The 57,671-nt window shown below is 52.8% G+C and carries 55 protein-coding genes (1 of these 55 running past the window's edge); 30 read left to right on the top strand and 25 right to left on the bottom strand.

Annotation, left to right across the window (positions count from 1 at the left end; all coding sequences use genetic code 11):
- The 3 genes from G6Q15_RS05765 to ndk all read left to right on the top strand — a co-directional run.
- A protein-coding gene (locus G6Q15_RS05765; protein ID WP_164116962.1) for a DNA polymerase III subunit chi crosses the window boundary here: on the top strand, positions 1-329 show its 3' portion. 109 nt of this gene lie to the left of the window's left edge; the window shows 329 of its 438 coding nt (coding positions 110-438); its start codon lies off the left edge, out of view; it ends in the stop codon at positions 327-329.
- A 62-nt stretch (positions 330-391) separates the two neighbouring features.
- Positions 392-898, top strand: a complete 507-nt coding sequence (locus G6Q15_RS05760; RefSeq protein WP_164116630.1) for a hypothetical protein — start codon at positions 392-394, stop codon at positions 896-898.
- 151 nt (positions 899-1,049) lie between these two features.
- The gene (gene ndk, locus G6Q15_RS05755; RefSeq protein ID WP_164116628.1) at positions 1,050-1,481 is read left to right on the top strand and encodes a nucleoside-diphosphate kinase; all 432 of its coding nucleotides are present in this window, start codon (positions 1,050-1,052) and stop codon (positions 1,479-1,481) included.
- Positions 1,482-1,532: 51 nt separating this feature from the next.
- On the opposite strand, the gene G6Q15_RS05750 is transcribed toward ndk, so the two are convergent.
- From G6Q15_RS05750 to purM, 3 genes are read right to left on the bottom strand one after another with little or no spacing between them, the layout of a single operon-like run.
- Complete coding sequence (locus G6Q15_RS05750) at positions 1,533-1,976, bottom strand: SRPBCC family protein (protein WP_164116625.1); 444 nt, start codon at positions 1,974-1,976, stop codon at positions 1,533-1,535.
- A 51-nt stretch (positions 1,977-2,027) separates the two neighbouring features.
- Entirely contained in the window at positions 2,028-2,990 is a 963-nt protein-coding gene (purN, locus tag G6Q15_RS05745) for a phosphoribosylglycinamide formyltransferase (RefSeq protein WP_164116960.1), read from the bottom strand.
- Positions 2,983-4,125: a phosphoribosylformylglycinamidine cyclo-ligase gene (purM, locus tag G6Q15_RS05740; RefSeq protein WP_164116623.1), complete on the bottom strand. Its 1,143-nt coding sequence runs from the start codon at positions 4,123-4,125 to the stop codon at positions 2,983-2,985. The genes purN and purM overlap by 8 nt, the downstream gene beginning before the upstream one ends.
- 88 nt (positions 4,126-4,213) lie before the next feature.
- Here purM and G6Q15_RS05735 point away from each other — a divergent pair, with 88 nt between their 5' ends.
- The 6 genes from G6Q15_RS05735 (at position 4,214) to G6Q15_RS05710 (ending at position 11,012) form a co-directional block, all read left to right on the top strand.
- On the top strand, positions 4,214-5,461 hold the full coding sequence (locus G6Q15_RS05735) for a heavy-metal-associated domain-containing protein (protein ID WP_164116620.1): 1,248 nt from the start codon (positions 4,214-4,216) through the stop codon (positions 5,459-5,461).
- A gap of 79 nt (positions 5,462-5,540) precedes the next feature.
- A complete protein-coding gene (locus G6Q15_RS05730) occupies positions 5,541-6,155 on the top strand; it encodes a DnaA/Hda family protein (RefSeq protein WP_164116619.1) in 615 nt (204 codons plus the stop codon).
- Complete coding sequence (locus G6Q15_RS05725; RefSeq protein ID WP_164116617.1) at positions 6,152-8,293, top strand: RNA degradosome polyphosphate kinase; 2,142 nt, start codon at positions 6,152-6,154, stop codon at positions 8,291-8,293. Before G6Q15_RS05730 ends, G6Q15_RS05725 begins: the two co-directional genes overlap by 4 nt.
- A 6-nt stretch (positions 8,294-8,299) precedes the next feature.
- Positions 8,300-9,802 (top strand): Ppx/GppA family phosphatase, encoded by a 1,503-nt coding sequence (locus G6Q15_RS05720; protein WP_164116615.1) that lies wholly within the window; start codon positions 8,300-8,302, stop codon positions 9,800-9,802.
- A gap of 102 nt (positions 9,803-9,904) precedes the next feature.
- Positions 9,905-10,627 (top strand): serine O-acetyltransferase EpsC, encoded by a 723-nt coding sequence (epsC, locus tag G6Q15_RS05715; RefSeq protein WP_205518102.1) that lies wholly within the window; start codon positions 9,905-9,907, stop codon positions 10,625-10,627.
- Positions 10,628-10,658: 31 nt separating this feature from the next.
- On the top strand, positions 10,659-11,012 hold the full coding sequence (locus G6Q15_RS05710) for a DUF2794 domain-containing protein (protein WP_240330777.1): 354 nt from the start codon (positions 10,659-10,661) through the stop codon (positions 11,010-11,012).
- On the opposite strand, the gene G6Q15_RS05705 is transcribed toward G6Q15_RS05710, so the two are convergent.
- Together G6Q15_RS05705 and G6Q15_RS05700 are read right to left on the bottom strand one after the other, a co-directional pair.
- Complete coding sequence (locus tag G6Q15_RS05705) at positions 10,990-12,036, bottom strand: hypothetical protein (RefSeq protein WP_164116613.1); 1,047 nt, start codon at positions 12,034-12,036, stop codon at positions 10,990-10,992. The two genes, G6Q15_RS05710 and G6Q15_RS05705, sit on opposite strands and share 23 nt — an antisense overlap.
- 142 nt (positions 12,037-12,178) lie before the next feature.
- Positions 12,179-13,078 (bottom strand): SDR family NAD(P)-dependent oxidoreductase, encoded by a 900-nt coding sequence (locus tag G6Q15_RS05700; protein ID WP_164116611.1) that lies wholly within the window; start codon positions 13,076-13,078, stop codon positions 12,179-12,181.
- A gap of 209 nt (positions 13,079-13,287) precedes the next feature.
- On the opposite strand from G6Q15_RS05700, the gene G6Q15_RS05695 reads away from it, so the two are divergent.
- Positions 13,288-14,649: a porin gene (locus tag G6Q15_RS05695; RefSeq protein WP_164116609.1), complete on the top strand. Its 1,362-nt coding sequence runs from the start codon at positions 13,288-13,290 to the stop codon at positions 14,647-14,649.
- A 39-nt stretch (positions 14,650-14,688) separates the two neighbouring features.
- Here the strand turns inward: G6Q15_RS05695 and phoB are convergent, their stop codons facing one another.
- The 8 genes from phoB to G6Q15_RS05655 all read right to left on the bottom strand — a co-directional run bounded on the left by phoB (position 14,689) and on the right by G6Q15_RS05655 (position 22,946).
- On the bottom strand, positions 14,689-15,390 hold the full coding sequence (gene phoB, locus G6Q15_RS05690; RefSeq protein ID WP_164116607.1) for a phosphate regulon transcriptional regulator PhoB: 702 nt from the start codon (positions 15,388-15,390) through the stop codon (positions 14,689-14,691).
- Positions 15,391-15,418: 28 nt separating this feature from the next.
- Positions 15,419-16,141, bottom strand: a complete 723-nt coding sequence (gene phoU / locus G6Q15_RS05685) for a phosphate signaling complex protein PhoU (RefSeq protein WP_164116605.1) — start codon at positions 16,139-16,141, stop codon at positions 15,419-15,421.
- Between the two features lie 44 nt (positions 16,142-16,185).
- Positions 16,186-16,965, bottom strand: a complete 780-nt coding sequence (pstB, locus tag G6Q15_RS05680) for a phosphate ABC transporter ATP-binding protein PstB (protein WP_164116603.1) — start codon at positions 16,963-16,965, stop codon at positions 16,186-16,188.
- A gap of 5 nt (positions 16,966-16,970) precedes the next feature.
- Entirely contained in the window at positions 16,971-18,263 is a 1,293-nt protein-coding gene (pstA, locus tag G6Q15_RS05675) for a phosphate ABC transporter permease PstA (protein ID WP_240330776.1), read from the bottom strand.
- The gene (pstC, locus tag G6Q15_RS05670) at positions 18,256-19,632 is read right to left on the bottom strand and encodes a phosphate ABC transporter permease subunit PstC (RefSeq protein ID WP_164116601.1); all 1,377 of its coding nucleotides are present in this window, start codon (positions 19,630-19,632) and stop codon (positions 18,256-18,258) included. The genes pstA and pstC overlap by 8 nt, the downstream gene beginning before the upstream one ends.
- Positions 19,633-19,720: 88 nt before the next feature.
- On the bottom strand, positions 19,721-20,767 hold the full coding sequence (locus G6Q15_RS05665) for a substrate-binding domain-containing protein (RefSeq protein ID WP_164116600.1): 1,047 nt from the start codon (positions 20,765-20,767) through the stop codon (positions 19,721-19,723).
- 182 nt (positions 20,768-20,949) lie between these two features.
- The gene (locus G6Q15_RS05660; RefSeq protein ID WP_240330775.1) at positions 20,950-22,221 is read right to left on the bottom strand and encodes an ATP-binding protein; all 1,272 of its coding nucleotides are present in this window, start codon (positions 22,219-22,221) and stop codon (positions 20,950-20,952) included.
- Between the two features lie 8 nt (positions 22,222-22,229).
- The gene (locus G6Q15_RS05655) at positions 22,230-22,946 is read right to left on the bottom strand and encodes an HAD-IA family hydrolase (protein ID WP_164116598.1); all 717 of its coding nucleotides are present in this window, start codon (positions 22,944-22,946) and stop codon (positions 22,230-22,232) included.
- Positions 22,947-22,991: 45 nt separating this feature from the next.
- On the opposite strand from G6Q15_RS05655, the gene glmU reads away from it, so the two are divergent.
- The 3 genes from glmU (at position 22,992) to G6Q15_RS05640 (ending at position 28,693) form a co-directional block, all read left to right on the top strand.
- Complete coding sequence (gene glmU / locus G6Q15_RS05650; RefSeq protein WP_240330774.1) at positions 22,992-24,395, top strand: bifunctional UDP-N-acetylglucosamine diphosphorylase/glucosamine-1-phosphate N-acetyltransferase GlmU; 1,404 nt, start codon at positions 22,992-22,994, stop codon at positions 24,393-24,395.
- A gap of 3 nt (positions 24,396-24,398) precedes the next feature.
- On the top strand, positions 24,399-26,222 hold the full coding sequence (gene glmS / locus G6Q15_RS05645) for a glutamine--fructose-6-phosphate transaminase (isomerizing) (protein ID WP_164116596.1): 1,824 nt from the start codon (positions 24,399-24,401) through the stop codon (positions 26,220-26,222).
- Positions 26,223-26,305: 83 nt separating this feature from the next.
- Entirely contained in the window at positions 26,306-28,693 is a 2,388-nt protein-coding gene (locus tag G6Q15_RS05640) for an EAL domain-containing protein (RefSeq protein WP_345940289.1), read from the top strand.
- A gap of 4 nt (positions 28,694-28,697) precedes the next feature.
- Here the strand turns inward: G6Q15_RS05640 and purQ are convergent, their stop codons facing one another.
- The gene (gene purQ, locus G6Q15_RS05635) at positions 28,698-29,375 is read right to left on the bottom strand and encodes a phosphoribosylformylglycinamidine synthase subunit PurQ (protein WP_164116595.1); all 678 of its coding nucleotides are present in this window, start codon (positions 29,373-29,375) and stop codon (positions 28,698-28,700) included.
- Positions 29,372-29,620 carry a phosphoribosylformylglycinamidine synthase subunit PurS gene (purS, locus tag G6Q15_RS05630; protein ID WP_164116592.1) on the bottom strand — a complete coding sequence of 83 codons (249 nt, stop codon included), beginning with the start codon at positions 29,618-29,620 and terminating at the stop codon, positions 29,372-29,374. Before purS ends, purQ begins: the two co-directional genes overlap by 4 nt.
- Before the next feature lie 234 nt (positions 29,621-29,854).
- Here purS and G6Q15_RS12280 point away from each other — a divergent pair, with 234 nt between their 5' ends.
- The gene (locus G6Q15_RS12280) at positions 29,855-29,986 is read left to right on the top strand and encodes a hypothetical protein (RefSeq protein ID WP_275897590.1); all 132 of its coding nucleotides are present in this window, start codon (positions 29,855-29,857) and stop codon (positions 29,984-29,986) included.
- Between the two features lie 11 nt (positions 29,987-29,997).
- Here G6Q15_RS12280 and G6Q15_RS05625 read toward each other — a convergent pair whose 3' ends face one another.
- Together G6Q15_RS05625 and purC are read right to left on the bottom strand one after the other, a co-directional pair.
- Positions 29,998-32,778, bottom strand: coding sequence for a M16 family metallopeptidase (locus tag G6Q15_RS05625; protein ID WP_205518100.1), 2,781 nt, complete (start codon positions 32,776-32,778; stop codon positions 29,998-30,000).
- Between the two features lie 150 nt (positions 32,779-32,928).
- Positions 32,929-33,711 (bottom strand): phosphoribosylaminoimidazolesuccinocarboxamide synthase, encoded by a 783-nt coding sequence (gene purC, locus G6Q15_RS05620; RefSeq protein WP_164116587.1) that lies wholly within the window; start codon positions 33,709-33,711, stop codon positions 32,929-32,931.
- 134 nt (positions 33,712-33,845) lie between these two features.
- On the opposite strand from purC, the gene G6Q15_RS05615 reads away from it, so the two are divergent.
- Positions 33,846-34,286, top strand: a complete 441-nt coding sequence (locus tag G6Q15_RS05615) for a hypothetical protein (protein ID WP_164116585.1) — start codon at positions 33,846-33,848, stop codon at positions 34,284-34,286.
- A 9-nt stretch (positions 34,287-34,295) separates the two neighbouring features.
- On the opposite strand, the gene G6Q15_RS05610 is transcribed toward G6Q15_RS05615, so the two are convergent.
- Positions 34,296-35,237, bottom strand: a complete 942-nt coding sequence (locus G6Q15_RS05610; RefSeq protein ID WP_164116583.1) for a DUF4349 domain-containing protein — start codon at positions 35,235-35,237, stop codon at positions 34,296-34,298.
- Between the two features lie 115 nt (positions 35,238-35,352).
- On the opposite strand from G6Q15_RS05610, the gene G6Q15_RS05605 reads away from it, so the two are divergent.
- From G6Q15_RS05605 to G6Q15_RS05595, 3 genes are all read left to right on the top strand, one after another.
- Positions 35,353-35,706, top strand: coding sequence for a YbaN family protein (locus G6Q15_RS05605; protein ID WP_164116945.1), 354 nt, complete (start codon positions 35,353-35,355; stop codon positions 35,704-35,706).
- Between the two features lie 75 nt (positions 35,707-35,781).
- The gene (parC, locus tag G6Q15_RS05600; RefSeq protein ID WP_240330773.1) at positions 35,782-38,103 is read left to right on the top strand and encodes a DNA topoisomerase IV subunit A; all 2,322 of its coding nucleotides are present in this window, start codon (positions 35,782-35,784) and stop codon (positions 38,101-38,103) included.
- A 75-nt stretch (positions 38,104-38,178) separates the two neighbouring features.
- Positions 38,179-39,936, top strand: a complete 1,758-nt coding sequence (locus G6Q15_RS05595) for a bifunctional diguanylate cyclase/phosphodiesterase (RefSeq protein ID WP_164116581.1) — start codon at positions 38,179-38,181, stop codon at positions 39,934-39,936.
- Here the strand turns inward: G6Q15_RS05595 and G6Q15_RS05590 are convergent.
- The 5 genes from G6Q15_RS05590 to G6Q15_RS05570 form a co-directional block, all read right to left on the bottom strand.
- Positions 39,924-41,144 (bottom strand): CCA tRNA nucleotidyltransferase, encoded by a 1,221-nt coding sequence (locus G6Q15_RS05590; protein WP_164116579.1) that lies wholly within the window; start codon positions 41,142-41,144, stop codon positions 39,924-39,926. The genes G6Q15_RS05595 and G6Q15_RS05590 overlap by 13 nt on opposite strands.
- Complete coding sequence (locus G6Q15_RS05585) at positions 41,141-41,734, bottom strand: CoA pyrophosphatase (protein WP_164116577.1); 594 nt, start codon at positions 41,732-41,734, stop codon at positions 41,141-41,143. Before G6Q15_RS05585 ends, G6Q15_RS05590 begins: the two co-directional genes overlap by 4 nt.
- On the bottom strand, positions 41,731-42,309 hold the full coding sequence (locus G6Q15_RS05580) for a DUF1285 domain-containing protein (RefSeq protein ID WP_164116575.1): 579 nt from the start codon (positions 42,307-42,309) through the stop codon (positions 41,731-41,733). The genes G6Q15_RS05585 and G6Q15_RS05580 overlap by 4 nt, the downstream gene beginning before the upstream one ends.
- A gap of 55 nt (positions 42,310-42,364) precedes the next feature.
- Positions 42,365-42,877 carry an N-acetyltransferase gene (locus tag G6Q15_RS05575; protein ID WP_164116572.1) on the bottom strand — a complete coding sequence of 171 codons (513 nt, stop codon included), beginning with the start codon at positions 42,875-42,877 and terminating at the stop codon, positions 42,365-42,367.
- Between the two features lie 76 nt (positions 42,878-42,953).
- Positions 42,954-44,192 carry a TCR/Tet family MFS transporter gene (locus G6Q15_RS05570; RefSeq protein WP_164116570.1) on the bottom strand — a complete coding sequence of 413 codons (1,239 nt, stop codon included), beginning with the start codon at positions 44,190-44,192 and terminating at the stop codon, positions 42,954-42,956.
- 156 nt (positions 44,193-44,348) lie between these two features.
- On the opposite strand from G6Q15_RS05570, the gene G6Q15_RS05565 reads away from it, so the two are divergent.
- Positions 44,349-45,143 carry a DUF1499 domain-containing protein gene (locus G6Q15_RS05565; RefSeq protein WP_164116569.1) on the top strand — a complete coding sequence of 265 codons (795 nt, stop codon included), beginning with the start codon at positions 44,349-44,351 and terminating at the stop codon, positions 45,141-45,143.
- Positions 45,144-45,165: 22 nt separating this feature from the next.
- Entirely contained in the window at positions 45,166-45,912 is a 747-nt protein-coding gene (locus G6Q15_RS05560) for an extensin family protein (protein ID WP_164116566.1), read from the top strand.
- Between the two features lie 3 nt (positions 45,913-45,915).
- Here the strand turns inward: G6Q15_RS05560 and G6Q15_RS05555 are convergent, their stop codons facing one another.
- A complete protein-coding gene (locus tag G6Q15_RS05555; protein WP_164116564.1) occupies positions 45,916-47,091 on the bottom strand; it encodes a PQQ-dependent sugar dehydrogenase in 1,176 nt (391 codons plus the stop codon).
- A gap of 106 nt (positions 47,092-47,197) precedes the next feature.
- Between G6Q15_RS05555 and G6Q15_RS05550 the strand changes: the two genes are divergently transcribed.
- The 3 genes from G6Q15_RS05550 (at position 47,198) to folP (ending at position 50,276) form a co-directional block, all read left to right on the top strand.
- Positions 47,198-47,791 (top strand): ribonuclease HII, encoded by a 594-nt coding sequence (locus G6Q15_RS05550; RefSeq protein WP_240330772.1) that lies wholly within the window; start codon positions 47,198-47,200, stop codon positions 47,789-47,791.
- A 213-nt stretch (positions 47,792-48,004) separates the two neighbouring features.
- Positions 48,005-49,159 carry a site-specific DNA-methyltransferase gene (locus G6Q15_RS05545; protein WP_164116562.1) on the top strand — a complete coding sequence of 385 codons (1,155 nt, stop codon included), beginning with the start codon at positions 48,005-48,007 and terminating at the stop codon, positions 49,157-49,159.
- Positions 49,160-49,178: 19 nt separating this feature from the next.
- Complete coding sequence (folP, locus tag G6Q15_RS05540) at positions 49,179-50,276, top strand: dihydropteroate synthase (protein ID WP_164116560.1); 1,098 nt, start codon at positions 49,179-49,181, stop codon at positions 50,274-50,276.
- A gap of 7 nt (positions 50,277-50,283) precedes the next feature.
- Here the strand turns inward: folP and G6Q15_RS05535 are convergent, their stop codons facing one another.
- Entirely contained in the window at positions 50,284-51,702 is a 1,419-nt protein-coding gene (locus tag G6Q15_RS05535) for a sigma-54 dependent transcriptional regulator (protein ID WP_164116558.1), read from the bottom strand.
- A 203-nt stretch (positions 51,703-51,905) separates the two neighbouring features.
- Between G6Q15_RS05535 and G6Q15_RS05530 the strand changes: the two genes are divergently transcribed.
- From G6Q15_RS05530 to G6Q15_RS05500, 7 genes are read left to right on the top strand one after another with little or no spacing between them, the layout of a single operon-like run.
- Positions 51,906-52,031 carry an aa3-type cytochrome c oxidase subunit IV gene (locus G6Q15_RS05530; RefSeq protein WP_164116556.1) on the top strand — a complete coding sequence of 42 codons (126 nt, stop codon included), beginning with the start codon at positions 51,906-51,908 and terminating at the stop codon, positions 52,029-52,031.
- Positions 52,032-52,045: 14 nt separating this feature from the next.
- Positions 52,046-53,167, top strand: a complete 1,122-nt coding sequence (locus tag G6Q15_RS05525; protein WP_164116554.1) for a Re/Si-specific NAD(P)(+) transhydrogenase subunit alpha — start codon at positions 52,046-52,048, stop codon at positions 53,165-53,167.
- Between the two features lie 51 nt (positions 53,168-53,218).
- Positions 53,219-53,503, top strand: coding sequence for an NAD(P) transhydrogenase subunit alpha (locus G6Q15_RS05520; RefSeq protein WP_164116552.1), 285 nt, complete (start codon positions 53,219-53,221; stop codon positions 53,501-53,503).
- Positions 53,504-53,553: 50 nt separating this feature from the next.
- Entirely contained in the window at positions 53,554-54,990 is a 1,437-nt protein-coding gene (locus G6Q15_RS05515) for an NAD(P)(+) transhydrogenase (Re/Si-specific) subunit beta (RefSeq protein WP_240330790.1), read from the top strand.
- A 5-nt stretch (positions 54,991-54,995) separates the two neighbouring features.
- Positions 54,996-55,691 (top strand): amino acid racemase, encoded by a 696-nt coding sequence (locus G6Q15_RS05510; protein ID WP_164116550.1) that lies wholly within the window; start codon positions 54,996-54,998, stop codon positions 55,689-55,691.
- Positions 55,692-55,726: 35 nt separating this feature from the next.
- Complete coding sequence (locus G6Q15_RS05505; protein ID WP_164116548.1) at positions 55,727-56,905, top strand: deoxyguanosinetriphosphate triphosphohydrolase; 1,179 nt, start codon at positions 55,727-55,729, stop codon at positions 56,903-56,905.
- Positions 56,906-56,917: 12 nt separating this feature from the next.
- Entirely contained in the window at positions 56,918-57,574 is a 657-nt protein-coding gene (locus G6Q15_RS05500; protein WP_164116546.1) for an NAD(P)H-binding protein, read from the top strand.
- The last annotated feature ends 97 nt before the right edge of the window (positions 57,575-57,671 follow it).

Below are 57,671 nucleotides of genomic sequence, written 5' to 3'. Positions count from 1 at the left end.
ATGAAGAGCAGCTTGCGGCGATCAGTACCGCATTATGGTCGGCATCACCGGATAGTTTTCTAGCGCATGATTTTGCAGGATCGCCAAAGCAGACTGAGCAGCCTATACTACTGAACGACACACCGCAAAACGGCAACAAGGCTAGTTTTATCGCGTTGGCTGACGGGGAATGGCGTGACGAGGCAACCGGTTTTGAGCGCGCATTCTATCTGTTTGGCCGCGATGAATTAGATGCGGCGCGTGCAACCTGGCGCAGGTTGGGTGAGGATGAGAGTATCACCCGCAAATTCTGGAAACAGGATGGCGGCCGCTGGGTGGAAGGGCCATAGCATAGCATTCATCTTTAGTTTTCGGTAGGGTAGGCCAGCGCAGCTATTCAGGAGATACCATCATGAAGACATCCATTATTGCCGCAGCGGCTGTCGCCAGCCTGGCACTTGCAGGATGCAGCAAGGAACGTTCCGGCACGTTTACTGATGATGAAGGCAATGTCACCGAATACACGGTCGATGGAGACACTGAAAACAGCACTGTCAAAATCAGCAGTGATGACGGTGATATGACGATTGAGGCGGGCAAGGATATCGCCGCGAACCTACCTGATGGTGTAACCACCTATCCCGGAGCAAAAATACTCAGTTCTGCCAATATGAGCAATTCCGAAGACAGGAAGGGTAGCTCAATGGTGCAGATGGAAACACCCGACAGTAAAGATAAAATCGTCAAATATTATAAAGACAGTTTTAAGGCCAAAGGAATTGACGTTGAAACTGAAATAACAGCGGACAAAATGTCGATGATGGCGGGTAAGGCAAAGGATGGCACGGTGGTCTCGGTCATGGTCAATGAGGCGGGCGACGATGGTAATATGATCATGCTCACCACGGGCAAGGAATAGCCGGGTCAATCAATATCAGGAATCAACATCATATAGCGGGCTAAATATAGCGTTTTTAGCAACAAAGACCGCTTTTTCTTGCAGTGCAGCAAAATCGCCGCTAGGGGCCACGGCATCAGTTTAACGCCTAGCAATTGGAGATATCCCCCAAATGACACAAGCTCCCGTGACACGTACTTTTTCAATTATCAAGCCTGATGCGACCCGCCGCAACCTGACGGGTGCCATTACCAAGAAACTGGAAGATGCCGGCCTGCGCGTTGTCGCGAGCAAGCGTATCCATATGACCCGCGAACAGGCCGAAGGCTTTTATGCTGTGCATAAGGAACGTCCTTTCTTCGGTGAACTGGTCGATTTCATGATTTCCGGCCCGGTTGTCGTACAGGTTCTGGAAGGCGAAAATGCCATGCAAGCCAACCGCGACATTATGGGCGCCACCAACCCTACAGATGCAGCCGAAGGCACAATCCGCAAGGAATTTGCCGAAAGCATCGAAGCAAACAGCGTACACGGCAGCGACAGCGACGAAAACGCAGCGATCGAAATCGCCTACTTCTTCAACAAAGATGAGATCGTCGGATAAGAATAGTAATTACTGAAATTTTAAAGGCCGTCGGAGCGATCCGGCGGCTTTTTATTTGGCTTTTTCCAATATGTTTTTTAGCATCGCCAAGTCTTTGCGATTGGCACGGCGCATGGCGGTTTTCATGAGCGGCGCCATCAGGCGCGAAAAGCCCGATGGTTCACCCCGGTTACGGAGTTTCATTTTTGTGCGGTTTGTTTCAACTGCTTCCCACTCATAGGTGGTTTCCATGGGAAATGGGCCTTCTGCTGTGCGCATGATAAACCGTTTACCCGGGATGAGTTCAGTAACTTCATAGGTATAGGCCATGCGCCTGCCCAGGAAATGCGCGACAAACGCCAGTTGCGATCCCAGTTGCAAAGGCGGCTTTGTCACCCACTCGACCGACTTGATGTTTACATACCATTCAGGAGCATTGTCAGGATTGGCCGCATAGGCTGCAACTTCAGCCAAAGGCCTATCAATTATGGTTTCTGTCTGGATATCTACGATCATTTCATACTCCTGAGTGTGTCCCATGCCAGCTTACAGGAGGAGCGGAGGGTATCAAAACTCGTCCGCAATATCCTGTAGTTTTACAAACCGTTTCGGGGCTACTATGCGCCAGCTTTTGGCAAGCCAGTCGCTGATATGTTCCCAGTCGGTGTCGCCTGTGTCGAGCCGGACCGCGATCCAGCCTGATGCGCCATAGAATTTAGGGCTGTAATAGAGGTCCGGATCGGCATCGAGTAGTGCTGCCTGTTCGTCGTGGCCGGTTGTTTTCACGAACAGTGCAACGCCTTTGCGTTCAAAGTGATCGCGGCTGAAATAGGCAAAATATTTGCCGGTTTTCTCGGTACCAACACGAAAACCGGGGGCGCCGAAACTTTCCTTTTCATATGTTTCGGGCAGTGCGAGTGCACGGGTGCGGACCTGTTTGAGTATCCAGGCTGGATCCTGCTCGCGTGTGACATATTTGACAAGTGTTTTGGGATAAAGCTGATGTTCGGCAAACTGTACGCGGCGGGCGAGCGCTTCAGGGGTGTCGCCGTCCATGATTGCGACTTCAGTCTGTGTCAGAACGGGGCCATCGTCCAGTTCAGGCGTCACGATGTGCACACTGCATCCTGCGTGGCTATCGCCCGCATCCAGTGCTTTTTGAAACGTACCAAGACCTTTATATTTAGGGAGCAAAGAAGGGTGTATATTCAATATTTTATCACGCCATTTGCAGATAAATTCTTCGCTCAGGATACGCATATATCCGGCCAGTACAACATATTCCGCATCGCTTTCCAAAATGGCAGCATGCATCAGCGCGTCATGGGCCGTACGATCCATGCCCTTATTGCTGTGTGCGAATGTCACAATGCCTTCGGCTTCTGCAAGTTTCAGGCCTTCTGCCTTTGGATTGTTTGATGCAACCAGCGCAACTTCATATGGGCAATCATCTTGTTTCGCAGCATATATCAGGGCAGCCATATTGGTACCCTTGCCGCTGATCAGGATGGCAACCTGTACTTTATCCATGATGCGTTTCAGACCAGTCGTCACGTGCGGCCCAGTTGCCGGCAGAACCGCTTACTGTACAGCCTTTCTGGCCTTCGCGGATATCGCCGATGGTGAACACGGTTTCGCCTGCAACTTCCAGTTCGGTAATAATCTCTGCTACCCTGTCCGCTGCAACGGCAAGCACCATACCGACGCCGCAGTTGAACGTGCGTGCCATTTCGGCAGGTTCGATATTGCCCTCAGCTTGCAGGAACGCCATCAAACGAGGTTGTGTCCAGCTGTCCGCATTAACATGCGCATGCAACCCTTCCGGTAGCACGCGCGGCAGGTTTTCAAGCAAGCCGCCGCCGGTAATATGCGCCATGGCGTTGATTCTGCCCACACGGATGAGTGGCAGCAATGATTTTACGTAAATACGGGTTGGTGCAATCAACGCGTCGACCAGCAGCGTATCATGATCGAACAGGGCCGGGCGGTCCAGTTTCCATCCCTTGTCCGTCGCCAGCCGCCGCACGAGTGAATAGCCGTTGCTGTGTACACCAGAAGACGTAAGGCCGAGCAGGACATTGCCCGCCGCCACTTTGTCGCCTTTCAGCACCTGACCGCGCTCGACAGCGCCGACGGAAAAACCCGCAAGGTCGTAGTCACCCGCTGTATACATGCCGGGCATTTCCGCTGTTTCGCCGCCAATCAACGCGCATCCGGCCTGTTTGCAACCATCCGCTATGCCCGCCACCACGCGCTGGGCAACACCGTTTTCCAGCTTGCCAGTGGCAAAGTAATCGAGAAAGAAAAGCGGTTCTGCGCCCTGCACGATCAGGTCATTTACGCACATCGCGACTAGGTCAATGCCAATTTGGTCATGCCGGTCATGATCGATCGCCAGTTTGACTTTTGTGCCTACGCCGTCGTTGGCGGCGACGAGCAGTGGGTCGTCGTAGCCGGCGGCTTTCAGGTCAAAAAAACCACCAAACCCACCCAGATCGGCATTTGCGCCAGGCCGCGCCGTCGCTTTGGCGAGCGGAGCAATCGCTTTAACGAGCGCATTGCCGGCATCTATGGACACGCCCGCCTTCGCATATGTATAGCTTTCGGCATCAGGGTTTGCTGGGGAGCTTGCTGGCGTTGCTTTATTATCATCTTTACTGTTCATAAATGCAGCGATTAACGAGTTCTTGCTTGGATTTCCATCGCATTATCGTCAAAAGGGTGGAAACAGATTGATATGGTCAAAAAATTTTATGGATAGCGTGACATTTAAGGGCTTCAATATCCGCAAGGCGGGCGTGGCAGGTTTGACTGCCATCGCACTGGGGTGCGGCGCAATTACCTTCGCACAGATAGAGGGCGATCGCGGTGTCGCTCCGGTGAGCAGCAACGGTGACTTCGAAGTGTCAGGCGTTGAGGTCAACGTTGCCGGAAAGTCTGCCGAAGATGCACGTGAAGCGGGTTGGCGTGAAGCGCAGCGCAAGGGTTGGGTGAAGCTGTGGCGGCAATCAAAAGGCCGTGGCGGGGCTCCTGCGCTCAGCGATTCGGCACTGGATGCCATTGTATCGGCGATTGTGGTCGAGGAAGAACAGATCGGTCCGCGACGCTATATCGCGAAACTGGGTGTATTGTTTGACCGTGCGCGTGCTGCGCAGATATTGGGCGTGCGCGGCAATCGTGCGCGCTCTGCGCCAATGCTTGTCGTACCAGTCATGTGGAGCGGCGGCAGTGCGCAGGTTTTTGAAAGCCGCACTGACTGGCAAAAGGCATGGGCGCGTTTCCGCACTGCAGATAGTCGGATAGACTATGTGCGCCCTACCGGCGGCGGTAGTGATTCGCTGTTGCTCAACGCAGGACAGGTGGAACGGCGCGGCCGGATCTGGTGGCGGCTTATTCTGGATCAGTTTGGTGCGGCTGATGTGATTATGCCCATGGCGCGGCTGGAACGGGAATGGCCGGGCGGGCCTATTGTGGGCAAATTCACTGCTCGTTATGGCCCTGATAACCGCTTTCTTGAAGGTTTTCAGCTACGCGTCGCGAATAGCAATGGCCTTGATGTGATGCTGAATGAGGCGGTGAAGCGGTTTGATGATATTTATTCTGCTGCACTTTCGCGTGGTACCCTGCGTCCTGACAGTTCGCTGGTGATCGAAGATCCTGATGCGAACGAAGAAGAGGAAGAAGCGGTTGAAACCGGAGAAGAAACCGAAACTGCCATCGAATCTGCTCCCAGTACTGTCGAATCTGCTCCACCTGCAGCGAGTGCGACTACCGTATCAATACAGATCGCAACACCTGATGCAGGTGCGGTAACATCTGCACAAGGCGCGCTGCGCGGCGTTCCTGGAGTAACATCAGTCAATATCGGTAGCGTCGCCGTTGGCGGCACATCGGTAATGCGGGTCAGCTATAGCGGGACAATTGATGGATTGCGCACCGCTCTGCAGTCGCAGGGATGGCAGGTGCAACAGGGTGGTAATGTTTTGCGTATATCGCGCTGAACAGGCTATAATGGTGGACAACCATATGGAATATAGCAAATGCCCATGAACCAGATTGCCCAATGAACCAGATTGCCCAATGAACCAGATTGCACTGCCATTGACACCGGAAGGACACGGCGCGGACACGCAGCTTATTGTTACGCGTTGCAACCAGGTTTTGGTTACGCAATTTGAAAATGCCGCGAAATGGCCGTTTCACACCGGTATATTGATTGGCCCCGATGCCAGCGGTAAAAGCTCTATGGGTACGATATTTGCTCAGCAGCATGACGGCGTGTTTATTGATGATGCCGATAGCTGCAGTGATGAAGAACTGTTCCATGCTTGGAACCATGCACAGCAGCATAGCCAGTCATTGCTGCTTGCTTCCCGCTGCGCGCCAGCAGAATGGGGCATCAAGCTGCCGGACTTATTGTCCCGCCTGGGTGCGTCGCAAATGCTATGGGTTGGTCCGCCTGATGATGAAATGCGCGCCGCATTGTTGCAAAAACTGCTTGCGAAACGCGGGCTTGCCATTGGCGATAAACTGGTACAGTTCGCATTACTGCGGTTGGAGCGCAGCTATGCTGCCATTCATGCATTGGCAGCTGAGCTGGACCGGCTTACTCTGGAACGTAAAACCGCCATTGGGCAGCGTCTGGTCGCTGAAGCAGCTGAAGCTGTAAGCGCGCAGATGGATCTGACGACATGAATGCGATCGTAAAGAATATCAGCGGCGATTATCGCTATTTCAACCGTGAGATAAGCTGGCTTGGTTTTAACGAACGCGTCCTTGAAGAAGCGCGCAATATGGCACACCCGCTTTTGGAACGGCTGCGATTCCTGTCCATTTCGGGTAATAATCTTGACGAATTCTACATGGTGCGTGTGGCCGGACTGGTTGGACAGCTGACACAGGAGGTGGAGCAGCGCTCCGCCGATGGACGGACGCCCGCACAGCAATTGGTCGAAATTGAACAACTTGCCGGCGAATTGATCGAAGATCAGCAGAAAGTCTGGCATGAGCTAAAGGAAGAACTGGCGCAAAATGATATCCACCAAGTGGAGGTTGATGCGCTGGACCAGGAAGAGCGTAATTGGCTGGAAAAACATTTCACGGAAGAGATTTTCCCGGTCCTGACGCCGCAGGCGCTTGATCCAGCGCACCCGTTTCCCTTTATCCAGAACAAGGGGCTGAGCATCATTTTTGAGCTCCGACGCGCCTCGGATAGGCAATTGGTGCGCGAGCTTGTCATGCTGCCGGCCACGATGGATCGCTTCATACGTATCCCGGGGGACAAGGCACTCTACCTCACGCTGGAATCGGTGGTGACAGCTTTCGCCAAAAACCTGTTCCCGGGTTATGAGGTCCTGTCATCCAGCGTGTTTCGGATTATCCGTGACAGCGACCTTGAGCTGGAGGAGGAAGCTGAAGATCTGGTGCGCTATTTCCGCAGCGCTATCAAGCGCCGGCGCCGCGGGCAGGTCATCAGGCTGGAGACCAGCAGCGAGTTTGACGATGCAGTGGCTTTGATGCTGGAAGAAAACCTGCTGGGCAAAGGCACGACGAAGACAGTGATAGACGGGTTTATTGGCATGGGTGACCTGGCCATGCTGGTGGATGAGGACAGGCCGGAACTTAAATTCCCGGCATTCAGTCCACGTTTTCCCGAACGTATCCGTGAGCATGGCGGTGACTGTTTTGCGGCAATCCGTGACAAGGACATTGTTGTCCATCACCCATATGAATCTTTCGAAGTTGTAATCGCGTTCCTTCAGCAGGCTGCAGAAGATCCCGATGTAGTGGCCATCAAGCAGACCTTGTACCGGGCAGGTAAACAGTCCGCCATTATCCGCGCGCTCATTGACGCGGCGGAGGCAGGCAAGTCCGTCACAGCTGTGATTGAGCTTAAAGCCCGATTTGACGAGGAGCAGAATCTTTACTGGGCCAGCGCACTGGAACGTGCCGGGGTACAGGTTGTATACGGGTTTATCGAATGGAAGACCCATGCGAAAATTTCGATGGTGGTGCGCCGTGAGGCGGACGGTTTTCGGACCTATTGTCATTTCGGGACTGGCAATTATCACCCGGTGACCGCACGTATATACACCGATTTAAGCTTTTTCACCGCTGATCCGCGTGCGGCGCGCGATGCCGCGCAGCTGTTCAACTATATTACCGGCTATGTCGAGCCTGAAAAACTGGAACTGCTCACCATGTCTCCGCGTGATATGCGCAATGAGTTGATGCAGCTTATCGACAAGGAAATGGGTAATGTGAAGAAAGGCAAGCCAGGTGCAATCTGGGCCAAGATGAATTCGCTTGTTGATCCCGCCATTATAGAGAAACTCTACACGGCAAGCGCAGCGGGCGTGCAGATTGACCTTATCATCCGCGGTATATGCTGTTTGCGTCCCGGTGTACCGGGTATGTCAGATAATATCCGCGTTAAATCAGTGGTGGGCCGTTATCTGGAACACAGCCGGATATGGGCTTTTGGCAATGGCAAGGCGCTGCCCAATGACAAGGCGCGCGTTTTTATCAGTTCGGCTGATTGGATGCCGCGCAATTTTGACCGCCGTGTTGAATATATGCTGCCTATCGTGAATGCCACTGTGCATGATCAGGTGCTCGAACAAGTGATGCTCGCCAACCTTCTGGACAATGAACAAAGCTGGTCGCTGGATGGGGAGGGGAATTATACCCGTATCAAGCCCGGCAAGAAGTCATTTAACCTGCACCGCTATTTCATGACCAATCCGTCACTGTCTGGACGCGGCGCAGCGCTCAAGAAAAGTGCAGGCGTGCCGAAGCTCAAGCTATTCCATCGCAGCAAATCGGGGAACTGACAGCATATGGCGGCAAAAAAGAAGAAATCAGTCGCTCCGCGCCGCGAATATCGCACCGCAATTATTGATATCGGCTCCAATTCGATCCGGCTGGTCGTTTACGCGGGGCCCCGCCGCAACCCGGCGATCACCTTTAATGAAAAAGTGATGGCAGGGCTTGGCTCTGAACTGTCCGCAACCGGCAAGATCGGTGAGAAATCAATGCAGCGCGGGCTGGCTGCGCTGGAACGGTTTAAATCGCTGATAGACCTGGTCGGTGCGGACGAGGTTATCTGCGTTGCAACTGCGGCCGTGCGTGATGCCACGAATGGCTTTGAATTTGCTGGCATGGCGCGCAAGATTGGCTTTGATATCGAAATCCTTTCCGGGTTGGAAGAAGCTGAAACTGCTGCCATGGGTGTGCTGTCAGGCATTCCCGGGTCGAAAGGCATTGTCGGCGATCTGGGTGGCGGTAGTCTGGAACTGGCACGTATCGGCGGAGGCAAGGTGCATGAACGCGTTTCCATGCCGATAGGCGTACTGCGCGCGGCACCGCTGCGTAAAGAAGGCAAGCTGGAAGGGCATGTTAAAGAATTGCTGTCGGGGCTGGATCCGGCCTTCAGCAAAAGTAAAGGCAGTTTCTATCTGGTCGGGGGAAGCTGGCGCGCTTTGGCACGGCTGGACATGCACTTACAGTCTTATCCGCTCAAAGTGCTGCATAATTACACTATATCGCGCAAGCGAGCTGGAGAATTGATCAACATTGCTACCCGGATGAGCGATGAAGAACTCCTTGCCATAGACGGATTTCCATTTTCGCGTGTTACTACATTGCGTGATGCGGCTGCGTTACTGGATATTATCGACAGTTTTACCAAACCGCGAGAATATGTGGTGTCTGCCTATGGCCTGCGTGAAGGGTTGCTTTATGGCAAGATGAGCAAGGAAACCCGCAAACGTGATCCGTTACTTGAACCGGCTGCACGATTTGGACGCTTGCAATCGCGTTATGGCCGCACGGGTGAGAGGCTGTATGAATGGCTGACACCGCTCTTTAAGGAAAAAGGCCGGGAAAACCAAAGACTGCTGCTGGCATCATGTCATCTGGCCGATGTAGGGTGGCAGGCAAACCCGAACTTCCGTTCGGCACGCGGCATTGATATGGCGCTACATGGCAACTGGGTCGGCATAGATGCGAGAGGCAGAATGCTGGTGGCGCAGGCGCTATCAACCAGTTTTGATGGCGGGGTTAGAATATTCATGGAAAATAGCGGCTTGCTAAGCGATGAAGATATGCGCCGTGCTATATGCTGGGGGCTTGCCATACGCCTTGCCAAGCGGCTTTCAGGCGGCACGGACAAATTCCTTACGCATTGCAGCATTCGTGTGAAACAGGATAGGCTGCAATTACTGCTACAGCCTGAACATGCGCATTTTTATGGCGAAGTGGTTGAGCGAAGGCATCAAAAGCTCGCTCGCGAAATGCAGCTTGAAGCCGAACTTGTTCTCAGCAAGAAAGCTGCTGGATAAAGTTATACTCCTGCCCCTGAAAATAGTTATTTTGCCATCAAGGCTGGAAAAAGCCGCTATTCGCGTCTATTTATAGGCGATATGCAAGTGAAGGAGCTGCCTATGCTGCGCGCACTGACAGATTATCTTGATTCCATTCGTTCCCGTGACCCGGCCCCGCGTTCGCGTTGGGAGATACTGCTTTATCCCGGCCTTTTGGCTGTCGGGCTGCACCGTATTGCGCACTGGTTTTTTCGCGGGGAGCTTTTCTTTCTTGCTCGCCTCGTAAACCATTTATCCCGCTTCCTGACCGCAATTGATATCCATCCGGGGGCAAAAATCGGTAAGCACCTGTTTATTGACCATGGCTTCACCGTAATTGGTGAAACCGCGGAAATTGGTGATAATGTGACGATCTATCAGTGTGTGACGCTGGGCGGCACGAATCCTGCGGACGGCGTGCCGGGTAAACGTCATCCCACCATCGCTAATGATGTCATCATTGGTTCCGGCGCACAGATATTGGGGCCGATACTGGTCGGCGAACGTGCACGTATCGGCGCAAATGCGGTGGTAACAAAAGAAGTGCCCGATGGAGCAACCATGGTTGGCGTGCGTGCACGCTCGACCTTGGTCGAAGCGGATGATTATCAGCGTGATTTCATTCCTTATGGTACGCCATGCAGTGAAAAATATGATCCTTCGACACAGAAACTGGAAGTACTGCAGTGTGAAATGGAGCAGATGCAAAAGCGTCTGGGCCAGCTGGTTGCTGAACGCGACGGAACAGAGCCGCCAGAGGAAATTGGCGGCTGTGCAGAAAAGGATGCTCAAGGCGGAACATGAACGGCAGGTATGACCGGAAAGCACGATATTGGTGAATTATAGCAGCAATGTCACACCTTTTCCCGGCGCAGCTACATCATCTGGCCAGATAGGGTTTGACCGGCAGGAACTCAGCCAGATTATGAATCTTTATGGTCGCATGGTCGCGGCGGGAAACTGGCGTGATTATGCGATAGATATGGGCAGGGAAGCTGCTATTTTTTCGGCTTTTCGTCGTACCGCCGAGCGTCCGCAGTACCGGATAGAAAAGCGCCCGTCTCTCAGAAACAAGCAGGGCCTATGGGCACTGACAGGTGAAAACGGTGTGGTGCTGAAGCGGGGCCATGAACTGCCTGGCATATTGGCCCCGCTTGAGCGTAAGCTTATGAAGCTGGTTGAGGATTGACCGGTAGCCCATGTGTTGCCGGTAGCTTCGATTGCAGGTTTTCCGGAAGCCCGTTGACTATCCTGCTCCGGATCGGTGTCCAAAATACTGACAATAACAGCAGAGCCGACCCGATAACCAGTGTAGCGAGTGCGACCCCCAATTCGATATTGGATGAAATACGGAACACTTCCCACAACGCATACAGTACATAGGCAAGGCCAGAAACAAGTATGGCTCTGCGGTCAATAGCAAGTGCGATCAACCCAAACGCGATATACAGCGCGATGACAGCCAATGCTTTCATCATGCCCGCATCACCGTCCAGTACGCCCAGCCCTGAAAATATGGGGTGTGCGATGGCAGGGGCGGCCAGTAGGTGCAGCCAGAACGCAACATCACTGCGGCGCGTCTTACGCTCACGGTCCGATATGTCCCAGTGCATGGCGATCAGGAAAATCAGTATGCCTGCCGCAAAAACCAGCCACTTTATGGAATCTTCCGGTGATGGTAGCGCTGATGCGATCAATGCGATGGCCGCTGCAGCGGCAGTGGCTGTCAGTGCAGCGATGGTGATGGGCACCATGAAGCGACGCCAGTGAAGATAGCTGGCGAGCGCCGCGCTGGCGGCGACAATGGCAGCATATATTGCGCCGGTGGTTTCATTGTCCACACTGTCAAAGTTAAGCAAAGCGGCGACCGTTGCGGCAACGCCGCCAGCGAAGGCAACCATCAATATGATGCTGGGCAGGGCCATGCGGCGCTTGCGTGTAAAATATTCAGCAAGGCCCCATGCTGACACAGCCACCAGCAGGCCGGAGACTGCATGGCTTATCAGGCCGCCAATATTCCCCATCGCCACCAACAGCAATATGGCTGCTATGGTAACGAAGATATCGTTAAATCCGGTGATCAGGCGGAAATGTTCTTCATCGGCGACAGGTGCCGACCTGCTTTGGGATATGTGATTGCGGAATGCGGTGGCGGCATCGGGTGACAATGCACCAGCCTCTACGGCATTTTGTAAATCTGCTTCGCTATACATGGATATTCTCCTGTTGCCCGAAACGGCATTAGCACAGGTGAATTAGTGTGGCAATACAGTGGCTGTGTGAATACAAAGCAAAAAAACCGTCCATGTCATGCAAACATGGGCGGTTTTACCTGATTTGGCTTCGGTATGCGGTTTACTGACCCTGCAACAGTTTCATGATACCCATGGACTGTTCACTGCCTGATTGTGGTACTGTATCGCCTGTACGGTCGATGATCTGGCCCCATGCCGCCGCCACGCCTTCTGCGTTGCGTTCGCCTTCGGGAAGGGCAACGCCTTTCGTCATGGTGACATAGGATGCCTGAAAGCCACCTGCACCAGCGCCGACGATCATGTTGGTAGGTGCGTCTTCGGACACGAGGAAAATGGCTGCTGGTGTGACATTCTCCGGCTTGAAGGCATCAAATGCCTCTGGCGGAAAAATATCTTCGGTCATGCGGGTACCGGCTACCGGAGCGAGAGAATTAACACGGATATTGTATTTCGCGCCTTCCAGATGCAATGTTTTGGCAAAACCTACCAGGCCCAGTTTCGCTGCACCATAGTTCGCCTGACCAAAATTGCCGTAAAGGCCGGTTGAGGATGATGTCATCAATATGCGGCCATAGGCTTGCTCACGCATGGTACTCCACACCGCCTTGGTGCAGTTTGCAGAGCCGAGCAGGTGGACTTTGACTACCAGGTCAAAATCGGCAGGCTCCATCTTCGCGAAACTCTTATCACGCAATATGCCGGCATTGTTAATCAGCACGTGGACACCGCCCCAGGCTTCTTTTGCCTTCGCGACCATTTCTTCCATCTGGTCATATTCGGTGACGCTGCCGCCATTGGCCATGGCTTCGCCGCCCGCTTCCCTGATTTCTTCGACGACTTTTGCGGCTGCATCGGATGTTCCGGTGCCGTCGCGTGCACCACCCAGATCATTGACGACCACTTTTGCGCCGCGTTTTGCCAGATCGAGCGCATATGTGCGACCCAGGCCACCACCCGCTCCGGTGACAATGGCTACGCGGTCCTTGAAACTGATGGTCATGAGAATCGTCCTTTTAATCGATTGATTGAATTTCCTGACCGCCTTTTTAGAGCTTCCTCGCGAATTGGCAATGGGCGTTCTGTGAGCGTGCACGCATCAAGGATTTCAAGCCGTTTCGGCGGATTACCAAAAACTGTCATATTTGATTCATATAGATGTCACACATTCACAATAGACGCGTCATCAAACAAACCTGAACAGGATTATTTATGACCCGTACAACACGTTTGCTGATTGCTGTTTCTGCCATCGCCCTTACGCCAGCACAGGCGCTTGCACAGGGTATGAGCAATGAAGAAGCCGCCGAAATGCGCGCGCAGATATCTGCACTGAAGGCGCAGGTTGAGGCGCTCGAATCGCGTCTGGAAAGTCAGGAAGCGGCCAGGACGGCTGCAGCGGCTACGCCAGCGCCCGTGCCAGCTGCGGAAAAGGATGAAAACAAGGCGCAAATCAATTTCAAGGGTGCCCCGGAAATCAAGACCAAGGATGGATGGAGCTTCAAGCCGCGTGGCCGCATACAATATGATGTCGTGCATGTAAGCGCGCCCGATGCCATCAACGATCCCGGGCTTGGCTTTTCCAACGAACTGCGGCGTGTCCGTATTGGTGCACAGGGCAGCATGCCGGGTGGTTTCGGCTATAAGCTGGAAGCGGATTTTGCAGATAATGATATTGCGTTGGCGGATGCCATACTGACCTATAAAAATGGCGGGACCAGCGTGGCCATAGGCCATCATAACAACCTGCAATCGCTGGAAGAGCTGACCAGCAGTCTGCATATCAGCTTCTTGGAACGTGCAGCCTTTACCGATGCGTTCGGGTTTGAACGGCGGGCAGGTGTATCTGTGACCCAGAAAGCCGGTGATTTCACCCTGAGCGGGGGCGTTTTCACGGCAAGTGTCGATGACCTGACCAGTGATGAGGATGATAGCATCGGCCTGGACGGACGGGTGGTTTTCTCGCGCAAGTTCGGGGATGCACGTGTCCACCTGGGCGGTTCGGCGCACTGGCGCGATCTGGGCGATAATGTCCAGTCGGTCCGGTATCGCCAGCGCCCGGCGGTACATGCAACCGACACGCGCTTTCTCAACACGTCGCGCTTGCCGGCATCCGAGGAGCTGAGTTACGGTTTGGAAGCCGCGTTGATAAGCGGACGTTTCCATGCGGTGGGCGAGGCCCATTGGATACAGCCTGAGCTGATTGGCACGGTCACTGCCGACCCCACATTCTTTGGCGGCTATGTCGAAGCGGGGATATTCCTGACGGACGATACGCGCGGCTATAAGAGCGGCAAGTTTGACCGCATCAAACCATCAAAAGCTGTCGGCGAAGGCGGTTTGGGCGCGTTGCAGTTCAATGTGCGTTATGACCGGCTTGACCTCACCGATAACGGCATCATCGGCGGCACGCAGGATGGATATAACGCCTCGCTTATCTGGACGCCAATCGATTATGCACGTTTCATGATAAACTATAATCATCTGGTGTACCGCGACGCGGCTAACGCGGTGGGAACCGACCGTAATTACAGTGTGGATTCCGTGGGTGTGCGCGCCCAGGTTGATTTTTAAGCAATTATGGTAATGCTGGGAGTGGCCGGAAGGCTGCTCTCAGCCTTCCGCTATATCATTATCCAGCGCATATCCCGCTGATCGTACGGTGCGGATGATATCAGGGCGTCCGCCTGCATTCAGCGCCTTGCGTAGCCTGCGGATATGCACATCGACAGTGCGGATTTCGATGTCACTGTCATGTCCCCAGACATGGTCAAGCAACCGTTCGCGGGAAAACACCCAACCTGGATGCTCCAGGAAATGGCGGAGCAGGCGGAATTCGGTTGGTCCCAGCAGGATAGTCTCGCCTCCGCGTTTGATCTTGTAGCGGATCGTGTCCATCTCAATATCCGCGAATGTGAGTGTTTCACCCGCCAGGGCAGGGCGGACACGGCGCAGAACGGCATTGACCCGTGCGATGAGCTCACGCGGGCTGAACGGCTTTGTGACATAGTCGTCGGCACCGATATCAAGCCCGCGGACACGGTCCTCTTCCTCGCCGCGCGCCGACATCATGATGATCGGGATATTCGCGGTGTCATTGCCGCGGCGCAGGCGGCGGCACACTTCAATGCCTGACAGGTTCTCGATCATCCAGTCGAGCAGGATGATGTCCGGCCGCTCTTCGCGTGCGAGTAAAAGTGCTTCTTCTCCGTCAGCGGTCTGTGAAACCCGAAAGCTGGACTTGTCAAAATGGTAGGAAACCAGCTCAGCAAGCGCCATATCATCTTCGACCAGGAGTAGATGCGGGTTGCTCATGGGTTTGAAATCCTGTCCAGGGTTAAAGTCAGTCTTCTGAATATAATGGATCGCTGGGATTGTCGCCGCGTTCGCGTTCCCCGATATTTTCGCCAGTAACAGCGAAATAAACCATTTCGGCGACATTGGTGGCATGGTCGCCAATGCGTTCCAGGTTTTTTGCGATGAAAAGGAAATGTGCACCCGCGCCTATATGCTTCGGATTGTCAACCATGTGCGTAACGAGTGAGCGGAAAATCGTGTTGTAGAAATCATCTACCACCCGGTCGCGCTCGCACACCTGGTCGGCCAAGTCAGCATCGCGTGTCGCATAGGCGGTAAGTGCATCATCGACCAGCTGTGACGCAGCCTGGGCCATGGCCGGCAGGAGCGATGCAGGTTCAATATGCAGGTTATTGTCAATCACCGCGACGCGCTTGGCGATATTTTTCGCATAATCGCCGATACGTTCAACCACGCCTGATATTTTCAGGGTCGCGACGAGCTCGCGCAGGTCATCTGCCATCGGAGCGCGCAGGGCGATTGTCTGAATGACCATACGGTCGATTTTTTCTTCCAACGCGTCAATCTGTTTGTCATTCTTGACCACTTCGCGAGCCAGATCGTAATCATTATCGGCCAACGCCTTCATTGCCAGCGAGATAGATTTTTCGGCCCGTCCACCAATTTCGGCGATCAGGCCGCGCATTTCGCTGATGTCGCTGTCAAATGCCTTGACTGTGTGTTCAGTGCTGTTGTTGGTCGTGTTCATATGTCTTTCCATTCACTGATATTTCAGTGGTTTATTTGAAACTTCTATCCGTAACGGCCCGTAATATAATCGCGCGTGCGTTCTTCCTGTGGATTAGTGAACATTTCCGACGTGTCACCATATTCCACCATGGTTCCGAGGTGGAAAAACGCTGTACGCTGCGACACGCGGGCGGCTTGCTGCATATTATGGGTCACAATCACAATAGCATATTTCCCGCGCAGTTCGTGGATTAGTTCCTCAATTTTTGCGGTGGCTATCGGGTCAAGAGCGGAACAGGGTTCGTCCATCAGGATGACCTCAGGATCGACTGCTATCGCACGCGCAATACACAGGCGCTGTTGCTGACCGCCAGAAAGCGCAGTCCCGCTTTCATTCAGCCTGTCTTTGACTTCTGCCCAAAGGCCGGCACGCTGTAGTGATTTTTCAACAATCCGATCCAGCTCTTCCTTGCCGCTAGCCAATCCATGAATACGCGGTCCATAGGCGATATTGTCGTAAATCGACTTGGGGAAAGGATTGGGTTTTTGAAACACCATGCCGACACGTGCACGCAGTTGCACCACATCCATGGACGGTGCATAAATATCTTCGCCATCCAGCGTGATTTCACCTGTGACCCGGCAGGATGGAATCGTATCATTCATCCGATTCATGGTGCGCAGGAATGTTGACTTGCCGCAGCCGGACGGGCCGATAAAGGCAGTGACATTTTCCATGTCGATATCAATGGACACACCATTAATTGCCTGTTTCTCGCCATAAAAGACATCGACATTGCGCGTCGTCATCTTGTTGGTGATGGTCGTGGTTTCGGTGGTCATATGTGTCACCATCTCGTTTCAAAACGGTTGCGCAGGTAAATTGCGAACGCATTCATTGTTAGCAGGAATATCAGCAGTACGATAATCGCGGCAGAGGTTTTCTCGACAAACCCCCTGTTGACCTCATCTGACCACAGATAGATCTGGACGGGCAATACGGTCGAAGGATCAGTGAGCCCCTGTGGCGGGCTGGTCAGGAATGCGCGCATGCCGATCATCAGCAGCGGCGCGGTTTCACCCAATGCACGTGCCATGCCGATAATGGTACCGGTCATGATGCCAGGCAGGGCCAGTGGCAGCACGTGGTGGAAAACCACTTGCACGGGGCTTGCGCCAACGCCCATAGCCGCTTCACGTATCGAAGGCGGCACTGATTTGATCGAATTACGTCCCGCGATCACGATCACAGGCATGGTCATCAGCGCAAGGACAAGGCCGCCTACCAAAGCGGAAGAGCGCGGCAGCTCCAGCCAGCTTAAGAACACAACCAGGCCAAGCAGGCCGAAAATAATCGATGGTACGGCGGCCAGATTGTTGATCGAGACTTCAATAAAATCGGTAACCCGGTTGCTGGGTGCATACTCTTCAAGGTACACAGCCGCGAGCACACCAACGGGGAAAGCCATGGCCAGTGTGACCAGCATGGTGATGATGGACCCTTTGAGTGCGCCCCAGATGCCGACGCGTGCAGGGTCCGTGCCGTCGGCACCGGTCAGGAAACCCCAGTTGAAGCCGCTCTGCGCCTTACCTGCATCTTTGAGTTTCGCATACAGTGCTTCAAACTTTTCATCCGTCTCATCTTTGGCTGCGCGATCGATTTCGGACTTTGCTGTGAGCCAAACAGTGGTGTTTCCGGCAATCATATCCGGATTGGAAAGCAATGCATCACGCACATCTGTCCAGCTATTTTCGGTAAAGATATCACCGGCCTCTGCGCCATATTCGATTTCAATCGCGGTGTTGACAACACCGGCAATGTCCAGCGAATTGAGGGCACGCTCGGCACCTTCACCGCTGATCTGTTCTGGGCTGGCGCCGCCGGTTGCAGATGCGAAATCAATCGGCACAGCGACCTGAGTGGTGGAAAACCCCTTGATGCCATTGCCAATCATGACGAACAGAAGGAATGCGAGGAACAGCGATGATATGACAATCGCCGAGAGCCCCAGATATTTGAAACGGCGCTCTGCGGCATAGCGCCGCACAATGCGTTTTTGCATCACTTCGCCTTGCCAGTCTGTTGATCGGCTGCCCACTATGGCGGTTTGCTGTGTTGCGGGAGAAGCGGTGTTATTCATATGCTTCCCTATATCTTTTTACAATGTGCAGGGCGACGAGATTGAGCAGCAGCGTGACGATAAACAGTGTCAGGCCAAGAGCGAAAGCGGCAAGCACCTTGGGACTGTTAAAATCGCTATCACCGGTTAGAAGCTGTACGATTTGTGTGGTAACGGTAGTTACGCTGGCGAAAGGATTGGCGGTCAGGTTGGCGGCAAGTCCGGCCGCCATCACCACGATCATGGTTTCGCCAATGGCGCGGCTTACCGCCAGCAGGACGCCGCCGACAACACCTGGCAATGCGGCTGGGATCAGCACTTTTTTAATCGTCTCGCTCTTGGTCGCGCCCATGGCGAGTGATCCATCGCGCATGCTGGACGGAACAGCGGCGATGCTGTCATCGGCCATGGACGATACGAATGGTATAATCATGACGCCCATTACCAGGCCAGCCGCGAGCGCCGATTCCGACGTGGCGTTGGATATTCCAATCGCCGCGGCAAAGTCGCGTAGGGCAGGGGCCACGGTCAAGGCAGCGAAATAGCCGTAAACTACTGTTGGAACGCCTGCCAATACTTCGAGTATCGGCTTCATCCATTTGCGGAAACTGGGTCGGGCATATTGGGTCAGGTAGACTGCACTCATAAGGCCAAAAGGAATGGCAATGACCATGGCAATGATAGCGCCGATAAATATCGTGCCCCAGAAAAGCGGGATAGCGCCAAAGTCTTCACCATCGCCAGCAACAGACGTATTTTTGGGATTCCATTCGGTGCCAAAGAAAAAGTCGATCGGCGAAATCATTCCGAAAAACCGGGCAGATTCGAAAATAAGTGACGCGACAATTCCGATTGTGGCGACAATAGCGATAAGCGATGCCACCAACAGGACAATCATCACAACTTGCTCGACGCGTTTGCGGGCCCTGAAATCGGGACGAATACGGATAAAAGCATAAGCAGCACCTGCAAAGCACAGCAATATAACCGCCAATGTGCCGACTATATCGTAATAGGATTGTGCTTTTGCATAGAGCGGAGCAAGCTGCTCTGCTTCGGGGTTAAATGCCTTCTGCCCCGGATTATTGGCAATGGACCGGGCTTCGGAAAGAATTGCGCCCCGTTTGAAGCCATTGTCGGTCAGTTCAGCCGCTGCTGGATTGGCAAGAACGCTGTCAGTGACGAGAGCGGGAGAGACGCTACTCCATATAGTAATGAATATGAGCGCGGGTACAATTGCCCACAGCGCGGTGTACCAGCCATGGTAATTGGGAAGCGAGTTCAGGTTTTTCGAACCTGCCGTGATAAAACGATTGGCCTTGGCTCGGCCAAAAATCCAGGAGATCAGGCCTAATCCCAATAGCAATAACAATATGGCCGGGCCTGTCACGATATCTTTCCTATCAGGGAATCATTTTAAATAAGGTGTCCGGGCCGACCTAAAATATTTTGGTCAGCCCGGATAGACATATCTGAAATTATTTTAGTTCAGCACTATCCAGAGCTGACAGCTCAGAAATGGCGATGTCCATTTTCGTCCGCACATCGTCAGGTGCTGTAATCAGGCCATATTTTTTCAGGTAACCGTCACTGGAGCCAGCTTTCAGGAACTCCGTAACATACTCTTTCAGGTTGGGGATAACATTTACATGTTCACCCTTCAGGTAGATATAAAGCGGACGGGCACCCGGATATTCACCGCCAGCGATGGCGTCATATGTTGGTTGGACACCGGCCACCGGCATGCCGCGAATTTTGTCCATATTGGCTTCCAGATAGCTGTAACCGAAAATGCCAAGGCTATCGGGGTTGGCGGACAGTTTCTGGATGATCAGATTGTCATTCTCGCCTGTATCGACATAGGCACCGTCTGTGCGCACTTCGTGACATACTTCCTCGAACTTTTCCTTGTCGCTTTCTTTGAGCGCCTTGGTGGCTGCATCGGTTTTACAGCCGACTTCCATGATCAATTCGGTCAGCGCATCACGTGTGCCCGATGTTGACGGCGGACCGTACACATTAATTTTGGTGCTCGGGAAAGACGGATTAATATCTGACCAGTTTAATGCGGTGTTCGGTTTACCATATGGGTTGGCTGCAACGGCTTCGTAAATTTCTGCAGGGGTGAGTGAAAACTGCGTGCCTTCTTTGCTCTGCGCGACAGCGATGCCATCAATGCCGACAATGAATTCAACAATATTTTCGACACCATTTTCCTTGCAGCGTTCAAATTCGGATTTTTTCATCCGGCGCGAAGCATTGGCAATATCAGGCGTGTTTGGTCCGATCCCTGCACAAAAAAGCTCCATGCCGCCGCCTGTACCGGTCGATTCCAGCTTGGGCGACTTATAAGAGGGATCCAGGTTTTCAAACTGTTCGGCAACGGCCTTTGCAAAAGGATAAACGGTGGAAGAACCGACAATCTCAATATAATCACGGGCACTGCCCTGACCGGAGGATGCCTGATCATTACAGGCGGAAAGTGCGAGTACCGAAATACAGGCGATGCTCAGTTTCTTCATCATTTCAAGATTTTCCTTGTTCAAACAAAATAATGCATAGGAGTTGGCCGCGAATCTTGCCTGCACCGTCCCCTCTTGCTGGCTTTGCAAATAGGGTTGGTGCGTGTCCCGCACATGACAATAATATTACATTTTCATGACATGCTGCAGCTGCGTGATGTATGTGCTCGCCAAAGGCGTAGCGCCTATTGCTGTGTACCTGCCTGTACCCCAGCATTTTTGGGCAAGGAGATGGTGATGGTGGTACCCTTGTTTGGAATGCTGGCTATGTCGAAGCGCCCGCGGTGACGTTCGACAATATGTTTGACGATTGAAAGCCCAAGGCCAGTTCCACCCATTGAGCGGCTACGTCCCGAATCCACACGGTAGAATCTCTCCGTCAGCCGTGGCAGATGTTCAGGGGCAATGCCTTCTCCTTCATCAGCAATCACCAGCCGTTGCATCGCGCCATTGCGGCTGAGCGTCAGGCTGATGGCGATAGGCGTTCCATCACGGCCATATTTAACGGCATTGCTGATAAGATTGTGCAGCAATTGTGAAAGCTGGGCACGGTCACCAAATGTAGGAGGTAGATCAGGCGTGATATCAACAAGGATGTCGCGTCCATGCATGTCCGGACTGTTTACGAATACTTCCCGTACCTCACGAATGAGCTCACCCAGATCCACAGGTGAATCAGGTGCATTATGCTTTTCACTTTCAATGCGGGACAGCGAAATCAGATCATCGATCAGCTTCTGCATCCGTTGCGCTTCGCCAAACATCACACCCAGGAAACGGGTGCGCAGTTCCGCGTCATCACCGGCGCTATCATCTTCCAATGTTTCAATAAAACCCTTGATGGAAGACAGGGGTGTGCGAAGTTCATGGCTGGCATTTGCCACAAAATCGGTGCGCATTCGATCCACGGCATAGGACCCTGACTGGTCCCAAAGGAAAAGCAGTCTTTTGCCATCGCCGATTTTTTTAACCTGCATCTCCCAACGCTGGTCGCGGCTGCCAATACCCATAAGCATAATCGGACGACTGGTCTCAGGAATGGGGGTTTGGCTGATAAAGTCAGCAACGCTGGGGTGGCGGATGACCAGCCGTATATCCTCACCCACTATATGCTCACCAAGCAACTTGCGGGCAGCTCTGTTGGCTTGCTGCACAACAGGACCTGCAATAACCAGCACGGGATCGACGATGCCATTGATAAGCGGTGAAAATTGTGGGTGCTGGCTAATCGCCAATGCCTCATTTTTTAGTATTGGTGCTGCTGCCTGGGGGTTGGAACGTCTTTCAGACCTGTTCTCCAGGAGGATGATGATCGCAAACAGACCAGCTGACAGCGTCACAATAAGGCGCTCGACACCGCCACTCATATAAAAGCCAATAATAGCACCTGCGACAATGACTGCTGCCGCCAAAAGAATGCGGCCTGTTTTTTGCAAAGGCGAAGCGTCATATGCCATGGCAAGGCCTATACACTGTCTTCACGTCTGTTTGCGAGAGGAAAGGTCTGGCTTGCATCAAGCTGTTTCAGGGCGGGTATCAGTTCATCATAATGATCGATAATATGGTTTGCCCTCAGCGTCTTTACCGGTTGGTGCAGAAAGCCGAAACTGACGGCAATGGCTGGAATGTCTGCATTATGTGCTGCCATGACGTCATATATGCTGTCACCAATAAACACGGCTTTGCCGCCGCCGCATCGCCTTACCATTTCGTCAATCGGCGCACGATGGGGCTTGGAAAAACCCTTGCCCATGGTGTCGCCGCCAATCACGCAGCTAAACCTGTCAATCATGCCGATATTGGTAAGTAGCTTTATGGCAAACCCTTCGAACTTATTTGTGACAACGGCCATTTTCACGCCCATTGCGTCCAGTTCATCCATCACATTGACGAGGCCAGGATATGGCGGTGACGAGCTGCCTAGATTTTCTCCATAATGGGCAAGTAGTATCCGCAGATACTCTTTTAGGGTGTCTGCATTGACCACGCCGGTTTTTTGAAAACCCTGATCCAGCATATATTTTGCGCCCAAGCCAACCATAGGCCTGACGTCATCCTGCGTAAGTGGCGGACGTCCGGCTTTGGCCAACGCATGATTGACTGATGCAGTCAGCTCACCACTGGTGTCAAGGAGCGTCCCATCCAGGTCAAAACCGACAATATCGAAAGGAAAATTTGCCATAGGCGCTGTTCATGGCCTTAACATACTGGAATAAGCAAGCCCTTCATGCCATGGGGCTTTAACGGACTTGGTTTTGGGAGTGATGACATAATGACGATGGAACGACCATTGGCCGCCATCATACTGGCCGCAGGGCAGGGAACGCGTATGAAATCGCGCCTGCATAAGGTTTTGCACCCGATTGCAGGGCGCCCTATGCTGCAGCATCTTGTTGCCGAATTTCGTAAACTGGATTTACAGCGCACGGTTGTAATTACCGGTGCATCTGCCGAAAGTGTTGAAACGGCAATGTCGAATGAGAATTGCGAGTTTGCGCGTCAGAATGAACAGCTTGGTACCGCACACGCTGCATTGCAGGCAAAATCTGCCCTTTCGGGTTTCGCCGGTGATATTCTGGTCTGTTTCGGCGATGTACCGCTGTTGAAAGCGGCAACAATTGCGAAAATGCAGGAACGGCTGCGTGCAAATGATGCGCCCGCATCGGTGGTTCTTGGGTTTCGGCCACAGGATGCGAAAGCCTATGGCAGGGTAATCGCCAACAGCGATGGCCAGATTGAAAAAATGATCGAATATAAGGACGCCACAGACGAAGAGCGTCAGTGCGACCTTTGCAATGCGGGGCCAATACTGGCACGTTCCGAGGATCTGTTCGATCTGCTGGAAGCGATTGATAATGACAATGCGCAGGGGGAATATTACCTGCCGGATGTCGTCACTGTTGCTGACAGTCAGGGGCGGTCGTCCGCGGTTGTGGAAGCGGATGAATCCGAAGTTGCCGGGGTGAATGACAAGCTCGACCTCGCTGTGGCGGATGCATTGTGGCAGGCGGAAAAGCGCGAAGAAGTTATGCGCGCGGGTGTCACATTGCGCGATCCGGGCAGTGTGTTTTTCTCTTGGGACACTGATATCGCCGCAGATGTTATGGTTGAGCCATATGTTGTGTTCGGCCCGGGCGTAACAGTGGATGAGGGTGCAAATATACGCGCGCATTCGCATCTGGAAGGATGCCGGATCGGACCGTGTTGTGAAGTTGGCCCGTTCGCCCGCTTGCGTCCCGGCGCTGTGCTTGAAGAAGGCTCCAAGATCGGCAACTTTGTCGAAATGAAAAAAGCCGTTCTGGGCAAAGGCGCAAAGGCAAATCATCTGACATATCTGGGTGATGCGGACATTGGCGCTGGCGCAAATATTGGCGCCGGTACAATCACCTGCAATTATGACGGCTATTTCAAATATCGCACGGAAATTGGCGAAAATGCCTTTGTCGGATCAAACAGCGCACTTGTCGCACCTGTCAAAATTGGTAAAGGCGCGATAGTGGGTGCTGGTGCGACCGTGACGCAGGATGTAGCGGATGATGCATTGGCGCTGGTACGTGCAGAACAAACAGAAAAGCAGGGTTGGGCAAAGCGGTTTCGTGATGCGATGCTGGCTAAAAAGAATAAGGGTTAGATTATGTGCGGTATCTTAGGCATTCTGGGTAAAGAAGAGGTTTCTGACCGTTTGGTTGATGGATTGAAACGTCTGGAATATCGCGGCTATGACAGCTCGGGTATTTGCCTTTTCGTAGATGGTGAACTGGTTCGGCGCCGGGCAGAAGGCAAGCTTTCCAATCTGGTGCAGCGCATAGAGGATATGCCAATCAGCGGTACGGTCGGTATTGCGCATACACGCTGGGCGACGCATGGTGCGCCGACACAGGATAATGCACATCCGCACCTTGCCGGGGATGTTTCTGTTGTTCACAATGGGATAATTGAGAATTTTAAGGAATTACGTGAAGAATTAATTACTGACGGACGCGTTTTCGTAAGTCAGACAGACACCGAAGTTGTTGGTCATCTGATTGATCGTGAACTGCAAAAGGGTGCTGCCCCCATTGACGCTGTCAAAATGGTATTGCCGCGTCTGCGCGGTGCATTTTCGCTGGCGATGTTGTTCAAGGGGCATGAAGACCTTCTGATTGGTGCGCGCCTTGGCTCTCCGCTTGTAGTCGGCTTGGGTGAAGGGGAGAATTATCTGGGTTCCGACGCCATTGCCCTGGCGCCATTGACGCAAAAAATCTGCTATCTGGAAGAGGGCGACTGGGCTGTGCTGTCGCGGACAGATATGCAGATATATGATAAAAATAACAATGCAGTAACACGTGAAGTGACTATATCTGGGGCATCTGCTGTTGCGATTGAAAAGGGCAATCACAGCCATTTCATGCAGAAAGAGATTTTTGAGCAACCCATTGTGGTTGCGCAAACACTGCAAAGCTATTTGCGGCCGCTGGAAGAGCAGGTCGCGTTGCCGCAAATGGATTTTGATCTGTCCGAAGTGCGCCGCATCACGATCGTGGCGTGTGGAACGAGCTTCTACGCCGGAATGGTGGCAAAATATTGGTTTGAAAGTTTTGCGCGCGTGCCTGTTGATCTAGATGTAGCATCTGAATTTCGTTATCGCGAGCCGGTAATGGAAGAAGGCGGTTTGGCTTTATTTATCAGCCAGTCTGGCGAGACAGCGGACACATTGGCGGCGTTGCGCCATGCCCGTACAGAGGGGCAGAAAATTGCTGTTGTTGTCAATGTACCGACGAGTTCAATGGCGCGTGAGGCTGATTTGCTGCTACCCACGCATGCCGGACCAGAAATCGGCGTGGCTTCCACCAAGGCATTTACCTGCCAATTGGCGGTTCTTGCGGCATTTGCGGCTAATCTGGCCCGGGACAAGGGGCAAATGACGGCAAAAGAAGAGCGGGAAATAGTCCAACATCTTGCCGAGGCGCCGGCGGCGATGAATGCAGCCTTGGCTCATGATGAGGATATCGCCAGTATGGCGCATCTGATCGCCCCTGCGCGCGATGTGCTGTACCTGGGACGTGGTCCGGAATATCCGATGGCTCTAGAGGGGGCATTAAAACTTAAAGAAATCAGCTATATACATGCCGAAGGCTATGCTGCGGGCGAAATGAAACACGGTCCAATAGCGCTGATCGACGACAAAGTACCTGTAATCGTTCTCGCTCCGTCCGGGCCATTGTTTGAAAAAACGGTGTCGAATATGCAGGAAGTACAGGCGCGTGGTGGTAAAGTTGTCCTCATTTCTGATGCTGAAGGCCTTGCTGAAGCAGGCGAGGGCACTATCGCGACAATTGAAATGCCGAAGGTTCATCCACTTATCGCGCCCATGGTTTATGCTGTGCCGGTGCAATTATTGGCATATCATGTGGCGGTCGCCAAAGGTACAGACGTTGATCAACCCCGAAATCTCGCTAAATCCGTTACTGTTGAGTGATGTAGAACCAGGCAACAGCATTATTTTTGATAATTCGGAGCTTGCTTACTTTTCGATAACTGTTTGCGGTTATAGATTTTCCTGTGAGCAAAACTTCATCCTTCAGTACGCTGCCTAAACAGCTGCCCATGCTGGCTGTTCTGGGTTTGACGGATACCGCGGACGGTGACTGGTCGCGCGTGCGCGCGTTGCAGCAAAACGCCGTATCCAGTTTTACGCGTGCACGCTTGCTGGCCAACATTATTGGCGTAGTCATTGTTTTGCAGAATTTCTGGCAGAAAATAGAGCATTTTTATCTTGCTGGCTGGGTCGCTATTGTGGCTGCAGCGCTGGTCTTTTCAACCCGTGCATATGAACAAACCGGCTCCAACCCATACGACAAAAGTTCGCGGCAGAGAATAAATGATGTGGCACTTGGCGCGCTGGCTATGGGTGCTGTCTGGTGCATTCCTATGTTATTCTTCGCCTCTCCAGCATCACTGACCGACTATATCGTGACCTGGAGCGCTATGGTGGCGCTTATGGGCGCTTCGGCCTTGCTGATGTCTGCAGTTCCGCTCGGCACCATCATCTTTGTAACCATACTCACATTAGTTAGCGTTTATACATTCCAGCTTGCCGGTAATCCGATGATGGTGGGTGCGTCAATTTTTTATGGCCTCATGCTGGTGATGGCATCACTGCACAATGCCAAGTCCTATCTGATGTTCAAGATTTCGGAAGAAGGATCTGATGAAAAAGGTGAAGTGGTGAGCCTTTTGCTGCGTGAATTTGAGGAAAGTTCAGCAGACTGGCTGTGGCAGGTTAACAGTCAACGCAAAGTTGTACATATCAGTCCGCGTTTCGCCCATGCGCTTGGCCGTGAAGCCTCTGACATCGAAGGCATGTCTTTTGTTGAGTTGATTGCTGGTGATACATGGGAAACAGGCAATATTCCTTCATCCGTGCGTGATTTTGCAGAAAAATTAAAGCGTCGTGAGAGTTTCAGCAATTTCCTGGTCCGGGTGGAGATTAACGGAAATCGCTATTGGTGGGAGCTATCCGCTTCACCCAAGCTGGATGACAATGGAGTGTTCCTTGGCTTTCGCGGTGTGGGGTCAGACGTTACCGAACAACGTGAATCGGCGGAAAAGATATCACAGCTCGCTCGGTTCGACACACTTACAAACCTGCCAAATCGCCTGTTAATTACCGAGACGATGGCGAAGTCCATGCAGAATGCGGAAAAATGGAATGGCCGTTGCGCATTCATGATGATTGACTTGGATCGTTTCAAGTCGGTCAATGATACATTGGGGCATCTTGTGGGCGATAGGTTGCTGGCACACGTGTCACAGCGGCTCAAGTCAATCATGAGTGAAAATGAGCTATGCGGCCGGTTGGGTGGCGATGAGTTTGCCGTTGTCGTAAAAGACGCGTCTGAAGCAGGATATGTAGCCCGAATTGCCAACAAGATTATTGAAAGCCTGTCGCGTCCTTATCTGGTTGATCAGCATAAGCTATATATTGGTGCCAGCATTGGCTCCGCTATCGGTCCGCGCGATGGCCGGACGGTGGAGATGTTGATGCGCAATGCTGATCTTGCGCTTTATCGGTCCAAAGACGGCGGTGGCGGCCAGCACAGAGCCTATGAGCCACGACTGCATGTGCATGCCGAAGAACGTCGTGTTATGGAAATCGCTCTGCGCAGCGCTCTGGAAAAAGAAGAATTTTCATTGCTCTATCAGCCTGTAGTCAGTGCTGATACTGAAGGTGTGCAATGTTTTGAAGCGCTGCTGCGTTGGAATAATGAAGAATTCGGCAATGTATCGCCTTCCAAGTTCGTGCCATTGGCAGAAGAAGCCCGCCTGATAGGTGATATAGGTGAGTGGGTCATCCGCGAAGCCTGTAAGGAGGCCATGAACTGGCCGAGTAACATCAAAGTCGCAGTCAATGTTTCGGCGGAGCAACTCAGCAACCCTAAGTTTATGCCATCGCTTGTCGATGCACTGCGCGAAAGCGGATTACCTGCACAAAGGCTGGAGATAGAAGTCACAGAAAGCATCTTCCTGCATGAAGGCACTGGTGCGACAGATGTGCTGGAGGAGATACTCGCCATAGGCATCGGGCTGTCACTGGATGATTTCGGAACTGGATATTCGTCTCTTGGTTATTTGCGCAAGACACGCTTCAGTACCATCAAGGTGGATCGCAGCTTTGTGAAAGGCGCCGCCAAAAATGCGGCCGAAAGCCTGGCTATTATTCGCGCTGTGGTGGCGATGGCCGACAGTCTGGGCATGGCGACAACGGCTGAAGGCGCAGAAACGCGTGAAGAAGTCGAGATGATCAAATCACTGGGCTGTAAAAAAATACAGGGCTATTTTTATGGTCGCCCAATGGCAGCAGCGGATGCACGTAAATTATTCGCTTTCCCGGAATTGGATGCAAAAACGGCCAGCCTGTCGGCGGATTTTGTAAAACGCTCGTCCTGAGAGTCTAGCCAGCTGTTTCAAGCAGTGTTTTGATCAGCGATTCAAAAAGCCGCGCACCGTCGGTTCCGCCCTGAAGTTCTTCCACATGACGTTCAGGATGCGGCATCATGCCGAGCACATTGCCTTTTGCGCTCAATATGCCTGCAATATTGCGGGCCGATCCGTTGACATTTTCAACATAACGGAATGCCACACGGCCTTCACCTTCAAGTTGGTCCAGTTCACTTTCACTGGCAAAATAATTACCATCATGATGGGCGACAGGAATGATAATTTCCTCACCTTTTTCATAAGCAGATGTGAACTGAGAGTTGTCATTTTCGACTATAAGCGGCACTTCACGGCACACAAAATCAATACCTGAATTACGCATCAGGGCACCTGGTAAGAGCAACGCTTCGGTCAGGATCTGAAATCCATTGCAGACACCCAATATCGCTGTGCCGTTTTCGGCTGCCTTGACCACAGATTGCATGATGGGGGAGCGTGCAGCCATTGCGCCGCTGCGCAGATAATCACCATAGGAAAATCCGCCTGGGACTGCGATTAGGTCATAATTTTCTGAAAGAGAGGTGTCGCCATGCCACACGCGGGCAGGCGCATGACCGGATATTTTTTCGATTGCCACCGCCATATCGCGATCGCAATTTGACCCCGGAAACGTGATGACTGCCGATTTCATGCAGGAACACTTTCGGGCATTTTTTCAATGCGGTAATTTTCGATAACCATGTTTGCGAGGAGCTTTCTGCACATTGCGTCAATATCACCATCGCTCACATTATCTTCGACATCTATTTCGATAAAGCGACCGGATCGCACATCGTTAACGCCTGAAAAGCCAAGACCATCTAGCGCATGATGAATGGCCTTGCCCTGCGGATCAAGGACGCCGTTTTTGAGTGTTACGAATATACGTATTTTCATGGAAATCCCCGTTCGGTTGTTCCCGTCTGCGACGCGATTCCTATCGTGCTTCCTGCTAAAGCCATTAAGAGTTTTGGGCAAGAACGGATTTCACTGTCAGATATCCATTGCGGTAAGATTTGGTTAAGCGATGCAGCATTTTGTTAACCAATTGCTGATAAGCCCGATCATCACACGGTAATATCCCGTGCGATTAAGTATCTGAAAGGGACAATAATGGGCGCACTGGCAATAATGTTATTTATAGCTTTATTTGCATTTGGCGAAGACATTATGGGCTGGAACGACCCATCAGGTCAGGTCCAGCTTGCATTGTTCATGGCGTTCCTGTTCGGTATTATTGGTGGATACCGCACCAAAGGCTGACAGTCTTTCTTCTATTTCTTGTTTTCATGTACTGATTCGATACGCAGCGCATCTGCCGGATCGAGATATTCCTGTGCTAAAACCATAATATCCGAAGGTGTAATCGCCTTATAGACGGCTTCGGCTTTGCGAAAGCGGTCTAGCGCTCGCGGCTCGCTTTGTGCTTCATCAACTATGCCGATCCAGCGGCCATTTTCGCGGCGGCTGTCGGTGATGCGTTCCAATATCGGTGTGCGTGCGCGCTCCAGCTCATCCTGTGTTGCCGTATTTTCACGCATATCGGACACAATCTGCGAAATTACGTCTGCAACCTTGTCGATATCTGCAAAATCAACATTGCCACCTATCGCAAGATAGCCATAGCCGGGATAAAGTGATGAGGTGGCCGATGACGCACTGGGCGAATACGTTGCGCCCAGCTCTTCGCGCAACCGTTCTGTAAGCCTCAGCCGTAATATCGATGCGAGCATGGTCAGGCCGGCATCGCGTGGATAGTCTTTGTCATCGGTGGTCGGCCAATACAGATTAAGTATCGCCTGGTTCTCTTGCCCCGTATGATACACTTTGCGGACAGAGCGATCTGCCGTAAAACTACGCTTGCGGTTGGTGTTATAAGGTAAGAATTCAGCTTCGCGTGCAGGCAAGGCACCAAGTGTGGCGGCAACGGCGGAAATCACCTGCTGTTCATCAATATCGCCGACTATACCTACTTCAATGGCACCGTTTTCCAACCTGTTGGAAATGGTTTCGCGCAGCGTGGTAAAATCTGCTTTTTCTATGTCTTCACGTGGAATCGGAGTAAAGCGCGGATCATTGTTGGATAATATCGCACCAAGTTTATATCCAAGCGCAGAGCCTGGTGTGGCGTTGATACGGGCATAATAATTAGGAATGGATTTGCGATAGCGTGTAACGGCTTCCTCACGATATCCTGGCGCTGTCATATATGCCGTGAGCAGTTGTAGCTGCAGCTGCATGTCTTTTGGCGTGGTCGTAACATAGCTGCCAAAATAATCTGATCCGGAGGAAAAACCGAGTGATACTGACCGCCCGGCAAGCAAGCTTAACATGTCATCGACGCTATGTGCTTCCAGCCCACCATTGCCAAATATATTTATCAATGCAGTTCCATGCGGATTTTCAGCAGTGTCGAGCAGGCCGCCACCGTCAGCGCGTAGTGAAATGCGTACCCTATCATCTTCAAAATCAGTTTTCTTGATATTCAGGCGGACATTATTCTCGAACGTCACTGTACGGATATCCAGATCATCTATCCGACTATCCTGAACCACCTTACCGGGTGTCCCGAAGTTTGTATAAGCGAATTGCGTAACATCCTTGTCTTCTAAAGGGCTGACAGGCTCACTAAGGCTTGTCAGATATACCTGCCTCAGTTTCTCGGGCCCGCCATCAACACCAGCCTTGCTGGTAACATGGACAAGCGGTCTATCCAGAGACACAAGATCTGCCTTGACCGCAGCCAGCACATTTTCGGGTGTGATGGCTGGCACCGCGGCATTGAAGCGTTCCAGGCTGCTTTCAGGTGTTGTTACTATGGAATCGGAGCCAGCTGCGCCAATAATGGCGCTGGCCAGTGCGGTGCTACGGCGCGTATTCGCCGATTTTACGGCATTTTCCTGTCCGCTGCGGAAATTGGCAATCTGCTCGGCTATTTCTACTTCAGTAAAGCCATACGTCAACGCCGTACGGACCATTTTTTCTGCCGCTGCAAGTGCGTCTGTCACTTCTCCATCTTTGGCGGAGACCGTCAATGATGTTTCACGGCTGATTTCAAATATGTCACTGCTGCCAATACGGACGCTGGTGAAAGGCGCATTACCGCTGCGGATGGCCCGTCCAATTCGCCGCGATATAATAGAGTAACCAATATTACGCAGCAGGTTTTGCCGTCTTTCTTCGGCAGTGTCCGCTTTGTCTTTATAGGGAGAAAACCTGACCAAGCTAACAGTTTCGCCAATAGCGGGATTGGTAAATTCGTTATTTTTTTCGGTGCGATCGAAATCGATATGCCCATAATCAGGATCTGGAATTTCGCCATTTTTTGCAGCCCAGTCACCAAATTTCGATTTTATTTTTTGTTCAATGGCATCGACATCCACATCACCGACAATAATAAGTGTTGCGCGGCCGGGCGTGTAATATGCCTCGTAAAAGTCGCGCAACCTCTGTGCGGGTGCGGTCTTAAGCACTTCTTCCGTGCCGATCGGGCTGCGCACCGGCAATTTTGTATCAGGAAGCAGAAATTCGACACGGTTATTGAAACTGCGCAGCGCATAATTGTCACGCGTGCGCCGTTCTGACAGGATTACGCCGCGTTCACGATCAACGGCTTCGGGCTCAAACAATATCTCGCTGGCTGTTTCACGCATCAGGAAAAGCGCAGTGTCAATCAATCCAGCTTCTACATTGGGCAGGTCCAACGTGTATCCTGTCCGGTCATAACCGGTAAACGCGTTGGTATCCGCTCCAAAAGCAAGGCCGTAGCGCTCTAGAATCTTGACCATTTCACCTTCGGGAACATTTGTTGTTCCGTTAAATGCCATATGCTCAATAAAATGAGCGAGTCCTCGCTGATCATTTTCCTCAGCCATGGACCCGATGTCGAACAGGAAGCGGATGACAGCGCTGTCCTGCGGAGTTTCATTGTGGCGGATGGCATAGCGCATGCCATTGTCCAATACGCCATAGCGCACGGCTGGGTCGGGTGCGAGATCGCTTTTGTCAAACCCCCATGCTGATGTGACTGCCGGCGAATGGGTTTTCGATTGCACAGCTTTGACTGAAACCGGCGCCGTCGACTCCGGAATCGAAGTGGCACATCCGGCAAGTAACATAGGAAAAGCAAGGGTGAGCAGGCATGGACGCCAATATGGAAATATCATGACGCCAATGAAGCAACATCAACGCAGCTTTACAAGGGGCTATTTGCCGCGTTTTTTGCGCTGGCTGTCCAGGTCAACCACTTCATTTGCTGCGCTGTCTTCTGGTAGCAGACCCAGCCGGCGTGCCACTTCCTGATAAGCTTCGACTTCGCCGCCCAGGTCGCGGCGGAAACGGTCCTTGTCCAGCTTTTCGTTGCTCTCCAGGTCCCATAGACGGCAACCATCAGGGCTGATTTCATCAGCTAGGATGATTCGTGAATAATCGCCTTCAAACAAACGCCCGAATTCAAGTTTGAAATCGACTAAGCGGATACCGATGGCGGCGAACATACCGCACATGAAATCATTGATACGGATCGCCATCGAGGAAATGTCCTGCATTTCATCAGCGCTGGCCCAGTTGAAGCATGCGATATGCTCTTCGGCGATAAGAGGGTCACCCAGATCATCATCCTTGTAGCAATATTCGATCAGCGTATGGGGCAGGGGATCGCCTTCAGTAAGACCAAGCCGTTTGCAGATTGATCCGGCGGCGACGTTGCGCACAATCACTTCGACTGGGACGATTTCTACCTGCCGCACCAGCTGTTCGCGCATGTTGAGCCGGCGGACGAAATGGGTCGGAATGCCGATATGTTGAAGCTGCGTGAATACATATTCGCTGATGCGGTTGTTTATCACACCCTTACCGTTGATGGTGCCACGCTTTTGTGCGTTGAAAGCTGTCGCATCATCCTTGAAATACTGGATGATTGTACCGGGCTCGGGGCCTTCGTAAAGGATCTTGGCTTTGCCTTCATAAATCTGGCGGCGACGTGACATGGGTTTTTCCTGACAATTTAGAGACTCGAGTGTGCGATCTGGTAAGAAGGGTTGCTATAATCCAATGGCTTTGGCGGTGCAATTGACACTATGCAATATTGTGCGGCATCAATTTGAGTGGAGTAGGGAAGAACATGGCCAATACATATAGTCAAATTGATGATATAATGCGCGCACTATATGAATGTATTTCCGGACCGCCAGATGGGCAGGACTGGGCGCGTGAGCGTACGCTATACCATAACGATGCGCTCATCACACGAACCCGTGTCGAGGAGGGGCAGCATGTTGCCTATACTTTTGATATTGAAGGCTTCATAGCGGCCACAAAGCCGATGCTGGCAGGCAGGTCTTTTTACGAGATTGAAACTGCGCGCAAGACACAAAGGTTTGGACAGATTGCGCATGTTTTTTCAGCTTATGAAGCACGTGAGACTCCTGGAAGCAATGACATAGTTTTTCGCGGAATTAATATGGTACATCTCTGGAACGATGGCCTGCGCTGGTGGATCATGTCCATAATATGGGACAATGAACGGGAAGGTGTTTCCATTCCCGCGCACTGGTTCGACTAGATACTGAGCCTAACCATTATCGGTATCTGCGGGAGGCTCAATGTCTTTCCTGCCAAATGGCCAGGCTGGTCCAAAGCGTCGCCACAGCCATACCGCCAACGCGATCAGCAATAGCCAGGGCAGGGTGAAGGCTACAAACGTTATCATTGCGCCGATTGTAGTTCCTAAAATCGCACCAAAACTGCCAATGCCATCGCGTATAGGCTCGATAAACCCGCCGCCGCTTGGGCTGCCGGTCATATAATTCACCGTGACTTTGCTGAATGCTACGCGGCCTTTCATTTCGGCAAGCCAGCTACGTGCCTGGTCTATTTCTTCATTGACCTGCGCCACGCCGCGTTCCGCCTGCACAAGTTCAGCCACAGTGCCTTTGCGACTGCGCAGCACTTCCATCAGCCGGTCACGCAGCAATGTACGCGCCCGCAGCCGCGCTTCGGTATCGACAATCTGTTTGGACAGGTCCTCTCCGGTCACATTGCTGTTCACAGTGTCGCCGCCCTCATCGTTCACAATTTTGCTGAGCTCTGCGCCGAAACTGCGCGCCTGCGCCGCTGCGACCTGCATTTCCAGCATACCGGTGCCGTAATCGCCTTCGCCGCCACTTTTCGTCATATTTATGATACGGCAGACCCGCGGCCCTTTTTTCTCACACAAATCGGCGTGTCTGCTCTGCACACCGCTAATTTCGTCAGAGCCAAGCCGATATGCATATTCATATGTGTATGCAATACGTGGCAAGCTGACCTTGATTTCATTCGTTCCGGCAACTTCATTTTTTGCGCGGCTGTCCTCCGCAAAGGCTGCTGGCGGTGATTGCGAGGGTTCTTCCTCGGTGATATCCATGGTTGCAACCTGTTCGGCCTCATCCACACGATCATATCGTATGGCGCTATCCGAGCAGCTCGTCAGTGCGAGTGTTAGGGCCGTAAATACCAGTAAGGGCCTGTGCATGTTTATCTCCTCCACATAGAAATGGTACATTATCACATAAAACTTGCAAGCCATTAAGTTTGCGGGTGTTTAATGGTCTATGCGCGGTACGGGATTTACGCTAGTCCGGTCGGCTATGGCGCGCGTTTTCTTTCTCCTGTCCGGCTTTCTGGCGCTTGGCCTGGGCATTGCCGGTATTGCCCTACCGCTATTACCAACAGTCCCGTTCATGATTTTGGCGGCATTCTGCTTCGCCAAAAGCAGCGCTCGTCTTGAGCAATGGATACTAAATCATCCGCATTTTGGTCCTTCCATAAAAGAGTGGCGTGATCATGGTGCGATCAGCCGCAAGGGTAAATGGGCAGCAACGACCGCATTTCTCTTCAGCATAGGCATAGGTTTCTGGATGCTGGCCTGGCCCAGTAACCTTATTCCGCCTGCGGTTGCCTGCATCTGCGGGGCCTGGATATGGACGCGGCCGGAAAGTTGAAAGCCCCATATTTTTCCCCCAGTTTTTGTGATTTGCCACTCGCATCTTGGCTGGACCGCTGTTATCTGAAGCATCATGAGTGATGTTATTGATGCCGATGCTGACGGCGACATGCCTGAGGATCCCTTTGACCAGATTGTAAATACCCCGTTTGATGGCGCGCTGTCAGAACGGTATCTGGTCTATGCGATGTCGACAATCACGGCACGTTCGCTACCCGATCTGCGTGACGGCTTGAAGCCTGTTCACCGCCGTCTGCTTTGGGCAATGCGGCAGTTGAAACTGGACCCCGATAGCGGATACAAAAAATGTGCGCGCGTGGTGGGTGATGTGATCGGTAAATATCATCCACATGGTGACCAGTCGGTCTATGATGCCATGGTGCGTCTTGCGCAGACATTTGCGCTGCGCTACCCGCTAGTCGATGGGCAGGGGAATTTCGGTAATATCGACGGTGATAATGCCGCAGCTTATCGTTACACGGAAGCGCGGCTGACCAGGACGGCAATCGAGCTGATGCACGGACTGGACCAGAATGCCACCGATTTTCGCCCGACCTATAATGGTGAGGATGAAGAACCGGTTATCATGCCGGGGCTGTTTCCGAACCTGCTTGCCAATGGCGCTAGCGGCATCGCGGTGGGCATGGCGACCAGTATCCCTTCGCACAATGCCGCAGAAGTGATTGAGGCGGTGTTGCTGCTGATAGACCAGCCCAAAGCTGAACATGCGCAGCTGATGGAAGTATTCCATGGACCGGATTTTGCCACAGGCGGCCTGCTGGTCGACAGCATGGATACGATATCCGAAGCCTATGAAACAGGGCGCGGAGCATTCCGGGTGCGCGCGCGTTATTCGACTGGGCGTGATGACAAAACCGGTGAATGGCTGGATGATGATGGCATTGAAAAACTGGGCAATGGCCAATGGCAGCTGGTTATTTCGGAAATCCCCTACCAGGTTCAGAAATCCAAGCTGATCGAACAGATTGCGAACCTGATTGGCGACAAGAAATTGCCAATTTTGGCAGATGTGCGTGATGAATCGGACGATCAGATACGTATCGTGCTGGAACCCAAGAACCGCAATGTGGACATCGATGTGCTCAAGGACAGCCTGTTCCGCATGACCGATCTTGAAAACCGTTTCTCGCTCAACCTTAACGTGCTTGATGAAACCAACACCCCCAGCGTCATGGGACTGAAGCCGCTGCTTACGAGCTGGATACGCCACCAGATACAGGTGCTTGTGCGCCGTTCACAGCACCGGCTGGACAAGATTGATGCTCGGTTGGAGTTACTTGACGGCTATATTATCGCGTTCCTCAATCTTGATCGTGTGATCGAGATTATCCGTACGCAAGATCACCCCAAACCCATAATGATGGAAGAATTCAAGCTTACCGACCGGCAGGCAGAGGCCATTCTCAACATGCGGCTAAGGTCGCTGCGCAAGCTTGAGGAAATGGAACTGCGCACCGAGCGCGATAAGCTGCTTGAAGAAAGAGACGGCCTGGTCAAACTGCTCGATAGTCCGGCGCGGCAGCGGACAAGGCTGAAAAAGGATCTGCGCGCGCTACTCAAGGAATATGGTCAGGATACCGATATCGGCCGCCGCCGCACTACACATAGCGAACAAGGCCCGGCCCGGGACATTCCGCTTGAGGCGATGATCGAGAAAGAGCCTGTGACCGTCATCATGTCACAGCGTGGCTGGATTAAAGCCATGAAGGGCCATGTCGATCTTGCCAAACCCGACCTTACCAAATTCAAGGAGGGTGACGGTCCGGAATATGCGTTTCATGCGCAGACCACGGATAAGTTGGTCTTCGCCTGTGACAATGGCCGTTTTTATACACTGGGAGCTGACAAACTGCCGGGTGCACGCGGGTTTGGTGAGCCAGTGCGTTCAATGGTTGATCTCGACAATGAAACACAGATTGTGGGTCTGCTCCCCTATGATGAAAAAGGCCGCATATTGTTAGTGGCCAGCAATGGCCGGGGTTTTCAGGCGGCCATGAGCGATGTGATCGCCGAAACACGCAAGGGGCGTCAGGTCGTGAACCTGAAGCCAAAAACACGCCTTGCCGTCGTTCGTCCAATTGCCGAAAATGCGGACCATGTCGCCGTTATTGGTGAAAATCGCAAGCTAGTGGTTTTCCCCATTACTGAACTGCCAAGCCTTGCCAAGGGGCAGGGGGTGCAGTTGCAGCGCTACCGCGATGGCGGACTATCCGATGCGGTGACGTTCAATATGGAGGAAGGCCTGAGCTGGACAATGGGCGGCGATACGGGACGTACACGTACCGAAAAAGAGATGGCTCTATGGAGGGTCGCGCGCGGTGCCGCCGGACGGATGCCACCTACGGGTTTCCCACGTAATAACCGCTTCTTATAATTGAAAAAATTAATATGAATTAGCTTTACCGGAGTTTAGTAATTCGTTTACGCATTGCGGTTATGATTGGATGTGATGACACACCATGCCAAACTGACTGATATTATGCATTCAAAACGCGCCGAGAACAGGCGCGTTACTCTTGACCAAGGGCAACCTGTCGCTGTTTCGAACTGGCTGGATACTATTCCCGTCGCTGCGGCAATTTTCGCATATGTCGATGGCGATGCAAGGATGGTTGCGCATAACAGCCTTTTCAGGCAGCTCGGCTTTGATGAAAATCGCGGGAATGCGCCCTATAATCTTGAACTCGCGGCTTTCATGCAGTCTGTGATAGAAAATGAGGGTGATGTCAGGTTGTTCAAGTGGCGATCACCCAACACAATCTCGCGCCGCACGATCGACATCACGGTTGCAAGGCACCCAGCGGGCGAGAAAAAGCATCCTCATTTCCTGATGTCTTTTGTAGACAGGACTGCGGAAGCCGAAAACCAGCTGAATCTCAGGCGTGAAATGATGAGTGATAGCTTGACTGGCCTTGCCAATCGCACGGGTTTTGAGGAACAGGTTGAGGCCTATATCGACGAACGGACCACCAATCTTTCTGAATTTGAGCAAAGGCCCAAATTTGCAGTGATGTCAGTGGATTTGTCCCGTTTCAGCCGTGTCAATGAATGTGCTGGCTCGATTGTCGGTGATGAGTTGATTATTAGCGTGGCGAGCCGTTTACGTAGTGCCATTCGCAAGCATGACCTGATGGCAAGGCTTGGCGGCAACGAATTTGGGATATTTGTTGAACTTGACTGTAATGAAACCAACTATGCGCACCTTGCTGCCAGAGTAGAGGCTGCGTTTGCAGATCCGTACAGATTGTCGGAAATGGAAGTGCAGGTGGATGCCGCCATCGGTATTGCTGTCGGCACCATGGCGGATGGTGATCCGGCGGATATCATACGTTATGCCCAGATTGCACTGAAACGTGCCAAGACCAGTAACAAGCCCAGTCTATATGCGCCGGAAGTACTGCAGCAGGCGCGGCATCGTTTTTCCATTGAAACCGACTTGCGCAAAGCAATTGAGAAAGACTTGCTGCATCTCGAATTCCAGCCTCTTGTCAACCTTACATCAGGTACGATTACCGGTTTTGAGGCGCTGGCGCGCTGGCATGACCCTGATCGCGGCAATGTATCGCCGGTTGATTTTATCCCGGTCGCGGAAGAATGCGGCCTGATCGTACCGCTTGGGCGCTGGGCACTCGAAAAATCGGCTTCGACACTGGCTGGTTGGGACAGGAACAATGGCGATAAACTACCTGTAAAAGTCAATGTCAACCTGTCTGCAGTACAGTTTGCACGTGACAATGTTGCATCCGTTGTCGAGGAAGTGATCCGTTGCGCAAAACTTGACGGTGAACGCCTTACACTTGAGCTTACCGAAAGCGTTATTTTGAGCGATCCGGACCGTGCAGTGCGGGTGATGGAGTCGCTTAAAGGCCTGAACACATGCCTCGCGATGGACGATTTCGGGACAGGATATTCGAACCTTGCGTATCTGCAACGATTGCCGATTGATATTCTCAAAATTGATCGCAGCTTCGTAACACAAATGCTTGAAGATAAAGACAAGGTATCTATCGTTCGCGCAGTACTATCACTCGCTGATGCACTGGGTATGCAGACCACGGCTGAGGGTATTGAGACACTTGAACTGTCGCATACACTCGCGGCATTGGGCTGTTCGCATGGGCAGGGGTTTTACTATGCCCGTCCGCTTTCAGCCGATAAGGCCTATGCTTATTATCAGGAAAATGCGCAGCGGGTTCAGGTCGTATAGGACTGGCTGACCGTGTCACAGATTTCTGCCTGACGATCACCCGGCGGAAAGCCTTCGGCAATCCATTGTTCTTCAATTTCCTGAAGGGCAGATGAAACGTCCGGGCCAGCCGGGACGCCGGCGGCAACAATATGCCGGCCACTGACATGAAATTCAGGCCTTTCCCAGCCTACAAGCATATCAAGCGCAGGGTCTATCTCGTTGTTGTCTGCAGATAGTAGCAACTTCTGTACAGCAATCTCTTCACCAAAACGGTAAGCCAGCGCGCGTGCATTTGCCTGGGTGGCGTCATGGCGTGATAGTAAAGCACTAATTTTCTTGCGCATTTTGTTAGAAAAACGCAACCTGGACGCGATTTTATCGACGAGCCGGGCATCTTCAGGCAGCAGGCACAACAGGCGGGAGGGCGCAAAAGGTGCCACATTATGCTGCTGTTCACGTGCAATCAGCCGGAAAAGCTGGCTTTGCCTTTCGGCCTGCGTCTCGGGAATGATTTCATTCCAGATATTGATATCAAACATCATGCCGGTAGCATGAGCCGGATTTTCCAGCGACAGCAATGCGAGTATTTCACTTGCAATGCGTTCGCGTGAAAGCGATTTCAGGCCAGCGGCCTGGTTCGCACAGGCCTCAAGAGCGGTTTTGTCAGGCTCTCCTTTTGCAAAACGTGCGGTAAAGCGGAAAAACCGTAATATGCGTAGGTAATCTTCGCAAATTCGTTCTTCCGCAGACCCGATAAACCGCACCATGCCCTTGGCAAGGTCATCTTGCCCGTCAAAATAATCATGCACTTCATGGCTATGCGGGTCGAGATACAGGGCATTTATTGTGAAGTCTCGCCGCGCCGCATCCTCCCGCCAATCATCGCTGAATGCCACTGTAGCGCGGCGGCCGTCAGTCGACACATCACGGCGTAGCGTCGTAATTTCGACATGCCCGTCAGGCAATACAGCCGTCACTGTGCCATGGTCGATACCCGTCGGAACGACCTTTATTTCATGTGATTTCAGGCGTTTCATGACCTCTTCGGGTTTCAAGATAGTTGCCATATCTATGTCGTTGACTGCGCTGCCACGCAATGTGTCACGCACTACGCCGCCAACATAACGGCACAGCCCACGCTGCGGGTCCAGTGCAGCCACAAGCTGTTTCAAGCTATCGCGGCGCAGCCATCTTGCCGCTTCAATACGGGCCTGGACATCAGTCATGCGGTCCAATCCAGTCTGGCGGCCAGGTTTTTGATAATACCTGCCGTAACGCCCCAGATCCGGCGGTCCTGCCACATGATTTCATAATATTGCCGCTTGCGCCCCTGCCACATGGCTGACTTCTCCACCAGATTGCCGGGGTCGAGTATATGGTGCAAAGGCACTTCAAACCAGTCTTCAACTTCGCCCGGGTTTGGGCGAAGCGCCAGATCCGGCGGGACAATGGCCAGAACCGGGGTAATTTCGAACCCGCTGCCACTATGATACTGCTCGACAGCGCCGATAATATTGACCTGACTGGGCGGAATAGCAAGCTCCTCTTCGGCTTCGCGCAGGGCAGCGGCTTTGGCATCATGGTCTTCGGGATCAATCTTGCCGCCCGGAAAAGCCACTTGTCCGGGGTGACTGCGCATATTGGAAGGACGCTGCGTCAATATGACACCGGGCCTCGCACGGTCAGTCACGGGGATGAGCACAGCAGCAGGGATAAGGCGTGTCTGTGTATCGAAAAAATGACGCTCGTCCTGAATGCCGGCATACACACCATGCGTATCACTCAAGGCTTTTGACAAACGGTCATACAAGGTCATGCATTGCCCTCAAACGCAAAGAACGCACCTGAGCTCCATAAACCAATTATTTCATTATCCTCATTTTCATGTTCTGAAATTGCCATGTCCGCGAGTTCATAGAACACCGCCCGGCTGATACGTGCATTCAGCCCGCTGCGGACATGTAGATAGGGGACAGGTTCGTCATTTTCTTCGGAAATTGTGATGGCATTATCTGGGCCTGCAACTACCAGATCGTCGGTATTAAGCCGAAAAGCCAATATCCGGTCTGCGCCTTCACCCTGACTGGTGACATCCACTGCGATAAAAGGCGTATCTGCAACTTCAATACGCAGTTTTTCGTACGGCGTGACGAGAAAATAGCCGCCCTTTGCATCACGGCGCAATATGGATGAAAAAGCCCGGACCATGGCCTGCCGCGTGATTGGAGCGCCTTCATGCATCCAGCTGCCGTCGCTATTTATGCGCATTTTGCTGTCGCCCGTACGCTCAGGGTTCCAGCTTTCCACAGGCGGCAATTTGCGTGCCTCGATGAGCTCACCAATCTTGGTAATGGACAGCGAAGCTATTTCGGGCGGCGGGTCATAGGGCATATGTCCATGCAGGCATAATATGCACCGTGGCTGTATGCCAAGTGTTTAATGCGCTTTATCCGCGTTTCCATGGTCCCAGCATGCCTTTTTCGGGTATGGTTTGCCCTTCACGAACACGCGCCAGCAGCCTGTGTTTTTCGAACGGACCGGGCATGTCCCAGCCTGCAGTACCTTCAGCGCTGAAAGCAAAGAAGCGGTCATAATATTCGGGATCACCAACCATCACGAGCGGCAGGCTTTCGTTTATTGCCAGTGTATCCAGCATCTTGCGCATCAGCAGTCTGCCAATATTTTCGCCCTGTCTTTCGGGTAGCACGGCGACGGGACCTACCATAATCATAGGGTGCGTTTTGCCATCCGGTTCGCTCAGCATGACCGGCCAGCACTGGATGGTACCCGCCAGATGCCGCTCGCCGTCGATGGCAGCAAAGCTGAGCGCGCCGAGTTCTTCAACACCTTCGCGTACTTTATAGGCCGTGCGTTTATATCGGTCGTTACCAAATGCGCGATCAAGCAATTCTTCTGTCCAGTCAGAAGGTATTTCGGCAAGGGGAATGATTTCGATCATGGCATGTCCAGATTGATTTGGCGGAGATGCGCGCAGATAGGCGGGAATGGATCATTTGTCGAGATGTAGCTGAGCGTTAGTCCTGCGATTTTTCACGTAGTTTCGTGGCAGGCTTCAGGCTTGTGACGATGAGCAAAGTCAGTATCGCCACGGCGGCGGCAATGACGAACGGCGCGCCTGCAAATTGCGATGTGCGCTCCGGCGCGGTGAAATGGGACAGGGCGGTGTTGTAGGTCAGCGGGGCGGCAAGAGACGCAAGTGCTGCAAGGCTCCCGTTGAAACCTTGCAATTCGCCCTGCATGTCATCGGGAAGGCGGCGTGACATCATCGCGTTCAGGCTGGGCATTACCATGCCCTGTATACCCACAAATGCGCATATAATGAAGACCAGGGCCGCACTGGTGATGAATGCGTAGCACAGCATAAAGAATACGGCCGCATAAAGGCCAATTATAGCGGTCTTGCGTTCGCCGAACCTGCTCACGCTGCGCCCCAGGACAAGCGTCTGCACGATTGCCATGCTAAGCCCGACCAGAGCCAGTGAATAGCCCACAGTCTTGCTGTCCCAGCCAAACTGAGCCGGCGCGAAATAAGCCCATGTGGCGGGGTAGATGGATGAGCTTAACATCCACAGGAAATAAGCGAGTGCCATGCCGAGAATAGATGGATATCTGCGCAGGTTGGCCAATGCCCCCACGGGATTGGCTCGGGCAGGGTTGAATGGTCGTCTTTTTTCCGGGGCAAGCGTTTCTGGAAACGCGAACCAGCCAAAGATGAAATTAACGATCGCAAGCCCGGACGCCACGAAGAAAGGCACGCGTGTACCAAAATCGCCAAGCAAACCGCCGAGCGCCGGTCCCACAATGAAACCAATGCCGAAAGCGGCACCGACCAGGCCAAATCCTTTTGCGCGGTCTTTACCGCTGCTCATATCTGCCATCGCTGAATTGGCGGGACCGAATATCGCGCCGAGGCCGCCAGCGATTGAACGCCCGATAAACAGCCAGATGATATTCGGTGCAAAGCCCATCAGCGCGTAATCAATGCCAAACCCTAAAAGCGAGAGCAGGAAGATTGGGCGGCGTCCGTATTTGTCGCTCAGATTGCCCACCAAAGGCCCCAGCAGAAATTGGAAAAGTGCATAGGATGCCGCAAGGTATCCACCTATAAGCGTTGCCTCGGAGAGTGAAACACCCTCCAGTTCCATAATCAGGTCTGGCAGCACAGGCATAATGATGCCGAAACCCATGGAATAGGTAAAAACGGTCAACAGCACGAATGCGGTCGCCATTTTGCGCTGGCGTGGATTAATCATCTTGCTGTTACTTCCATCGTGCAGTTCATTGCGGGTTTCTGATAGGTGATGCTGGTATGTATACTGGCCTATCCGCGCAGCGAGCGTTTGACAATGGCCGCAGGAAACTTATGGAATAGGTGAAAATGCGCAGGCGCGCACAACAGGGGGTTGGTTATGAATGATGCACCGCGGAAACTGCACTGGTCGATCTGGCTGTCACGGCTGACACTGCTTTTGGGCATTGCAACAGTCGCAACCGCACTTATCAGCGCCATCGGTGCGGGTAATGGCCAGTGGAGCAAACTGGATGGTGTGGCAGGCATGCGTTATGCTTTTTTTATTGGAATCGCGGCACTGCTGATTGGTCTTTACACCGTGCTTCGTTATCTGAAAGCCGGGGCGCGTATCATATTGGTGGCGTTGCTGGGCATGATTCTGGCAGGCGGATATGTCGGCTATATCGGAACGCAGATTTCAAAGGCGCGTTCGTTGCCGATGATCCATGACATAACGACTGACCTGGAAAATCCGCCGGCTTTTGCAGTGCTGGAACTGCGCAAGGACAATCTGAAAGACATGCCGGGGCATAAGGAACCTGAGTTTCGCGGCATGGATGCACGCGAACGCTGGGTGAAAATGCATAAAGATGCCTATGGTGATGTCCAGACGCTGATATTGCAGGCACCGGTGGAAGAGGTTTTTGCCAAGGCGGAAGCGCTGGTCAAACAGCGCGGTTGGGAAATCGCGGCGGTCGATCAGGAGGAAGGCCGCATAGAAGCGACGGATGAAGTGGCTCTGCTGAAATTCAAAGACGACGTGGTTTTCCGGATTGTGTCTGGTGAGAAAGAAGGCGAAACTATTGTTGATATCCGTTCGGTTTCCCGTGTCGGGCTGAGTGACCTGGGCGTTAATGCGCGCCGTGTGCGGGAGCTGCTTGCGGACCTGAAAGTCCAGTTTTCATCAAACTGACAGATAAAACCGGGGGCATGAGATGGTAAGCAGATATGCCCGTCGCAAATCCCGTAAACGGACGAAGAAACTGCTGCAATGGCTGCTTTTGGCTGCTGTCATCACGGCAGGCTGGTACTATACCGAACAGAACCCCGAATATGCACCATGGAAACCCCTTGACCTGGCTGATCCGGTGGGACTGTTTACGGTCAATAAACTGGGCGCTCTGCAGCGTAATACGCCAGAGTGCCAGGCACTGCTGGATGATGCGGGTATAGAATATACTGCGCTTCCGCCCAGGGGGCAGCAGCAGTGCCGTGCATCAAATCTGGTGCGTCCCGGGCGCGGTGGCAAGTTGGATATTGGCTATCGTCCCACAGATGTAACCCCGTCCTGCCCGGTATTTGCGGGGCTAGCCTTATGGGAATGGCATGTTGTGAAGCCGGAGGCGCAGCGCCTGTTGGGCTCGACTGTCGTGCGTATCCGTCATTACGGCGCTTATAGTTGCCGCCGTGTCTATGGACGCAGCGAAGGGCGTTGGAGCCAGCATGCCACAGGCAATGCGATGGATATTGCCGGATTTGATCTGGCGGATGGGCGCACGGTCAATGTAAAACGCGACTGGGGGCAGGGGACAGCGAAATCTGTTTTTCTTGCCAGTATCCGCGATGGGGCATGTGATCTGTTCGGGACAGTGCTGTCACCCGATTATAATGCGGCGCATGCCGATCATTTCCATTTTGACCAGACGGACCGGGGCCTGCTGGGCAAATCGGTTTGCCGGTAAGGGTTATTTTGCGGGTGTCAGCTTGTAGAGTTTAGCATTCTCGCCATCTTCGACGATCCAGATATTGCCATCAGGGCTTTGCTCGGCTTCACGGATGCGTGCGCCCATATCAAAGCGTTCGGCTTCTTTGGCATTTTCGCCGTCAAAACTCACCCGTATCAATGCTTCGCTGCGCAGACCGCCAATAAAGGCGCTGCCCTTCCATGCCGGGAATTTGTCGCCGGTATAGAATATCAGCCCGCCCGGTGCGATGGTTGGTACCCATGCGATTTTGGGTGCGGTAAATTCTGGGCGGGTGTCATGGTTCGGGATATCGCGGCCATCATAATGGATGCCTTCCGAAACTATTGGATAGCCGTAATTCTCGCCTTTTTTGACCAGATTAAGTTCATCGCCGTCCTGCGGCCCCATTTCCTGGTTCCAAAGGCGACCTTCGCTATCAAAGGCCATGCCCAGGATATTGCGGTGGCCCAGCGACCAAATCTGCGCTGTCACGCCGCCCTGATCGTAAAACGGATTGTCCTCAGGCACACTGCCATCGGGATAGAGGCGGACAATCTTGCCCAAATTGGCTTTCATGTCCTGTGAGGGGTCAAATTTCTGCCGTTCGCCCGATCCGATATACATGTATTTACCATCAGGTGAAAAGGCGATGCGGTGTGAATAATGGCCGCGGCCCGTTACTTTTGGGTATTGTTTCCAGACGATTTCCATATTTTCCAGACGGCCTTCATGGGCGTCATTGAATTTCAAGTCAGCAATGCCAACAACCGCGCCGCGTGTATCGTTCTGGCCGGCCTCAATCCAGCTGAGATAAATTTTTCCTGACTGGGCGAAATCGGGTGCAGGCACAACATCGCCAAAGCCGCCTTGACCGCCATAATCCACTTCAGGAACTCCCGAAATTTCGATTTTTGATTCGACCGCGCCGGTATTGTCCAGCTGAAGGTAAAACAGCTTGCCTGCCTTTTCGGTAACCAGAAGGTCATTGCCGATAAATGCTATGGCCCATGGTTCGTCAAAGGTGCCCATTTCATTTTTTACAAATGCGAGACCGTCGACCGGTGATATTACGGAAGTTTGCGCATCGTCATTTTCCGCGCTCACCGCATTGCCATTGCTGGCTGTACAGGCGATCAGACTGAAAGATAAGGTGGCAGTAATGGCGATGCGGTGCATGATGGGCTCTCCGGTAAGAAAATCGGGGAAGATGTTGTTTTAGTCCTTAGGACATTTTTGCGTGTTTGTTTACCCACATAATCAATTTGACTGGCAATTGTTCCTTATGCTGGCTAGCGAGAATGGCATGGGCAGCATAGGGCATATAGCGGGCGTGGATGAAGCAGGCAGGGGCCCACTTGCCGGACCGGTTGTGGCGGCCGCTGTCATATTGCCTGAAGCACATGATATTATTGGCCTGGATGACAGCAAGAAACTGAGCGCAAAGCGGCGGGCGGAACTGGAAACGCAGATCCGCGCAAAATGTACATTTGGTGTCGGTATTGCGTCTGCCCAGGAAATTGATGCAATCAATATCTTGCAGGCTACCATGCTCGCAATGACGCGGGCGGTGGATGCGCTACCAGATGTGCCGTACAGCGTGCTTGTTGACGGCAACCGTCTGCCGGATTGGCCATATAGTGCAGAGGCAGTTGTTGGCGGTGACGCGCTCCACCCCTGCATTTCGGCAGCGTCCATTATTGCCAAGGAAACACGCGATGCCATGATGCTGGAGGCTGCTGAGGCGCATCCGCACTATGGCTGGAAGCGCAACAAGGGCTATGGCACAGCCGAACATATGGCAGCACTGCGTGCATATGGACCCACGCCGCACCATCGCCGTTCCTTTGCACCAGTCGCCCAGCTATCACTGATATGAAATAATTGCGCTTTTTTAAGATGTGAGTCCTCTGCGCCACACCACCAGATATGGAGTCTGCACGCGCTGAAAAGACTCCATATGTCGATTTGGACTCACTTCGTTCTCAATTTCCAATTACATTTTGCGAGGATTCCTGCAGGTTAAGGCGCTTGACCTGACGCATGTGAGGACTCAACAGTGCGTGCACTTGTTTCCTTGGGGGCATATGTAATGGGTGTAATCGAAAAAGTTCCGGCGAAAACAAAAGCTGCGTCAAAGGCAAAACCGAGGCCGAAAAAGGAAGCGGTCAAGCACGATTTGCCGCTGAACAAGATATTGCGCGGCGACTGTATTGCCGAGATGCGGGGTTTGCCCGATGAGTCCATCGACATGATATTCGCAGATCCGCCCTATAACCTGCAGCTCGGCGGTGATCTGGTGCGGCCGGAAGGCTCGACGGTGGACGCCGTTGATGATGACTGGGACAAATTTGATACGCTGGCGGCTTATGACAAGTTTACCACAGAATGGATGACCGAAGCGCGCCGTATCCTGAAGCCGAATGGTTCGCTCTGGGTAATTGGCAGTTATCACAATATCTTCCGTGTGGGTGCCATATTACAGGACCTTGGGTACTGGATCCTCAATGACATTATCTGGCGCAAGGCCAACCCCATGCCCAATTTCCGCGGCACGCGCTTTACCAATGCGCATGAAACGCTGATCTGGGCTTCCAAGTCGGAAAAATCGAAATATACGTTCAATTACCGCGCCATGAAGACGCTGAATGATGAACTTCAGATGCGTTCTGATTGGGTGATGCCCATTTGCGGTGGTCAGGAACGGATTAAGCGCAACGGTACGAAAGCGCACCCGACACAAAAGCCCGAGGCGCTGCTATACCGCGTCATGCTGGCTACGACCAACAAGGGTGACGTAGTGCTCGACCCGTTTTTCGGGACTGGCACAACGGGTGCTGTGGCCAAGCGCCTGGGCCGTGACTGGATCGGGTGCGAACGCGAAGATAACTATATCGAGGTTGCCGAAGAACGGATCGAGGCTGCACTGCCGCTTGATGAAAGCGCGCTCAAGACGATGCAATCGCCCAAAAGCCAGCCGCGTGTGGCCTTTGGCACACTTGTGGAAACAGGCTATCTGGATGCGGGCGCGGTATTGACTGATAAGAAACGCCGCTGGAAAGCGAAAGTACGTGCGGATGGTTCGCTGTCATGCGAAGGCGAACAGGCGTCGATTCACAAAATGGGTGCGACCCTGCAGGAAGCACCGTCCTGCAATGGCTGGACATTCTGGCATTATGAAGATGAAAAGGGCCTGCAGCCGATAGACAAACTGCGCCAGACCTATATCCTTGCCACTGAACCCTGATCGAACTGGAACATAATCTATGAGCCACCGCGTCTATGTGCGCCCCGTGGGCATGGCGGAAAGCCCGCAGCTTTATGACGGTGATTGCATTCGCCTGGGTGGCTCGCTTGTCTGGTGTCATATGCTCGAAATCGCGGTGTACGATGCGGGGCATCGCAAGCAGCATATACTGACATCTGTATCGAACTTTGCGAATGCTTTGAACGACCTGCATGCTGACCTTGTACAATCTGCGCAGCAGCAATTTGCGAACCTTTCAAAAACCCATGCACCACTGGAACTTGGCGGCCGCACCGTCCGGTTCGACCAGCCGCAAATCATGGGTATTTTGAACGTTACGCCTGACAGTTTTTCCGATGGCGGGCAATTTGATGACGACGTGGTCGCAGCGGCTGGGGCAGGTTTTGCGATGTCCGAAACGGGCGCGGCCATGATCGACATTGGCGGTGAATCCACCCGGCCTGATGCTCCTGCGGTATGGGAGGGTGATGAGATCAAGCGCGTGGTGCCGGTTATTGAGAAACTTGCGCCTGGCGGGACGGTGATTTCGATTGATACCCGCAAAGCTGCGGTGATGGAGGCCGCCCTTGCGGCAGGCGCGCATATCATAAATGATATATCGGCGCTTTCGCACGATGAACGCGCCCTCGACATTGCCGCGCAGGCCGGTTGTCCCGTTATCCTCATGCACAGTCCATCATCCGGTACAGATCCGCATGTGAATGATGGTTATTCCAACGTCGTGACGGATGTATTCGATCATTTGCAAGAGCGGATAGAGGTCGCTGTCGCTGGCGGTATAAGGCGTGAGAATATTATTGTTGATCCGGGTATCGGCTTTGGCAAGTCGCTGCAGGACAATCTGGCGCTGATCAATAATCTTGCGCTTTTCCATGCTCTTGGCCAGCCCATATTGTTTGGCGCAAGCCGCAAGCGGATGATTGGCGCGCTGTCGAAAGAGGCACCTGCGGATCAAAGACTGGCAGGATCACTGATATTGGCACAGCAGGCGATGGAGAGCGGTGCCCATATCATCCGTGTCCACGATGCGGCAGAAACGGTGCAGGCGATGCATGTGTGGCGCGGATTACGCGATGCCGCGCTGACCGCGATGTAGCAGGCGTTCAGGCCGCGTTATCGATGCCAAGATCAGAAAGTTTGCGGTAAAGCGTGGAACGGCCAATGCCCAGGCGCCGGGCAACTTCGGTCATGCGGCCGCTATAATGTCCGATGGCCAGGCGGATAACATCCGCCTCAATCTCCTCCAGTGGACGTAAATTGCCGTCTTCGCTGTAAAGGGCAACACCAATGCCTTCCTGTGAAACATTCCTATTTGCGTCCACTTCACCCAGCATATTCGAAAGTTGCGGAAATTCCTGTATCGTGAGCGCATCGCCGTCGCAGAATATTGCCGCGCGAAACAAGGTGTTCTGCAATTGCCTGACATTTCCGGGCCAGTCATAGGCACAGAGCAACTGTATAGCATCGTCGGTAATACCCAGGCTGCGCATACCTGGCTGTTCAGCAATCCGTGCCAGAAAATGGCGTACCAAAGCCGGAATATCGCCTTGGCGTGCATGAAGTGCAGGAATTTCCAGGTGCACGACGCTTAGTGCGAAGAAAAGATCTTCGCGAAACTCGCCGCTTTCAACCAGCATGGGCAACGGACGGTTGCTCGATGCCAATATGCGGATATCTGCCTGAAAACCGTGCTTTGCGCCAAGTGGCTGTATTTCCTTTGTGCGAATGAACTCGATAAGCCGTGCCTGGGTTTCGAGCGACATCTGGTCGATTTCATCTATCAGCAATGTCCCGCCATCTGCACGCTGGATAAGACCGGTATGCTGCTCGAAAGCACCGGCAAACGCGGCTTGCTCATGCCCAAAAATCTGGCTGGCAAGCTGTATATCCATGTAGCCGGTACAGTTGACGATGCGTAAAGGCGTTTTTGCACGCGGGCTTGCGGCGTGAACAGCGCGGGCGATCATTTCCTTGCCGGTGCCGCTTTCACCCTCAATCAGGATCGGTACTTGCGAACGGGCAGATTTAGCCGCAATGGCAAGCGCGGCCCGAAATGGCGGTGACGAGCCGATTATTGCATCAAATTCAAGAGGAGCGGCAATTTTTTCCGTCAATGGTTGCAATTCGTCGACTGTATCGGCGCGTGTGACCGTTGCATCCAGCGCGGTGATAAGGCGGTCAGGGGCGACAGGTTTTATAATATAATCGGTCGCACCTGCCCGCATCGCCTCAACGGCAAGCAAGGGTGATGTGCTTTGGGCCAACATCAATATGGGCAGGGCAGTGCGGCGTGATTTCAGCTGAGCGATCAGTTCACATACCGTGTCACCAACGACGTGCTGATCAACAATTATGGCGTCAAGACGCATGCCCCGCTGCGTTCCCAATGCTGTGATGGCGCTTTCCGAATCGTCAGCATAAATAACCTGCCAGCCAGCTTTCGCGGCATGTGCAGTGATTTCCCGCTGCTCTGCAGGCTTATTGTTCACTAGCAGAACAAGGTGTTTTACCGTGTCATTCATAAGGATTTCCGCTTAATACCCATCCTGTTTGACGTAGCGGAATTTGGTAAACAAACTGTTAAGCATGCAGTAATAAAATTGCGCGCGTTTATAAGGATAAAGCGCCTGAAGGCTTGTCCACGACTATCCGAAATGGACACTTGAGCGTTGGCCATCATGCCATTACAGTCCAGCCAAGACTAAATGGTATGAAAGGGTACAAAATGTCATCCGGCAATGATTACAAGGCAGCGGAAAAAACATATTCCGGTTTTATCGACCTTATGAAATGGGGTACGGTTGCCACGGTTATCGTGACAGCATTTATTGTTCTGCTCATCGCTAGCTAATTGAAAGTGCGCCCATGAAAATTGCTGTCCTGAAGGAACAAGCCGAAGGTGAGCTTCGGGTTGCCGCTACCCCTGAAACTGTCAAAAAGTTCATTAAACTGGGCGCGGAAGTGGCGGTTGAAACAGGTGGGGGTAAAACGGCGTCGATTAGTGATGCCGAATATGAAGAAGCAGGCGCAAAGGTCGGTGACCGGGCATCCGTGCTTAAAGATGCCGGCATTATACTGGGCGTACAGGGACCTGCGCCGGACAGCTTAAGCGGTATGAAGAAAGGTGCTTTGCTGGCGGCGAGCCTCAATCCGTTCGGCGAGCGCGAGCGTGTTGACGCTTATGCCGGATTGGACCTGGAAGCACTGGCGATGGAATTCATGCCGCGCATTACCCGTGCACAATCGATGGATACCCTGTCTTCGCAATCGAACCTTGCGGGTTACAAGGCTGTGTTGGATGCGGCGGGTGAATATGGCCGCGCATTCCCGATGATGATGACCGCGGCAGGTACGGTTTCAGCGGCCAAATGTTTTGTTATGGGCGTGGGTGTTGCCGGGCTGCAGGCGATTGCAACGGCGCGCAGATTGGGCGCGCAGGTCAGCGCCACTGATGTACGCGCTGCAACCAAGGAACAGATTGAAAGCCTGGGTGCAAAAGCGATTTTTGTCGAAGATGTTGCTGGTATCGAAGGCGAAGGTACGGGTGGTTATGCCACTGAAATGTCAGATGAATATAAAAAAGCGCAGGCCGAACTTGTAAGCAGCCACATTGCCAAGCAGGACATTGTCATCACTACCGCACTGATCCCCGGACGCCCCGCGCCGCAATTGATTAGTGACGCGCAGATCCAGACCATGAAACCAGGCAGTGTAATTGTCGATCTTGCAGTTGAACAGGGCGGCAATGTCGAAGGCGCCGTGGCTGGCGAAGTGACAGAAAAACACGGCGTGAAAATCGTCGGTCACAAAAATGTCCCAAGCCGTCTGGCAGCTGACACTTCTGCGCTGTTTTCACGCAATCTCTACAACTTCCTCTCCGCATTCTGGGATGAAGAAACAGGCGAGCCGGTACTGGACGAAGAAATCGGAGACGCCATCCGTCTCACCAAGGATGGTAGGATAGTGAACGAGAGGCTTTTAAGCTGAGCGTTTTTTTGGGATTATATTTATAATTAAAGATTTAACAGGGCAGTAGGTATGGACTTTATATCAATTCTCTCAATTTTCGTATTGGCCTGTTTTGTCGGCTATTATGTCGTCTGGTCTGTTACGCCTGCGCTGCATACGCCGCTTATGGCGGTGACCAATGCGATTAGTTCGGTGATTATTGTCGGCGCACTTATTGCAAGTGCCGAGGCAGGTTCGCTGGTCGCCAAATATCTGGGACTTGCAGCAGTTGTGATGGCGAGCATCAATATTTTTGGCGGCTTTGCGGTGACGGAACGTATGTTGGCCATGTACAAGAAGAAGGAGCGCAAATAATGCGGATGTTGTTTGCTGGCGCATCTGCGCTTCTTTTCGCTACCCCTGCCATGGCTGCGGGTAGTGACACGGGCCCAGTAAATCCATGGGTTGCGCTGGCCTATCTGGTAGCGGGCGTTTTCTTTATCCTTGCGCTGCGCGGACTGTCTTCGCCTGAAACAAGCCGCGCGGGTAACCGGTACGGTATGGCGGGCATGGCGATTGCCGTTGTCACGACGCTGGTTACGCATGACCTTGCCAACATCTATGAGATTATTGGCGCAATTGTCATTGGCGGCTTGATTGGCTTCCTGATTGCGCGGCGTATTGCGATGACGGCAATGCCGCAGCTTGTGGCGGCGTTTCACTCATTGGTGGGCCTTGCTGCTGTGCTGGTAGCGCTCGCGGCATGGCTCAACCCGGGTGCGTTCGGCATTACCGACAGCGCGGGACAGATACTCACCGTCAGCCGCGTGGAATTGGGGTTGGGTGTGGCCATTGGTGCCATTACATTTAGTGGTTCGGTGATCGCGTTCCTGAAATTGAACGGCAATATGTCGGGATCCCCGATCATGCTGCCCATGCGACATGTTATTAACCTTGGGGTGCTTGCGGCCATTCTTGGCATGATCGCGGCGTTTGCTATCTCGGCCCAGGGCGGTGCGGGTGAAGGACAGCTCTTTATCTGGATCACGGCGCTCAGTTTCCTGATCGGCTTCCTGCTGATCATTCCGATTGGCGGTGCGGACATGCCGGTCGTGGTGTCAATGCTCAACAGCTATTCAGGCTGGGCTGCGGCGGCCATGGGTTTTACGCTTGGCAATACGGCGATGATTATCACCGGCGCGCTGGTCGGATCATCGGGTGCGATCCTTTCTTATATCATGTGCCGCGCCATGAACCGCAGCTTTATCAGCGTGATAGCGGGCGGCTTTGGCGCAGATGCCAGTGGCGGCGAAAAGGGCGAGAAAATTGACCGTCCATGGAAACGCGGCAGTGCCGAAGATGCGGCCTATATGATGAAGCAGGCGGAAAACATCATTATCGTGCCGGGATACGGCATGGCCGTGGCACAGGCGCAGCATGCGCTGCGTGAGATGGGCGACGCGCTGAAAGAAGAGGGAGTGAACGTCAAATATGCCATTCACCCGGTCGCGGGCCGTATGCCGGGGCATATGAATGTGCTGCTGGCAGAAGCCAATGTGCCTTATGATGAAGTGTTTGAGCTGGAGGATATCAACAGCGAATTTGCACAGGCCGACGTGGCGTTCATTATTGGTGCAAACGATGTTGTGAACCCGGCGGCGAAAACCGACAAGGGTTCGCCTATTTACGGAATGCCCGTGTTTGATGTCGACAAGGCCAAGACAATTTTCTTTATCAAACGCTCCATGGGCGGAGTCGGTTATGCTGGCGTCGACAATGAAGTTTTCTACATGGACAACACCATGATGCTGCTTTCCGATGCCAAGAAGATGGTTGAGGAAATTGTGAAAAGTCTGGATTGATACGAATGCGTAAATTGGGCCTGATCGGCGGACTGAGCTGGATTTCCACCAGCAGCTATTATGAGCGGATAAATCTGCAGGTACGCAAACGCGTCAGCGAAATGTGCAGCGCGCCACTTGCCATTGAAAGCCTGAATTTCTGCGAGCTTTCGAGGTTGGAGACAGCTGAACAATGGGGCCATGCATCCTGCACGTTGCAGGAGGCAGCCAAACGCCTGGAAGGCAGCGGAGCGACTGCTATCGTGATAGCGGCCAATTCGATGCACAAAGTTTACGATGACGTGGCAGGTGCCGTTTCTGTGCCTATATTGCATATAGCAGACTGTGTGGGCGAGAAAATGAAAGCCGATGGCGTCAAAAAGGCGGGCTTGCTCGGTACGCGCCAAGTGATGACCGAGAGCTTTTACCGGCAGCGTTTGATAGGTCATGGCATCAGCCTGATCCCGCCGCATATGGACCGGGTCGATGGTATCAACAAGACTATCTATGAAGAATTGATGCTCGGCAAAACCTCACGCGATTCCGAGAGGCTCATGAAAACATTTATTACCGATATCGAAAAAGAGGGCGCGGATGCGGTGATACTGGGCTGTACCGAACTGGAAATGATTATCAATACCGATGCAAATATCCTGCCCATATATAATGGTGCACGTATTCATGCCGATGCTGCCGTTGACTGGATACTGGACGGCGCATAAAGCGCATGCAACAGGCAATTGAGGAGAGTACCGGCATGGATAACAATATCATCCGGGCCTCATACGCTTCAAACCCGCATCACAGTCGTGGTCGCCAGCATCAAGAAGAAACTGATGTTGTGCGCGGTACCCGCAGCGTGTTTCAGCGCGATCGTGACCGGATTATCCATTCCATATCATTCCGGCGTTTGCGCCATAAAACACAGGTTTTTGTTGCGCCGGATGGAGACCATTACCGGGTACGCCTGACCCACAGTCTGGAAGTCGCGCAGATTGGCCGTACGATCGCACGGACACTGGGCCTGGACGAGGACCTGACTGAAGCGCTGTGTCTGGCGCATGATATCGGCCATCCACCTTTTGGTCATGCAGGCGAGGATGCCCTGCAGGACGCCATGACGTCACATGGCGGATTTGACCATAATGCGCAGACATTGCGCACGCTGATGCAGCTGGAAAGTCCCTATCCCAACTGGAGGGGGCTGAATCTCAGTTGGGAAGTGCTGGAAGGACTGGCCAAACATAATGGCCCTGTGCATGAGCCTAATTGGGCACTTGCTGAAATAAATGCGGCTTTTGATCTGGCGCTTGGCAAATGGCCTTCGCTCGAAGCGCAGGTCGCGGCGATTGCCGATGATATTGCCTATGACAATCATGATATTGATGACGGGGTACGTGCCGGTTTTCTCTCACTGGAGCAGCTCCTCGAACTTCCTTTTATTGCGCGGCAGTGGGAGGCTGTGTCAGAGCAATATCCAGATGCAAGCGAGGATATGCGTCTGCGCGAACTGGTGCGCAGCCAGATTGGCCTGATGGTCAATGATGTCGTTACGGCGACAAAAGAGCGGTTAGAGAAATGCAGCGTAAAAACAGCAGATGATGCACGCGATGCGGATCTCATGATAGCGGGCTTTTCAGATACCATGGCGCTCAAGGAGCGCGCTCTCAAGAAGTTTATGTATTTCAATCTCTATTTCCACCCCGAACAGAAGGCTGCAGCGGATAAAGCGCGTGTCGTCGTGGCGAAGCTGATGGACCATTATACGCAAAATCCGGAAAGTCTGCCCGATGACTGGAAGGTCAGGTTGCCGGATGAAGAGCCATATAAAAGCCGCCATATTGCCGACTTTGTGGCGGGTATGACGGACCGCTATGCCCTGCGTGAATGCATAAAGTGGACGGGCAGCGCGCCTGAAGGATTGAGCAATGTGTAGAGCAACGAATCGATGAAAAAGCTGCTGGTGGTTGGTGCAACCGGGTTGGTCGGGGGCAATTTCATGCTTCAGGCTCAGGCACATGGGGATTTTGAAGTGCATAGTCTCGGCCGCCGGGAGGTGCGCGGTGATGACCATAATATGCGGCATGTGCATGATACGGATACGTGGCCGCAGGCGATTGCTTCCATCGCCCCCGATGCGGTGTTTTGTGCTCTGGGTACCACCATCAGGCAGGCTGGTTCTCAGGAAGCATTTCGCGCAATCGACCTGGAACTGGTGCGCACTGTAGGGGAAGCGGCAAAGACGTCGGGTGCGCGGCATTTTGTGTCGATATCATCCACCATGGCGGATGCGAATGCTTCTGCATTCTACCTGAAAACGAAAGGTGAGGCGGAAGGAGCGCTCAGAGCATGCGATTTTGAGAGACTGGATATTATCCGGCCCGGCCTGCTGAAAGGTGACCGCATCGGTCCGCTGCGCTGGGGCGAATCGCTAGCGGTATTTGCCAGCCCACTTACGGATATGTTGCTGCATGGTTCGCTCAAAAAGTACCGCTCAATCGATGCGCATGATGTCGCAGCGGCTGCCTGGGCGCTGTTTGATGAGGGCGGAAAGGGCAGTTTTGTTCATGAAAATCCGGCAATTCGGGATTTGGCCGAGAAATAAGAAAATAGCTGTGCGTGGCCAATTGACTCTGCATGCGGATTGGTGAAAAACAATTCCGCTGGCTGCGCAGGAAAAGCGCGTGGCATGAGGATGCGGG

The organism is Sphingorhabdus sp. Alg239-R122 (assembly GCF_900537065.1).
GTDB lineage: Bacteria > Pseudomonadota > Alphaproteobacteria > Sphingomonadales > Sphingomonadaceae > Alg239-R122.
Note: the sequence above shows the minus strand (reverse complement) of the source record. Positions and strands in the feature narration are given on the sequence as shown.

Coding starts and splice junctions, on each gene's coding strand:
- G6Q15_RS05760 (WP_164116630.1), top strand. CDS start 392: ATGAAGACATCCATTATTGCCGCAGCGGCTGTCGCCAGCCTGGCACTT.
- ndk (WP_164116628.1), top strand. CDS start 1,050: ATGACACAAGCTCCCGTGACACGTACTTTTTCAATTATCAAGCCTGAT.
- G6Q15_RS05750 (WP_164116625.1), bottom strand. CDS start 1,976: ATGATCGTAGATATCCAGACAGAAACCATAATTGATAGGCCTTTGGCT.
- purN (WP_164116960.1), bottom strand. CDS start 2,990: ATGGATAAAGTACAGGTTGCCATCCTGATCAGCGGCAAGGGTACCAAT.
- purM (WP_164116623.1), bottom strand. CDS start 4,125: ATGAACAGTAAAGATGATAATAAAGCAACGCCAGCAAGCTCCCCAGCA.
- G6Q15_RS05735 (WP_164116620.1), top strand. CDS start 4,214: ATGGATAGCGTGACATTTAAGGGCTTCAATATCCGCAAGGCGGGCGTG.
- G6Q15_RS05730 (WP_164116619.1), top strand. CDS start 5,541: ATGAACCAGATTGCACTGCCATTGACACCGGAAGGACACGGCGCGGAC.
- G6Q15_RS05725 (WP_164116617.1), top strand. CDS start 6,152: ATGAATGCGATCGTAAAGAATATCAGCGGCGATTATCGCTATTTCAAC.
- G6Q15_RS05720 (WP_164116615.1), top strand. CDS start 8,300: ATGGCGGCAAAAAAGAAGAAATCAGTCGCTCCGCGCCGCGAATATCGC.
- epsC (WP_205518102.1), top strand. CDS start 9,905: ATGCTGCGCGCACTGACAGATTATCTTGATTCCATTCGTTCCCGTGAC.
- G6Q15_RS05705 (WP_164116613.1), bottom strand. CDS start 12,036: ATGTATAGCGAAGCAGATTTACAAAATGCCGTAGAGGCTGGTGCATTG.
- G6Q15_RS05700 (WP_164116611.1), bottom strand. CDS start 13,078: ATGACCATCAGTTTCAAGGACCGCGTAGCCATTGTCACCGGAGCGGGT.
- G6Q15_RS05695 (WP_164116609.1), top strand. CDS start 13,288: ATGACCCGTACAACACGTTTGCTGATTGCTGTTTCTGCCATCGCCCTT.
- phoB (WP_164116607.1), bottom strand. CDS start 15,390: ATGAGCAACCCGCATCTACTCCTGGTCGAAGATGATATGGCGCTTGCT.
- phoU (WP_164116605.1), bottom strand. CDS start 16,141: ATGAACACGACCAACAACAGCACTGAACACACAGTCAAGGCATTTGAC.
- pstB (WP_164116603.1), bottom strand. CDS start 16,965: ATGACCACCGAAACCACGACCATCACCAACAAGATGACGACGCGCAAT.
- pstA (WP_240330776.1), bottom strand. CDS start 18,263: ATGAATAACACCGCTTCTCCCGCAACACAGCAAACCGCCATAGTGGGC.
- G6Q15_RS05665 (WP_164116600.1), bottom strand. CDS start 20,767: ATGATGAAGAAACTGAGCATCGCCTGTATTTCGGTACTCGCACTTTCC.
- G6Q15_RS05660 (WP_240330775.1), bottom strand. CDS start 22,221: ATGGCATATGACGCTTCGCCTTTGCAAAAAACAGGCCGCATTCTTTTG.
- G6Q15_RS05655 (WP_164116598.1), bottom strand. CDS start 22,946: ATGGCAAATTTTCCTTTCGATATTGTCGGTTTTGACCTGGATGGGACG.
- glmU (WP_240330774.1), top strand. CDS start 22,992: ATGCCATGGGGCTTTAACGGACTTGGTTTTGGGAGTGATGACATAATG.
- glmS (WP_164116596.1), top strand. CDS start 24,399: ATGTGCGGTATCTTAGGCATTCTGGGTAAAGAAGAGGTTTCTGACCGT.
- purQ (WP_164116595.1), bottom strand. CDS start 29,375: ATGAAATCGGCAGTCATCACGTTTCCGGGGTCAAATTGCGATCGCGAT.
- purS (WP_164116592.1), bottom strand. CDS start 29,620: ATGAAAATACGTATATTCGTAACACTCAAAAACGGCGTCCTTGATCCG.
- G6Q15_RS12280 (WP_275897590.1), top strand. CDS start 29,855: ATGTTATTTATAGCTTTATTTGCATTTGGCGAAGACATTATGGGCTGG.
- purC (WP_164116587.1), bottom strand. CDS start 33,711: ATGTCACGTCGCCGCCAGATTTATGAAGGCAAAGCCAAGATCCTTTAC.
- G6Q15_RS05615 (WP_164116585.1), top strand. CDS start 33,846: ATGGCCAATACATATAGTCAAATTGATGATATAATGCGCGCACTATAT.
- G6Q15_RS05610 (WP_164116583.1), bottom strand. CDS start 35,237: ATGCACAGGCCCTTACTGGTATTTACGGCCCTAACACTCGCACTGACG.
- G6Q15_RS05605 (WP_164116945.1), top strand. CDS start 35,353: ATGGCGCGCGTTTTCTTTCTCCTGTCCGGCTTTCTGGCGCTTGGCCTG.
- parC (WP_240330773.1), top strand. CDS start 35,782: ATGAGTGATGTTATTGATGCCGATGCTGACGGCGACATGCCTGAGGAT.
- G6Q15_RS05595 (WP_164116581.1), top strand. CDS start 38,179: ATGACACACCATGCCAAACTGACTGATATTATGCATTCAAAACGCGCC.
- G6Q15_RS05590 (WP_164116579.1), bottom strand. CDS start 41,144: ATGACTGATGTCCAGGCCCGTATTGAAGCGGCAAGATGGCTGCGCCGC.
- G6Q15_RS05585 (WP_164116577.1), bottom strand. CDS start 41,734: ATGACCTTGTATGACCGTTTGTCAAAAGCCTTGAGTGATACGCATGGT.
- G6Q15_RS05580 (WP_164116575.1), bottom strand. CDS start 42,309: ATGCCCTATGACCCGCCGCCCGAAATAGCTTCGCTGTCCATTACCAAG.
- G6Q15_RS05575 (WP_164116572.1), bottom strand. CDS start 42,877: ATGATCGAAATCATTCCCCTTGCCGAAATACCTTCTGACTGGACAGAA.
- G6Q15_RS05570 (WP_164116570.1), bottom strand. CDS start 44,192: ATGATTAATCCACGCCAGCGCAAAATGGCGACCGCATTCGTGCTGTTG.
- G6Q15_RS05565 (WP_164116569.1), top strand. CDS start 44,349: ATGAATGATGCACCGCGGAAACTGCACTGGTCGATCTGGCTGTCACGG.
- G6Q15_RS05560 (WP_164116566.1), top strand. CDS start 45,166: ATGGTAAGCAGATATGCCCGTCGCAAATCCCGTAAACGGACGAAGAAA.
- G6Q15_RS05555 (WP_164116564.1), bottom strand. CDS start 47,091: ATGCACCGCATCGCCATTACTGCCACCTTATCTTTCAGTCTGATCGCC.
- G6Q15_RS05550 (WP_240330772.1), top strand. CDS start 47,198: ATGCTGGCTAGCGAGAATGGCATGGGCAGCATAGGGCATATAGCGGGC.
- G6Q15_RS05545 (WP_164116562.1), top strand. CDS start 48,005: ATGGGTGTAATCGAAAAAGTTCCGGCGAAAACAAAAGCTGCGTCAAAG.
- folP (WP_164116560.1), top strand. CDS start 49,179: ATGAGCCACCGCGTCTATGTGCGCCCCGTGGGCATGGCGGAAAGCCCG.
- G6Q15_RS05535 (WP_164116558.1), bottom strand. CDS start 51,702: ATGAATGACACGGTAAAACACCTTGTTCTGCTAGTGAACAATAAGCCT.
- G6Q15_RS05530 (WP_164116556.1), top strand. CDS start 51,906: ATGTCATCCGGCAATGATTACAAGGCAGCGGAAAAAACATATTCCGGT.
- G6Q15_RS05525 (WP_164116554.1), top strand. CDS start 52,046: ATGAAAATTGCTGTCCTGAAGGAACAAGCCGAAGGTGAGCTTCGGGTT.
- G6Q15_RS05520 (WP_164116552.1), top strand. CDS start 53,219: ATGGACTTTATATCAATTCTCTCAATTTTCGTATTGGCCTGTTTTGTC.
- G6Q15_RS05515 (WP_240330790.1), top strand. CDS start 53,554: ATGGCTGCGGGTAGTGACACGGGCCCAGTAAATCCATGGGTTGCGCTG.
- G6Q15_RS05510 (WP_164116550.1), top strand. CDS start 54,996: ATGCGTAAATTGGGCCTGATCGGCGGACTGAGCTGGATTTCCACCAGC.
- G6Q15_RS05505 (WP_164116548.1), top strand. CDS start 55,727: ATGGATAACAATATCATCCGGGCCTCATACGCTTCAAACCCGCATCAC.
- G6Q15_RS05500 (WP_164116546.1), top strand. CDS start 56,918: ATGAAAAAGCTGCTGGTGGTTGGTGCAACCGGGTTGGTCGGGGGCAAT.